We start from the raw sequence: 56,487 nt of genomic DNA, 5'->3' as shown, positions 1-56,487 counted from the left end.
GCGGCCGCAAGGACGACGTGGCGCTCCTGATGGCCCGGCTGAACGGCGTCGCGGACGAGGACGTCGCCCGCTGGGGCCTCGCGCTCGACCCGAGCGAGGTGAGCAGGGCGCGCGAAATGGTCCGCGGCCGGCTGCGGGACTGGTCCTGCGAACCCCTGACCGAGACGGCCGAACTGCTCGTCAGTGAGTTGGTCACCAATGCCGTGCGGCACTCCGGCGGCGGCCGGGTCGAACTCCGTCTGGTCCGTTCCGGGGCCACGCTGATGTGCGAGGTCGAGGACGACGACCACACGCTGCCCACGCTGCTGAGCGCGGGCCCGGACGACGAGTACGGGCGCGGCCTGCGGGTGGTCAGCGCGCTCGCCAAGGAGTGGGGCACGAGCCGTACGAGCCAGGGCAAGACGGTCTGGTTCGAACTGGCGCCGCGGCGCGGCTGACGGGGCCCGTGGGGGCGCTGGGGCTCCCAGGGGCGTGCGCCCGGCGGGTACGTGCCGAAAGCGCGGTGAAGGTACGCGCGGGCGCCTTGTATGCGATCCCCGGGAGCGGTAGACCGATCTCGCCGTCGGATTCGGCGGCGGCCGTTCGCATCGTGGGGAGCTGGGCATGAGCGTCACGAGTCGGTACAAGGAGGCGTGGGAGGGGTTCTGGCGTGAGGCCCCCGACGAACCGGGCGCCGTCTTCTGGGACTCCGAACCGGCGCTCACCGTCGGCCTCCATCTCGCCCTCTTCGAACCGCACATGACGGCCGTGGGCCTGCCTGTCGTGGACCTCGGCTGCGGGAACGGCACGCAGACCCGCTTCCTCGCCGACCGCTTCCCGCGGGTGATGGGCGCCGATCTGTCCGCCGCCGCCCTGGAGCACGCACGGCACGCCGACCCGGCGGGACAGGCCGAGTTCCGGCAGATCGACGCGGCCGAGAAGACCGAGGCGGAGCAACTGCACGCGGAACTCGGCGACGTGAACGTCTATATGCGCGGGGTGCTCCACCAGTGCGAGGCCGAGGACCGGCAGCCGCTCGTGGACGGCATCGCCGCGCTCGTGGGCGACCGCGGCAGAGCCTTCGTCGTCGAACTGGCGGAGGCGGCGGGCACGGTCCTGCGGGGCCTGGCGCAGAGTCCGTCGGGGCCGCCGCCCAAACTGGCGCCGGTGTTCGCCCACGGCATCGCACCGGGCGAGGTCGCCGACGCGTCGGTGCCCGAGTACGTCAGGGCGGCGGGCCTCACGGTGCTCGCCGAGGGGGAACTCCCGCTCATCACCACGGAGTTCACCCCGGACGGCACGCGGATCGAGCTGCCCTCTAAGTGGCTGGTGGTGGGTCGGGCCGGGTAACGCCCGCGACCCTCGCCGACCGGGCCACGGCGCGGCGCAGCCGGTCGGCGAGGGCGAGCAGGGCGGCGAAGACGGGCGCGCCGAGCAGGGCGAACTGCAGGCCGTCGGGCGGGATCAGGAGCCCCAATCGGGCGTACAGAGGGGCTTTTTCGTATGTCGTGGCGTCCATCGCGTACTGGAGCGGCACCACATAGCCCACGGCCCCCCAGGTGAGGGCCAGCCAGCCGGTGAGCAGGGTGGTGAGAGCGGCGCCGCGGGGCACGCAGGCGCGCACCGCGTACGCCACGACCGCGCACGTTACGGCGAACACCAGCACCGAGACCAGCGAGCCGTCGAGGAAGAACGGCCCCTCGTACGACGGGAATTCGTCCTCCGGCACCTTTCCCCTGACGTCCGGCATCGCGAAGTAGGGCAGCGGCCGGATGAGCGTGCCGACCATGAACTCGACGCAGGGCCGGGGCTCGGGTGAGTACGCGCACCAGGAGGCGACCGCGGGCCACACGGTGCGCGCGGCGCCGATGGAGGTGAGCGCGCCGAGGGCGGCCGTGGCGCAGAGGGCGAGGGCGGCGGATTTCGCTGGACGGGTGGTGCGGGGTGGGGTGGTGCGGAGTGGGGTGGGGGTCTGCCGGTGAGGGTGCTGCGAGCGCCGGGAGATCCGCGGGAGCCGGGGTGTGAGCCGCGTGAGTGCCACCGCCGCGCACGCGGCCAGCGCCAGCAGCACCGCGTGGGCCGCGCCCTCCCGCGCGTCCTCGAGCAGCTCCTGCGCGCTCGCGCCCCGGCCGGCGGGCGCGCCGACGAGGTCCGGCAGGCGCAGGGCGGTCAGGGCCAGGAGGTGGGCCTGCGGGGCGAAAGCGGTGAGGGCGAGGCACAGGACGAGCGGGCGGCGCTGCCCGGCGTGCCCGGCGCAGATCCGGGTGGCCACCGCCCACGCCGCGCAGAGCAGCACCCCGGCGAACAGCGTGAACCACAGGGCTTCATGGGCCCAGGCCACGGCGTCGCTGCGGCCGCCGAGCAGCAGGGTGGGGGAGACGGTGAGCAGCCGCAGGTTCCCGAGGGGCGACTGGTAGGGCTCCATGCGCGCGCTCCACGAGTCGCCGCTGTCGGCCCAGCGGATCTGCGCGGGCAGTACGGCGCACACCTCGGCGAGCAGCAGCCCGGCGACGGCGGCGGCCAACGGGTGGCGGGGCAGGTGGGGCAGGCGGGGGAGACGGGGGAGACGGGGGAGACGGGGGAGACGGGGGAGACGGGGGAGACGGGGGAGGCGCGGCATCAGCGGCCGCCCGTGCGGGAGTCGTCCGGCCCCGCCGTCACGCGGAACGGACGGCCGTCGCCGTCGATCGTGTCGTGGTGCACCTCCTCGCCGTCCCACCAGGTGATCGTGGCGGTCCACCGGGAGTCGAACCGCTGGGTGCGGGCGACGAGTTCGAAGCGGTAGAAGGTGTCGGTCGTCACCTGGCGGGGCAGCGTGATCAGTTTGCGGCCGTACTCGGTGGCCGCCTTGCGTGCCGCACGCTGGTGCGGGCTGTGCTGCAGGTACGAGACGGGGATCCGCCGCCCCACCGGAAGCGTGTCCAGGTCGACGACCATCCGCTCGGGCGACTCGGGGCCGCCGCAGCCCATCACCTTCGGCGGCGTACCGTCCACGGGTCTGCCGCGGCTCGTCACGGTGAGGGAGAGGTCCCGGATCTCCACGGCGTGGTCCGCGTTGCCCCGCAGGCTGACCTCGACGGTCATGGCGTCCTTGTGCACGCTGAGGCCGTCGCGCTGCCAGCGCGCCAACTGCCGGTCGTCGCCGCCCTGGAAGCCCGCGGCGAGATAGCGGCCCTCGGGGGTGAGCAGCCACTCCGTGGAGCAGGCGTCGACGACTTCCTCCACCAGCATGGCGACGGGCGAGGGCGGGGCCACGGACTGCCCGAGCCAGGTGATGCCCGCCATCAGCAGCGGCAGCACGGCGCACAGCACGCCGTAGAGCCCGAACTTGTCGGCGACGCTGAGCCCGGCGTGCCAGCGTGCGATGCGGCGCGGTCCGGTGCGGGCGGTGTCGTCTGAGTCACTGTTCAAGTGGCGGAGCCTAGGGGCTCGTGCGGCGCGATCATCGGCGTACTGAAGGTGTTCACTCTCCGAGGCGACGGACAGGGCGCGATCGTTGGGCGCGTCCGCCGCGCGCCGCGCGCCGGGGCGCGCCGGAGTATTCCGGGCGAGAGCCGCCGAAGACTTGGCCAGGGCCGAAGTGCCGGACGCGCTGACCCGTGTCAGGATCGGGCCGACGGCCTCGTACGCCTCAGGAGCCGCGCCATGCCGAGGGATACCGCCAGCAGCCGTGGCCTCCGCCGGGCGGCGTGGCTCGACGACCTGCCGCCCGCCGCGGGCGCCGCGGTGATGGCCACGGCGGTGCTCTCCGTTGGCCTGCACCTCCTCGGCGTCGAATGGCTGTCGCTGGCCCTGCTCGCGGTGGCACTCCTCGTCTGGCTGGTCCTCGCCACCGTCTTCGCCCGGCACCTGCTGACCGAACGGGACCGCTGGCGGCAGGAGACCGACACGGCCCCCGCGCTGACCGCGATCGCCGCGACGGCGGTCCTCGGCACCCGGCTCGCCCTCCTCGGCGAACTGTCGCTGTCGGTGGTGCTGCTCTGTGTCTGCGTACTGCTCTGGCCCTTGCTGATGTCCCACGTCGTGCGGCACTGGCAGCGCAGACTGCCGGGCGCCGCCTATCTCGTGTGCGTGGCCACGCAGTCCCTCGTGGTCCTGGCCGCCACGGTGGCGGACTCCGGTCGCCGGGCCTGGCTGATGTGGCCCGCGCTCGGATTCTTCGTGATCGGCCTGTTCCTCTACGCCGTGGTGCTGCGGCGCTTCGACTTCCGCCAGCTGGCCGTCGGCCGCGGCGACCACTGGATCATCGCCGGTGCCATGGCCATCTCCGCGCTCGCCGGATCGAAGCTGGTGGCCGCCTCCGCCCCGCACGGCCCCCTGCACTGGGCGACACCGGCACACGACGCGCTACGGCTCGTCACCTTCATCACCCTGGGCTTGGCGGCCGCCTGGTACGCGATCCTGACGGTCTGCGAACTCCGCCACCCCCGCCTCCACTACGACGTACGCCGCTGGGCCACGGTCTTCCCCCTCGCCATGACAGCGGTGGCCACCCTCTCCACGTCCACAGCAGCATCGGTCTCCTGGCTCTGGCCCTGCGGCAAAACCCTCCTGTGGCCCGCACTCGCGGTCTGGGCGCTGGTGGGGGTGGGGGCGGTGCGTGCGCCCCGCCCCTGACACGGGTCCCCTGCCGGCAGCCCTCGGGCCACCGGCAGGGGGGATCGTCAGGACGGCTCGGAACAGGTCAGGACAGCGGCTCCAGCCATACGTCGCGGAAGCGGACCTTGTTGCCGTGGTCCTGGAGGCGGATCGCGCCCGCTGCCGCCGACTCGGGGTCGCCCGCGCCGGTCGGGCCGTCGACCGGCACGTCGTCGTGGACCTTCTGGCCGTTCCAGAGCACCGTCACCCTGGCGTCCGACGTCTTCTTGCCGTCCGCGTCGAAGCGGGCGGCGCGGAAGGTGATGTCGTACGTCTGCCAGGTCTCCGGTGGTTTGGAGGCGTTGAGGTCGGCTGCCTTCTTCAGGTAGATCGACCCTGCCTCGTTGTTCGCGAGTTTCTGCACGCCGTACGAGTCCAGGATCTGCACCTCGTACCGCTCCTGGAGGTAGACCCCGCTGTTGCCGCGGTCCTGCCCCGTGACGTCGTCCGGGAGCTTCGGCACCCGGAACTCGACGTGCAGCCTGAAGTCCTTGAAGTGCTGCTTCGTGCGCAGGTCGCCGCAGCAGACCTCCATTGACTTCTCCGCGGTGTGCGGCCACTCGGCGCTGCGGCCGTCGGTGTGCTGCCAGGCCGACGCGATGCTGCCGCCGGAGAAGAGGTCGATCCGGGATCCGGGGCGGCGGACGTCGAGCGCGTCCAGGTTGACGTGCCCGGTGTCCCCGGCTCCCACCGCGTATGTGATGGTGTTGCGGCCCGCACGGAGTTCGAGCCGTTCGGTCTTGGTGGACCAGCGGTTCCACTGGCCCGTCGACGGCAGGCTCGTCTGCTGCGCCGCGCCGCCGTTGACGCTGACGCCCACCGTCTTCGTGCCGGTGAAGGGATGCGGTCCGTTGGCGTAGCGGAGTCCGACGTCGTACGTGCCCTTCCTGGCCACCTCCACGTCGAAGCTCGCCTTCGCGCCCTGCTCGCCGAATCCGTCGACGAAGCCCGCGCCGGTGTAGCCCTTGTGCTCGGTGTCCGTGGCCGCGCTGCCCGAGAGGCGGGCCGACTCCGCGTCGTACGTCGTCGTCGGCTCGGTCGCGCCCGGCCTCACGTTCAGGGTGTACCAGGCCTCCGTGGACCAGAGCTGCTCGCCGGAGGACGACGAGAACGGGCGTGGGGAGCGGACGTGGACGACTCTGTCGGACTTCAGGCCCGCGACGGTCAGTCGCACCTTGCGGCCGTCGTCGGACAGCTTCGCCGACGTGACCGGCAGCGACTCCTCGTCGATCTTCGGGCCGCCGTAGGCCGGCGTCGGGGCGTAGCGCCACTGCTCGACCGAGTACGCGCCCTTGGTCAGCTTCGCCGCCGTCTCCTCCGACAGGGGCTTGGTGTAGGTGAGTTCGAAGCCGTCAGGGGTGGCCCGCATCGTCTTCACGTCGAAGGCCGTCTTGCCGTTCGGCGTCAGCTTCTGCAGGCCGAAGCGGAGCTTGCCCGCCTGGCCCCAGTTGCCGTCGGCGCCCAGGCCGCCGGTGTAGATCGCGCCGTCCGGGCCCTCGCTGATCCGGGTGATGCCCGACTCCAGGCCCTGGGTGTGCCGGAACACCGCGCCCTGGTACTCGCCGCCCACCTTCTCCAGGTCGGCGCGCTGCAGCCCGCCGTACGTCACGTCGCCGAAGACCATCTGCCCGGCGAACGGCCCCTTCTTCAGCCGCATCGGCGTACTGGGCGAGTTGGCTATCTCGTTCTGCGGCAGCCACAGCACCGGCTTGGTGACGGGCTTGTCGTCGTACGGCCCGTCCGGGTTCATGTGGTGGTTGAAGAATCTGTCCTGTTTGACGTGCACCAGCTTGGACGCGGGCAGCCAGCCGCCCTGGTTGTCCGTGACGAACAGGTCGCCGTCCGGGCCGCGCCCGATGCCGTTCGGAGTGCGCAGGCCCCCGGCCAAGTAACTGACCTTGCCCGTCGCCTTGTTGACCTTGATGGTCGTGCCGCGGTTCTTGGCCGGCTGCGGGTCCGTCGTCGCGCCGCCGTAGTTGATGGCGACGGACAGGTTCAGATAGAAGTCGCCCTTGTCGTAGAGCAGTCCGAAGGCGAACTCGTGGAAGTTGCCGCCGTAGGGCCACTCGGCGATCTTCTTCTTCTCGTCGGCGACGTCGTCGCCGTTCGTGTCGTTCAACTCGGTCAGCTGGTGCTTCTCCGAGACGTACAGCTTTCCGTCCACGTACTTGATGCCCATCGGCTCCTTGAGCCCGTCGGCGATCTTCTTGTACGTGACCTTCTCGGGCCCGGTGTCACCGGTGACGTTGTCGAGGAGGTACACCTCGCCCTTCGTCTCGGTGCTGCCGCCCCAGGTGGAGATCGCGAGGCGGCCGTCCGGCAGCCAGTCCATCGCGGACACCTGCGGCTCGAAGCCCTTGGGGCGCAGGTCGGTCAGCTTGTATCCGGGGTTGACCTCGGTGAGCGGAAGACCGTCGCCGGGGGTGTCGAGCGTGCCCTCGCACTCCTTGCGGCCGGGCGCGGTGACCCGTACGACACCGGCGTCCGTGCTCAGCACCGAGTTCGGCACGACCTTGAACTCGTCCGCCCCCGGCGGCTTCCACTGGAGCGTGACCTGCTGTTCGCCGCCCGCGTCGAAGTGGTCGACACGCAGCGACTGGTAGCCGGCGTTCAGCGTGATCTCGCCGTCCTTGGGCTCGGCGGCGTGCGTCCCGTCGTGGTCGATGACCTGCTGGTCGCCGATGAAGAGCCGGGAGCCGTCGTCGCTGATCAGCCGGAAGGTGTAGGCGCCCGCCTCGGGCACGTTCAGATTGCCGATGATCTGCGACACGAAGTTGTCGCTGAACCCGAAGCCCTCGGTCGACGTCCAGTCGGCGGTCGGGATCAGCTTGTCGACGTTGGGGGTCTGCGCGGGCTTGAGGTCGCACAGCTTCTTCAGCGGGGTCTGTACGTCGAACACCCGCAGTGTGACGCCGGGTTCCTGCGGCGGCAGGTCGGCGAAGGGCCGGGGATCGTCGTCGGCGCCGGCTGCGGGAGCCATGAGCCCGCCGCAGAGCAGCGCGGTGAGCAGTAACCCGGTGGATCTTCGGGCCCTGCGACGGGTGGGGCCGGACAGCGGCCTGGGGCGTGGCTTCACTCTTCCTCCTGCGTGGTTCCGACGGGGGGTACGCAGATTTCTGTGGCAAAGCGACGCTCAGCGTAGAGATGGGGCCGAAGCGCGTCCATGCTTTGTCCTCAGAAAGGAGAAACGGGGAGGAGGAGCACAGAGGAGTGCCGAGGGGCGCGGAGGGGAAACCGCAACCGTCGATGGGCGGGAAAGCTTGGCCTGAGCTTCATGGGTGCGTAGCGTGAAGACCCTTGTGACCTGCGATGGGACTGTGACTCATGAAGATCCTCATCAGCGCCGACATGGAGGGCGCCACAGGGGTGACCTGGCCGGCCGACGTGCTGCCCGGCACACCGCAGTGGGAGCGCTGCCGGTCGATGTTCACCTCGGACGTCAATGCCGCCGTGCTCGGCTTCTTCGACGGCGGTGCCGACGAGGTCCTCATCAATGAAGCGCACTGGACCATGCGCAATCTGCTCCTGGAGGAGCTGGACGAGCGGGCCCAGATGCTGACCGGACGTCATAAGTCGCTCTCCATGGTCGAGGGCGTGCAGCACGACGACGTCGACGGCATCGCGTTCATCGGCTACCACGCGGGCGCCGGCATGGAGGGCGTGCTCGCGCACACCTACCTCGCCAACTCGATCACCGGCGTGTGGGTCAACGACGTACGCGCCAGCGAGGGGCTCCTGAACTCCCATGTGGTCGCCGAGTACGGCGTGCCCGTCGTCCTCGTCACCGGCGACGACCTGGCCTGCGAGGACGCGCTCGGCTATGCGCCCGGCGCACTGAAGGTCGCCGTCAAGGACCATGTGTCGCGGTACGCCGCCGTCTGCCGCACCCCCGCCCGCACCGCCGCCGACATCCGCGCCGCGGCCAAGGAGGCGGCGCTGCTCGCGGTGCGGCACGAGCCGGTCGAGGGCGGCCCCTTCACCGTGGAGCTGGAGTTCGACGCCGAGCATCTGGCCATGGCGTCCACCGTCGTACCCGGCGTTCGGCGTAGTGGCGAGCGCAAGGTGGCGTACACCAGCGACACCATGTACGAGGGCATCCGTACGTTCAAGGCGGTCACGACGATCGCGTCGGCCGCAGTGGAGGAGCAGTATGGCTGAGGAGCAGCCGGGGCATCGGGCGACCGGAGACGTCGACGGGCAGGCGCTCGACGAGGTCGTCCGGTTCACCTCCGAACTCATCCGCATCGACACCACGAACCGGGGCGGCGGCGACTGCCGGGAGCGGCCCGCCGCCGAGTACGCCGCAGAACGGCTCGCCGGAGCCGGGCTCGAACCGGTCCTCCTGGAGCGCACCCCCGGCCGTACGAACGTGGTGGCACGCATCGAGGGCACCGACCCGTCGGCCGACGCGCTGCTCGTCCACGGTCATCTGGACGTCGTCCCCGCCGAGGCCGCGGACTGGAGCGTGCACCCCTTCTCCGGGGAGATCCGCGACGGCGTCGTCTGGGGGCGCGGCGCCATCGACATGAAGAACATGGACGCGATGATCCTGTCCGTCGTGCGCGGCTGGGCGCGCGCGGGCGTGCGACCGCGCCGGGACATCGTGATCGCGTTCACCGCCGACGAGGAGGCCAGCGCCGAGGACGGCTCCGGATTCCTCGCCGATCGGCACGCAGCCCTCTTCGAGGGCTGCACGGAAGGCATCAGCGAGTCCGGCGCCTTCACCTTCCACGACGGCCGGGGCAATCAGCTCTACGCCATCGCGGCGGGGGAGCGCGGCACCGGCTGGCTCAAGCTGAGCGCGCGCGGCCGGGCGGGGCACGGCTCGAAGGTGAACCGCGACAACGCCGTCAGCAGGCTGGCGGAGGCCATCGCCCGCATCGGCGGGCACCGCTGGCCGGTGCGGCTCACCCCGACGGTCCGCGCCGCGCTGCTCGAACTGGCCGCGCTGTACGGGGAGCAGACCGACCTGGACGCGCCCGGATTCGACGTGGACGCGCTCCTGGAGAAGTTCGGCCCGGCCGCCGCCCTCGTCGAGCCGACCGTGCGCAACAGCGCCAACCCGACCATGCTCCAGGCCGGTTACAAGGTGAACGTGATTCCGGGGGAGGCCGTCGCCTATGTGGACGGCCGTTTTCTGCCAGGCGGCGAGGAAGAGTTCGCCGCCACCCTTGACCTGCTCACCGGCGCGGACGTCGACTGGGAGTTCCACCACCGGGAGGTGGCGTTGCAGGCGCCGGTCCAGTCGTCGACGTACGCGAAGATGCGAGCCGCCGTGGAGGCGTTCGCACCCGAGGGGCATGTCGTGCCGTACTGCATGTCGGGCGGCACGGACGCCAAGCAGTTCTCGCGGCTCGGCATCACCGGCTACGGATTCTCGCCGCTGAAGACGCCGGAGGGCTTCGACTACCAGGCCCTCTTCCATGGCGTCGACGAACGGGTGCCGGTCGACGCACTGCACTTCGGCGTCCGCGTCCTCGACCGCTATCTGCGCACGGCCTAGGGAACAAGGACGCAAGGACTCAAGGACTTTGGGGGAAGAGAAGGACATGATGGAGACCCAGGCGTACGGATCATGGCCGTCGCCCGTAGACGCCGCGCTCGCCGCGGCGCACGACGGCTCCCCGGCCCAGGTCGGCTTCGTCGGCGCCGAGGCGTGGTGGACCGAGCCGCGGCCCACCGAGGGCGGCCGGCGTGCGCTGGTGCGGCGGCGTCCCGACGGGGCCGAGGAATCGGTGCTGCCCGCTCCGTGGAACGTACGCAGCCGGGTCATCGAGTACGGCGGGCGGGCCTGGGCGGGGGCCGAGGGCGCGACCGGCCCGCTGATCGTGTTCGCGCACTTCCCCGACCAGCGCCTGTACGCGTACGAACCCGACGCCCCCGGAGCCGGGCCGCGCCCGCTGACCCCCGTCTCCGAGGTGGGCGGCGGGCTCCGCTTCGTCGACCCGACCGTGCATCTGGACCGGGGCGAAGTCTGGTGCGTCCTGGAGGAGTTCACCGGCGACGGACCCACCGACGTACGCCGGGTCGCCGTCGCCGCGCCGCTCGACGGCTCGGCCGCCGACGACCGGTCCGCGCTGCGGGAACTCTCCGACGACCGGCACCGGTTCCTCACCGGCCCCCGCCTCTCGCCCGACGGCCGCCGCGCCGCGTGGATCGCCTGGGACCACCCCCGGATGCCGTGGGACGGCACGGAACTCCTGCTCGCCGAGGTCCGCCCGGACGGCACCTTCGGCGCCCCCAGATCCGTCGCGGGCAGCCCCGAAGAGTCGATCCCGCAGGTGGAATGGACCGCCGACGGACAGCTCCTGTACGCCAGTGACCGCACCGGCTGGTGGAACCTCTACCGCCAGAACCCGGACGGCGGCGGCGCGGCGGTGCCGCTCTGCCCGCGCGACGAGGAGTTCGCGGGCCCGCTCTGGCAGGTCGGCTTCGGCTGGTTCGCGCCGCTGGACAGCGGACTGATCGCCGTCGTGCACGGCAAGGGCGCCACCTCGCTCGGCGTGCTCGACCCGGAGACCGGCGAGGTCGTCGACGCGGCCGGCCCCTGGACGGAGTTCGCGTCGAGCGTCGCCGTGCACGGCACCCGCGTCGTCGGCGTCGCGGCGAGCCCCCGCAGCGCGTACGAGGTCGTGGAGCTGGACACGCGGACCGGACGGGCCCGCGTGATCGGCGCGGCGCACGACGACCCGGTGGACACCGCCTACTACCCCGAGCCGCGCATCCGCACCTTCAACGGCCCGGCCGGACGCGAGATCCACGCGCACATCTACCCGCCGCACCACCCCACCCGCATCGCGCCCGACGACGAACTGCCGCCGTACGTGGTGTGGGCGCACGGCGGTCCGACCGGCCGCTCCCCGCTCGTGCTCGACCTGGAGATCGCCTACTTCACCTCGCGCGGCATCGGCGTCGCCGAGGTCAACTACGGCGGCTCGACCGGCTACGGCCGCGCCTACCGCGACCGGCTGCGCGAGCAGTGGGGCATCGTCGACGTCGAGGACTGCGCGGCCGTCGCGCTCGCCCTCGCCGACGAGGGCACCGCCGACCGCGACCGGCTGGCGATCCGGGGCGGCAGCGCGGGCGGCTGGACCACGGCGGCCTCGCTCACCACCACCGACGTGTACGCCTGCGGGACCATCATCTATCCGGTGCTCGACCTCACGGAGTGGGCCGCCGGCGGCACGCACGACTTCGAGTCGCGCTATCTGGACTCGCTCGTCGGCCCCTTCGACGAGACCCCGACGCGCTACCCGGAGCGCTCGCCCGCCGAGCACGCCGACCGGATCACCGCGCCGTTCCTGCTGCTCCAGGGGCTCGACGACGTGATCTGTCCGCCGGGCCAGGCCGAGCGGTTCGTCGCGGACCTCGAGGGGAAGGGCGTGCCGTACGCGTACGTCGCCTTCGAGGGGGAGGGGCACGGGTTCCGCCGCGCGGACACGCTGGTGCGGGCCCTGGAGGCCGAACTCTCCCTGTACGCCCAGGTGTTCGGGCTCAACCTCGCCGGCTCCATCCCCACCCTGGAGCTCGTCAAGTGAAGCCGCTGACCCGGCCCGCGCGGCTGACTGCGGGGGCGCGGGTCGCGGTCGTGGCGCCCAGCGGGCCCGTGCCGCAGGACCGGCTCCGGGCGGGCCTCGACGTCCTGCGGGGCTGGGACCTCGAACCGGTCGTCGCGCCCCATGTCCTGGACGCGCACCGGGAGTTCGAGTATCTCGCGGGCACGGACGCGGACCGGGCGCGGGACCCCCAGGAGGCCTGGTGCGACCCCTCGGTGTCCGCTGTGTTCTGCGCGCGCGGCGGCTACGGCGCCGCGCGCATGGTGGACCTCCTGGACTGGACGGCGATGCGCGCGGCCGGGCCCAAGGTGTTCCTCGGCTACAGCGACATCACCACGCTGCACGAGGCGTTCGCCGCGCGGCTCGGCCTCGCCACACTGCACGGCCCGATGGTCGCCGTCGTCGACTTCCTCAAGAGTCCCGAGGCCCGTGAGCATCTGTGGGCGACGCTCTTCGAACCCGATTCGGTACGCGTGATCGCCCCCGTCGGTGCGTCCGCCCTCGTGCCGGGGCGGGCGCGCGGCGTCACGCTGGGCGGCTGCGTGAGCCTGCTGGCCGCCGAACTCGGCGTACCCGGCGGGCGGGTGAGCGCACGCGGCGGGCTGCTCTGCGTCGAGGACATCGGCGAGGAGGCGTACCGCCTTGACCGCATCCTCACCCAACTCCTGCGCTCCCGCTGGCTGGACGGCGTGTCCGGAGTCGCCCTGGGCTCCTGGGTGGACTGCGAGCCGGACGGCGAGGTGCGGGCACTGTTCCGCGACCGGCTCGGCCCGCTCGGCGTACCGGTGGTCGAGGAGTTCGGCTTCGGCCACTGCGACGGGGCGTTGACGATCCCGTTCGGGGCGCCGGGCGAACTGGACGCGGACGCGGGGACGTTGACGCTGGACGTGCCGGCGCTGGCCTAGCGGCGCCACCGCGGATCTCCGCGAAGAAACTCCCGTCACGAGCGTTGACCGGCACATGACACGTGTCACACCATGACCCTGGCCGGTTACTTACCGGTCGGTAGTCGGCTGTCCTCAGTGTGGAGGTCTCGTGTCCCGTCGTCCCGCGCCCCGTCGTGCCGTCGCCAGATCCCGGGCCCCGCTCGCCGTCGCCCTGGGTGCCGCGCTCGCCGCGCCGCTCGCGTTCGCGGCACCCGCACCGGCGAGCTCCACCGGCCAGTACACCGTCACCGCGCTGAAGTTCACGGTCGAGGCGGGCGGCCGGAGCTGCACTGTCGACGCCGACCTCTACCGGCCAGCCGGTGTCGACGCCGCGCACCCCGCGCCCGCCGTGCTCTCCACGAACGGCTTCGGCGGCAGCAAGTCGGACGGCGGGACCGCGGCCGCGGGCAAGGCCTTCGCCGAGCGCGGCTATGTCGGGCTCGTCTACTCGGGGCTCGGCTTCGGCAAGTCCGGCTGCCTGATCTCGCTGGACGACCCGGAGATCGACGGCAAGGCCGCCTCCGGGCTCGTCGACTTCCTGGCCGGGAAGCGCGCGGCCGACGACGGCACCACCGTCGACTACGTCACCAAGGACGCCCGGTCCGACCCTCGCGTCGGCATGATCGGCGGTTCCTACGGCGGCGCGATCCAACTGGCGACGGCCGCAGTCGACCACCGGGTGGACGCCCTCGTACCGATGATCACCTGGAACGACCTGAGCTACTCGCTCGACCCGAACAACGCCGCCGACCGCAGCGTCCCCGGCGCCTCCAAGTGGCAGTGGATGAACGGCTTCTACCTCATCGGAGAGGGCCAGCCGCTGCTCGTGCCGAGCCTGGACCCGTCCCGGATCAACTCCCTGGGCTGTCTGCACTTCGTCACCAGGGCCTGCGAGACGATCCGCACGCTCAACTCCGGCCGCTACCCGGCCGACAAGACGGCCGCCCTCCAGGAGTACGCCCGCAGCGTCTCGCCGGTCTCGTACCTGTCCCGCGTCAAGGCGCCGACGCTTCTGATCCAGGGCCAGGCCGACAGCCTCTTCAACCTCAACGAGGCGCAGGCCACGTACGAGACGCTGCGCAAGCAGGGCACCACCGCCAAGATGATCTGGCAGTCCGCCGGCCACAGCGGCGGCCTCTCCGGCTCCGCATCCGGTGAACTCAGCCTCTCCGAGGGCAACTTGGAGACGAGCTACGTCGGCAGGCGCGTCCTGGCGTGGTTCGACCGCTACCTCCGCCACGACAAGGGCGCGGACACCGGCCCCTCCTTCGCCTACCGGCAGGACTGGGTTCCCGTCGATGGCGCCGGCGGCCCGAACGGCGCCTACGCCACCGCCTCCAAGGTGCCCGCACTCAGCCAGAAGCTCTATCTGTCCGGCGACGGCAAACTCGTCGACAACCGCACGAAGGTCGCCCGCGGCAGCCGCGAGTACCGGAACTGGCTCATCCCCACCAGCCACTCGGAGAGCTCCCTGGCCGGGCTCATCGGACTGCCCGACCGCGCGCCGCACGACACCAAGGGCACCTACCTCGACTGGACGAGCGAGCCGCTGACCGCCCCGGTGGACGTGGTGGGCGCCCCGAAGGCCACGCTCAAGGTCGTCTCGCCCCGCACGGAGAAGGTGCAGAACTCCGGCGACGCCGCCGACAAGCTGGTCCTCTTCGCGAAGCTGTACGACATCGCGCCCGACGGCAAGAAGACGCTGGTGCACCGCCTGGTGGCCCCCGTGCGGGTACCGGACGTGACCAAGCCGTTCACCGTGTCGCTGCCGGGGATCGTGCACCGCTACGAGACCGGGCACAAGCTCCAGTTCGTCGTGGCCGCGAGCGACGACGCGTACGTCGGCAACCGGGGCGTCAAGCCGGTCACCGTCACCAGCGCGCCCGAGGACACCGGGGTGCTCCGGCTGCCGGTCGTGCGCTGATCCCGCAGAATCCGTAAGGGACCCCGGACTCACCCGTACGGCCCATACCCCCACCCCGGAGCGGCACCCACCGCGCGCGAACCCTCCCCGGCGGCCCATGCTGGTCGCCGGGGAGGGTGGCGCAAGCTCCGACGGAAGGGTTCACGCATGAGTCCCAGCACCTCCACGGGCGGCTCGAAGAAGAGCGGCTCGGGCGGCGGCCTCCGCGGCGCCATGACGCCCGGCAGGATCGCCGTCCTGTTGATCGCCGTCCTCACCCTCGTCTTCATCTTCGAGAACACCCGCCACACCAAGATCAGACTGCTGATCCCCGAGGTCACGATGCCCCTGTGGGTGGCGCTGCTCTGCACCGGCCTGATCGGCGGGCTCTGCGGGGCCTACTTCATGCGGAGGCGCAAGTGAACGTGACGCTCAAGCGCGCGGGAGTCGTCGCAGGCACCGCGCTCGCGGCGGGCGCCCTGACCGTGACGTCCGCCGCGGCGGCCGGGCCCCCGATGCCGGACTTCCGGGGGAAGAACCTCGTCCGGGTCTTCTCGGGCCTCGACTACCGCACCCGCGTCGACGTCAGCGACACCAGCGGATTCCACCGGCACGTGCTGTGGCCGCCCAACTGGAAGGTGTGCACACAGTCACCGGTGCCGGGCCGGGAACTGACCGGACAGACCGTCACCATCGGGGTCGTGAAGCGGGACGAGACCTGCCCGCGGGCATAGAAGGCGCTGTTCAGACGGTCGGCGCAGTGTCGTTTCGGCGGTGAATCCGTTCACTCGGGCGGGTGGGCCGACGCCCTTCCGTGTTCCCCGACCCGCCCCGCGCCCGCTACACACTGTCACGTGAACAAGAACCTCGTGCGCGGCCTCACCGCGTCCGTCTTCGCTGTCCTGCCCCTCCTCCTCGCCACCTCGCCGTCCGGCCACGCGGCCGCCGCGGCGGACTTCGAGATCCACAGCGGCCTGCACGGCAAGTGCCTGGCCTCCAACGGCGACAACGTAGAAATGCAGACCTGCCGGGGCACCGGCAACCAACTCTGGTTCTGGCAGGGCAACACCCTGCGCAACCGCGCCGAACTCCACTGTCTCGACGTACGCAACGGAGAGGTCGACGCCGCCGTACAGGTGGTCGGCGACTGCCACGGCCAGGCCAACCAGCGCTGGGACGTCGCCAACTCGCGGCTGGTCACCCAGGTCAACAACCAGTGCCTGAGCATCCAGGAGAACGGCGACCCGAGCGAGCACGCGGGCGTCAACGTACGGGACTGCGAGGACGTGGCCTGGCAGCGCTGGGACGCACCGCCGCCCGCGTGACCCCCGGCCGGGGTCGATAACGTGGCCTGATGTCCGACCGAGCCGCGTATCTCGCCGAAGGCCCCCGCGTGGGCATACGTCCCTTCCGCCACGCGGACGCCGCCGAGTTCACGGCACGGACCAGAGAGAGCCAGGAGCTGCACAGGCCCTGGCTCTTTCCGCCGTCCACGGCCGCGCGCTACCGCAGCTACGCCGGACTGCTCATCGAGGACCCGACGAAGGCCGGGTTCCTCGTGTGCGAGCGGGACGGCGGCGCCATCGGCGGCTTCGTCAACATCAACAACATCGTCGACGGCGGCTTCCGCTGCGGGGCCCTCGGCTACGGGGCCTTCGCCCACGCGGCGGGGCGCGGGCTGATGCGGGAGGGTCTCGGGCTCGTCGTGCGGTACGCCTTCGACGTACTGAAGCTGCACCGTCTTGAGATCAACGTCCAGCCGGGCAACACCGCGTCCATCGCGCTCGCCCGCCGCTGCGGCTTCCGGCTCGAGGGCTTCTCGCCGGACTTCCTCTTCATCGACGGGGCGTGGCGCGACCACGAACGGTGGGCGCTGACCTCGGAGATGACGCGCGGCTGACGGCCGCTACCTCCGCGACGGCTTCCGGTTGATCTTCATCGTGTCCATGTCCGTCGCCGAGCAGGTCAGGTCGCGGAAGCCGAACCCGCGCGCCCGCAGCTCCGTCTCCGCCCGCTCCTCGGCGAGCGCCTCCGCCATCTCCTCGCCGTCCTCCGCGTCCGAGAGGATCTCGAAGCGGTACGTGAAGCGCTTCAGCGCCCGGTCGTAGGAGAGCGCGCCCTCCGGGGTGAACCGGAACTGCGTCAGGCCGTCCCCGGCCTCGGCGAGCAGCCGGTCACGCGCCTCGTCCGTCAGACCGTCCCAGGTGCCCCGGACGATCACCCGGTAGGTGTGCTGCGTGCCCATGCTGTGCGTCCCGCTCTCTGCTCGTCCGGCCGAAGACCACAGCGTACGTCGCCCGCGACGAGTGCGCCTTTGCATAATTCTGACCGGCTGAGCCCCTGGTCGAGGCCGCTGCAAGCGTGTTCCATGGTGATCGTGACGACCACCGTGCGACGTGACGTGCTGACGCTGCCCGCCGCCCCCCTGGGCCCCGAGAACCCGCTGCCCCCGCTGCGGTCGCCGCGCGAGGTGCACCGCGTCGACGAACGCGGCAGAGAGGGGCTGCCGCGCGACATGGCACGCCAGTTGGGGTACGAGCCGCTGCGCGGAATCCTGCCCACGCGCGTACTCGACGGCTATGGACGCGAGCGCGCCGAGACGACGCTCGACACCCTCGTCATCGAGAACGACCGGCTGCGCGCCACCGTCCTGCCCGGCTTCGGCGGCCGGGTCCACTCCCTCTTCCACAAGCCGACCGGCCGCGAACTCCTGTACCGCAACCCGGTGTTGCAGCCCGCCGCGTTCGCGCTCAACGGCGCCTGGTTCTCCGGCGGCATCGAGTGGAACATCGGCGCGACCGGACATACGACCCTGTCCTGCGCGCCCGTGCACGCCGCCCGCGTGCCCGCGCCGGACGGCGGCGAGATGCTGCGCCTGTGGGAGTGGGAGCGACTGCGCGACGTGCCGTTCCAGGTGGACCTGTGGCTGCCCGAGGGGTCCGACTTCCTCCATGTCGGCGTGCGGATCCGCAATCCGCACGAGAAGCCGGTGCCGGTGTACTGGTGGTCCAACATCGCGGTGCCCGAGGAGCGGCGCGTCCTCGCACCGGCCGACGAGGCCTGGCACTTCGGGTACACGGGCGGGCTGCGCAAGGTGCCGGTGCCCGCGACCGAAGGCGTGGACCGGACGTATCCGCCGCGCAGCGAGTACGCCGCCGACTACTTCTACGACGTACCGGACGGCACCCGGCGCTGGATCGCCGCGCTCGACGACGCGGGGCACGGGCTGGTCCAGACGTCGACCGACACGCTGCGCGGCCGCAAGCTCTTCGTCTGGGGCTCGGGTGCGGGCGGCCGGCGCTGGCAGGAGTGGCTGACCGAGCCGGGCACCGGCGGCTACGCGGAGATCCAGGCGGGCCTCGCGCGCACGCAGTTGGAGCACATACGCCTGGACGCGGAGTCCGAGTTCACCTGGCTGGAGTCGTACGGGCCGCTGTCGGCCGCGCGGGACGCGGTGCACGGCGACGACTGGGCCGCCGCCCGCGCCGAGGCGGAAGCACGGCTGGAGGGGGCGTTGCCCAGGGGCGCCGTGGACGCGGCGTACGAGGCGTGGCTGCCGTGCGCCGACACCGAACCCGGCGAGAGGCTCGCCGGCGGGTCGGGCTGGGGCGCGCTCGAAATCCTGCGCTCGGGCGTCAAGTTGCCCGGCACTCCCTTCGAGGAGTCCACGCTCGGGCCCGAACAGGCACCGTGGCTGGAGCTGTTGCAGTCGGGGGCCGTTCCGGAGCCCCGGCGCGTCGCGCCGCCGGGACCGACGCTGGTCGCCCCGCACTGGCGGGACATGCTGGAGACGGCGCCCGCCCGGCCGCTGGCCGAGTACCACCTGGGGGTCGCCCAATGGCACGCGGGCGACCTCGCGCAGGCGGTGCGCAGCTGGGAGCGGGGCCTCGGACTCGCCCCGTCCCGCTGGCCGTTGCTGCGCTGCCTCGCCGTCGCCGACCAGGAGTCGGGCCATGTCGAGCGGGCCGCCGACCGGTACGCGGAGGCCTTCGACGACCTGTGCCAGGAGCGCCGCGACGACGGCGTCCTGTGGACCTCCGCGAGCGCCGCGCTCGGCCGCGAGGCGATCGCCGCGCTGCTCGCCGCCGGACGGCCCACGGCCGCCCGCGCCGTCTGGGACCGGCTGCACCCGGCCACCCGCGAGGAGGGCCGCTTCCGGCTCGTCGAGATTCAACTGCTGCTCGCCGAGGGCGAATCGGCGGCCGTCCGGTCGATCTTCGGCGCGGGCTTCGAGGCGGCCGACCTGCGGGAGGGCGCGGAGGTGCTCGGCGAGCTGTGGCACGCCGTGACCGACGAGGAGCTGCCCGCCGGGTACGACTTCCGGATGCGCCCCGCACAGGAGTAGCCGACGAAAGCCGCCCGCGCCGGGGCTGGGCGGCCCGGCGCGGGCGGCGGCCGTGGAACGGTGGTGCGGCCGGTGCTACACCAGCTCGCCGTTCTTTGCCACGATCCGGCCCCCGTGCACCACCATGTCGCGCTGCGGCATGTCCACCACGACCTGCGGGGCGCCCTCGCCGCGTACGAGGATGAAGTCGGCCGGGGCGCCGGGCTTCAGGTCGGCGTGGTCCAGGCCCATCACGTCGGCGCCGCCGTGCGCGCCCACCCGGTAGCACTCGTTCAGCTCGTCGTCGAGGCGGACGTCGGTGACCCAGCCGAGGATGTGCGTGCGGTGCAGCATGTCGGCGTTGCCGAACGGGCTCCACGCGTCGCGCACACCGTCCGAGCCGAGCCCGACCCGCACCCCGTGCTCGCGCAGCTTCGCGATGGGCAGGACCAGCTGCTCGTTGGGCGCCACGGTCGTCAGGGAGATGTCCAGGTCGCCCAGGTCCGCCGCCATGGTGTCCAGGGCGGAGTCGGACAGGTAGGGCAGGCAGAAGACGTGGCTGACCGTGACCTTGCCGCGCAGCGAGTGGGCGCGGGTGCGGTCGATGATCGCCTTCATGACCTTCGTGCCCTTCTCGTCGCGGTCGTGCAGGTGGATGTCCACACCCACGCCGTGCCGGTCCGCGAGGTCGAAGAGCAGGTCGAGCTGCTCGTCCATGGCGTTGTCGAAGCTGATCGGGTCGATGCCGCCGACCATGTCGATGGAGCCGGAACGGGCCGCCTCTTCAAGGAGTTCGGCCGTGCCGGGCGTCCGGATCACGCCGTGCTGCGGGAACGCCACGATCTGGACGTCCAGCGCGTGCTTCAGCCGCTCACGGGCCGAGTTCACGCCCTCCACACCGGCCAGGTCGTAGGCGGGCGCCACGTCCACATGTGCGCGCATCGCCCGCGTGCCGCGGGTCACGGCGTGCGACATCAGGCCGTAGGCGCGCTCCCCGACGGGACGCTTCTGGCTCTTGAAGACCTCGACGTCCTGCTCGCAGTACTCGGCGATGCTGCTCGCGGGCTTGCGGGAGTACCAGTCGCCGCCCCACGTCGTCTTGTCGGGGTGGATGTGCGCGTCCACCAGCGAGGGCAGCGCGACGCGCCCGCCGCAGTCGATCACTTCGGCGCCCTTGGGCGCCGGGCCCTCGGTGATCCGGCCGTCGACCACGGTGAGGTCCACCGGGGTCTTCGCGCCGAAGGGGCGGACGTCGCGGAACACCACGGCCTTGGGGCGGCGGCCCTCGGCGCGGGACGCGGCGGCGGGGGAGCCGTTCGACAGGATCGCGCCGGTGCCGGCCAGGGCGGCGGCGCCGGCGAGTACACCGCGACGGGACAGGGGCGTCATAAGGGACTCCTTCGAAGAGGTGGTGCGGGGAGAGCGGCAGGAAAGGCGAGGGGCGCGCGGGTTCAGAGCGCGATGCCCGAACGGACCACGCGTACGGGCTTCTTGAGGACCGTCACGTCGGACAGCGGGTCGCCGTCCACGAGGATCACGTCGCCGGCGAAGCCGCGCGCGAGGCGGCCCGCCGTGCGGTCCATGCCGAGCAGCTTCGCGGCGCCGGTGGTGGCGGTGCGGATCGCGTCGAGCGCGGTCAGGCCCGCCGAGCGCATCAGCTCCACCTCGCGGCCGATGGGCTTGATCTTCCCGCCGGAGGAGTCGGTGCCCGCGGCGAGCGGCACGCCCATCTCGTGCGCGGCGAGCACGGCACGCTTCAGGACCGGCAGATACTGGCGGCCGCGCTCGGCGAGCACCGGGTCCGAGGACTCGGCGAGGCCCGCGATCGCGGCGAGGGTCGGCGTGAAGTACGTGCCCCTGCGACGCATCTCGGTCAGCGTGTGCTCGCCGACGAACGCGCCGTGCTCCAGGGAGCGGATGCCCGCCATGACGGCGTCGTGGCAGCCCTTCTCGCTGTAGCTGTGGCAGAGCACGCCCTTGCCGCCGCGCTTGGCCGCCGCGACCACGGCGGAGAGCTGCTCGCGGTCGTACACCTGGGCCAGCGGGTCCTGCTCGGGCAGGCCCGCCCGCTCGTTGACGCGGGTCTTGATGACGTCGGCGCCGCGGGCGAGGTTGACCTCGACGACGCGGCGCAGCGCCTCGGGGGAGCGCACCCCGTTCCGCAGCCTGGCCAGCGGGGTCAGGTCGGGGTCGGCGAGGATCGTGTCGCCGAGGTCGGGCGTGACGAAGACGCCGGCGGCGCGCAGCCGGGGGGCCTGTCCGGGCACCTGCCGGGCCAGCTCGCGCACGGCGACGTCCTGGTAGAAGTTGGTCGATCCGCTGCGTGCGCTGGTCGCGCCCTGGCGTACGGCGTCGCGGGCCTCGGCGGCGGTGTTGAGGTGGATGTGCGCGTCGACCAGGCCCGGCAGGATCCACTTCCCGTGCGCGCTGATCGCCTCGTACCCGTCGGGCACCGAGGTGCGGCCGCGGGCACCCGCCGCGCGGACGACGCCGTCCTCGATGACGACCACGGCGTCCTCGGTGACCTCGCCGGTCGCCGGGTCGAGCAGGGTGCCGCCCTCGATGACCAGGTCGCCGGTGGTCCGCCTGGTGCGCGGGGCGGCGCCCGCCCGGGGCGCGGCCGTCGCCTGCGGCGCGGCGGCGGCCAGCACGGCCGTCGTCCCGGCGAGCGCGGCAGCGCCCGCGAGGACGCCGCGTCGGGTGAGCCGGGAGGAGGGCGGTGGGATGGACTCGACGCACATGGGGCTGCTCCAGGACGGTTACGGAGGGAACGCGTCCGCAGTTTGTATACCAAACTGATGTGGGCTGCAAGGATAGGAGTGGCGGTGTGCGGCGGAATGCACCAAAAAGTAAGGGTCATCCCTCGCGGGGTGACCCTTTTTGGTATACAGAAAATGTAAGCCGTGGAGGCCCCGGCTCAGGTCGCCGTGCGCCGGTCCACGTACTCGAAGACCGTGCCGTCGGGGTGCATCGCGATGAGATTGCGGCCCGCCGGGGTCGGCACGGGACCCGCGATGACATGGGCGCCGGACGCGGTCAGGACCGCGTGCGCCTCGTCGACGTCCTGGACGGCGATCGTCGCGGAGACCTTCCGGAGGATCTCCAGCTCGTGCGCGGGCCCGCTCATCAGCAGGAAGCAGCCGACCGCCGCGACCGAGACGCCCCCACGCTCGAATCGCTGGGCGGGGCCGCCCGCGAGGCGTTCGTAGAAGGCGACCGAGGACTCCAGGTCCTCGACGCAGATACGCAGCGTGGTTCCCAGGATTTCCATGGGGGCGAGCCTAGTTGGCCGGGCCCGCGCGGGTGATCGTTTCCATCGACTTCCCTCACCCGACCCGGAACCCCTCCACGTCCTCCGAGTGCCGCAGCTCCAGACCGTGCCCGACACCGCCCTCCGGCCGCACCGTGCCGCCCGTCGGGTCGAGCGCTCCGTCGAAGAACATCGACTCGATCCGCACATGGTCGTGGCACCACTCGATGTGCCGCAGATTCGGTACGCAGGCGGCCGCCGCGGCATGGGCGTGCGGGGCGCCGTGGGCCGAGACCTCCAGGCCGTGGCCCTGCGCGAGGGCCGCCGCGCGCAGCCACTCGGTGAGCCCGCCGCAGCGCGTCGCGTCCACCTGGAGGCAGTCGACGGCCGGGGCGAGGCGCGCGAAGTACGGCAGATCGCACCCGTACTCGCCCGCCGTCACATCGCACGGCAGCGCGTCCCTGATCAGCGCGAGGCCCAGCAGATCGTCGGAGGGCACCGGCTCCTCGAACCAGCCGACCCCGTGCTCGGCGAGCACCCGGCCCACCCGCACCGCCTGCTTGCGGGTGTAGCCGCCGTTCGCGTCCACGTACAACTCGGCCTGCGATCCGATCACTTGGCGCGCGGTGCGGACCCGTGCCACGTCGCGGGCCGCCGCCCGGCCGCGGCTCTCGCCGACCTTGATCTTCACGCGCGGGATGTGCTGGCCGTGCACCCAGCCGTTCAGCTGGGCCGCCAGATGCGTGTCGTGGTACGTCGTGAATCCGCCGCTCCCGTAGACGGGGACCTCGTCGCGGGCCGCGCCCAGGAGCCGTACCAGCGGGAGTTCGAGGAGTCGCGCCTTGAGGTCCCACAGGGCGATGTCGACCGCCGAGAGGGCGCACGAGGCGGCGCCGGGACGGCCGGTGTCGCGCACCGCACGCACCATCGCCTCGTGCGCCGCCGGGATGTCCAGGGCATCCAACCCCGTGACGGCCGGGGTGAGTTGCTCGTCGATGAGGGCGACGACGGCCGCGGGGGCATAGGTCCAGCCCGTCCCGGTCGCGTCGCCCGCCGTGACCTCGACGATCACGATCGTCGTGGTGTCCCAGGCGAATGTGCCGTCCGCCTCCGGGGCGTCCGCGGGCACGGTGTAGGCGGACATGACGGGTCGTTCGATCGGCACGGAGTCCTTCATCGGTACCGTCCTGGGTCGCGTGGCTGCCGTGGGGGATGCGGACGGCGGGCGGCCGTTCGGTGTGCGGGGGCGGTACGGGTATCCCCGCGCGGCACGGGCAAACGGGGTGCGTTCCGGGGCCTGCCCCGAGGCGGCGCGGAGTTTGGGCGGCGGCGCGCCGGGGCACGCGGGAGGTCCCACGGGCCGGGAGCTCCCGGCCCGCGACCGCCCGCCACCCCGCAGGAGGCGAGACGTGAGCCGACCCCGCATCGTGATCATCGGAGCCGGTTTCGCCGGCTACCGCGCCGCGCGCACCCTGTCCCGGCAGGCCCGGAACCGGGCCGACATCACCGTGCTCAACCCCACCGACTACTTCCTCTATCTTCCGCTGCTGCCCCAGGTGGCCGCCGGAGTCCTCGAACCGCGCCGGGTCACCGTCTCCCTCTCCGGCACCCTGCGCCACGTACGGCTCGTGCTCGGCGAGGCGGACGGCGTCGACCTGGAGGGACACACCGTGACGTACACCGATCCCGAGGAAGGCCGCGGCGAGTTGGCGTACGACCGGCTCGTGGTGAGCGTCGGCAGCGTCAACAAACTCCTGCCCGTACCGGGAGTCGCCGAGCACGCGCACGGCTTCCGCGGCATCCCTGAGGCGCTGTACCTGCGCGACCACCTCACCCGCCAGATGGAGCTCGCCGCCGCCGGAGACGACCCCGCCACCTGCCGGTCGCGCTGCACCTTCGTGGTCGTCGGAGCGGGCTACACCGGGGTCGAACTCGCCGCGCAGGGCACGCTGTTCACCGACGCGCTGGCCGGCGGACGGCAGCCGCCGCGGAAGGGCATGCGCCCCCGCTGGCTGCTGCTCGACATCGCCGACCGCGTCCTGCCCGAGCTGGACCGGCGGCTGTCGAGGACCGCCGGCACGGTGCTCCGGCGGCGCGGCGTCGACCTGCGCACCGGCACCTCCGTGAAGGAGGCGACACGGGACGGAGTCCTCCTGGACGACGGAGAGTTCATCGACACCCGTACGCTGATCTGGTGCGTCGGTGTGCGCCCCGACCCGCTCGTCGCCGACCTCGGCAGGCCGCTGGAGCGCGGGCGGCTGCGCGTCGACCCATACCTCAACGTGCCGGGACATCCCGAGGTGTTCGCGTGCGGGGACGCGGCCGCCGTGCCCGACGCGCACCGCCCCGGCGAGTTCACCCCGATGACCGCCCAGCACGCCTGGCGGCAGGGCGCCACGGCGGGCCGCAACGTCGCCGCGTCCCTCGGCCTCACCGACCGCGCCCCCTACGGCCACCGCGACCTCGGCTTCACCGTCGACCTTGGCGGCGCGCAGGCCGCCGCCAACCCCCTCGGCATCCCGCTCTCCGGGCCGCTCGCCGGTGCCGTCACCCGCGGCTACCACCTGGCGGCGATGCCCGGTAACCGCGTCCGCGTGGCGGCCGACTGGCTCCTGGACGCGCTGCTGCCGCGCCAGGCCGTCCAGTTGGGCCTGGTCCGCTCCTGGTCGGTGCCGCTGGACACGGCGTCACCGGAGCTGGCGCGGGTGCCACACGACATCGGCCGCGACGAGCACGACAGCCGCGAGAAGAAGGAGGACCGGCATGACCAGCAGTGAACTCGACGGACTCGCCCGGCAGTTGCGCGTCGACTCGGTCCGGGCGGCGGCCGCCGCCGGGTCCGGCCACCCCACCTCCTCGATGTCCGCCGCCGATCTGATGGCGGTGCTCATGGCCCGGCATCTGCACTACGACTTCGACCGGCCCGACCACCCCGGCAACGACCGCTTCATCCTCTCCAAGGGACACGCCTCGCCCCTCCTGTACGCGGCGTACAAGGCGGCCGGCGCGCTCACCGACGCCGAGCTGCTGACCTTCCGTACCCGAGAGAGCCGTCTGGAGGGCCATCCGACGCCGCGCGGGCTGCCCTGGGTGGAGGTCGCCACCGGGTCGCTCGGCCAGGGGCTGCCGATCGGCGTCGGCATGGCCCTCTCCGGCAAGCGGCTCGACCGGATCCCCTACCGGGTCTGGGTGTTGTGCGGCGACAGCGAGATGGCGGAGGGCTCCGTCTGGGAGGCCGCCGAGCACGCGGGACACGAGCACCTGGACAACCTGACGCTCGTCGTCGACGTCAACCGACTCGGCCAGCGCGGCCCCACCCGCCACCAGTGGCGGCTGGACGCCTACGCCCGCCGCCTGGACGCCTTCGGCTGGCATGTGACCGAGGTCGAGGGGCACGACCTGGACGCCGTCGACCGCGCCCTGCGGGAGGCCCGCTCCACCACCCGGCAGCCCACGGCCGTGCTCGCCCACACCGTCAAGGGCAAGGGAGTCGCCGCCGTCGAGAACCGCGAGGGGCTGCACGGCAAACCGCTGCCGGACGCCGACGCGGCGATCGCGGAACTCGGCGGCGAGTCCGGCGTACGGATCGAGGTCCGCAAACCCGCCGCCGCGCGGACCCTGCACGCGACCAGGACCGGCCGCCCCGAACTGCCCCGCCACGAGACCGGGACGAGGGTCGCCACCCGTACCGCCTACGGCCAGGCGCTCGCCGCGCTCGGCGCCGCGCGCGGCGACGTCGTCGCCCTGGACGGCGAGGTGGACGACTCGACGCGGACCGAGTACTTCGCCAAGGAATACCCCGACCGCTTCTTCGAGTGCTACATCGCCGAGCAGCAACTCGTCGCCGCGGCGGTCGGGTTGGCGGCGCGCGGCTGGGTCCCGTACGCCGCGACGTTCGCCGCGTTCCTCACCCGCGCCCATGACTTCATCCGCATGGCGGCGGTCAGCGGCAGCGGGATCAACCTCGTCGGCTCGCACGCGGGCGTCGCCATCGGACAGGACGGCCCCTCCCAGATGGGCCTGGAGGACCTGGCGCTGTTCCGCGCGGTGCACGGTTCGACGGTCCTCTACCCGTGCGACGCCCACCAGACGGGACGGCTCGTCGCGACGATGGCCGACCTCGACGGCGTGCGGTACTTGCGTACGACCCGTGGGGACACGCCCGTCATCTACGGGCCCGGAGAGGAGTTCCCCGTCGGCGGCTGCAAGGTCCTGCGCTCGTCCGACGCCGACCGGCTCACGGTCGTCGCGGCGGGGGCCACCGTGCACGAGGCGCTGGCCGCCGCCGAACTCATGGACCGCGCGGGGATCCAGGCGCGCGTCATCGACCTGTACTCCGTCAAACCCGTCGACCGCGCCACCCTGCGCGAGGCCGCCGCCCGCACCGGCTGCCTGCTCACCGTCGAGGACCACCGCCCCGAGGGCGGCCTCGGCGACGCGGTCCTCGACGCGTTCTGCGACGGGGGCCCGGTGCCGCGCCTGGTCCGGCTCGCGGTGCGCACCATGCCGGGGTCGGCGACGCCCGCCGAGCAGCTGCACGCGGCGGGCATCGACGCGCAGTCCATCGCGGCGGCGGGCCGGCTGCTCGTCGAACAGGCCGCGGTGCGCTGATTCCGGTCAGCGTGCCGGGGACGGCGCCCTGAACCAGGCGGTGGCCGCCGGCCGGAACATCAGGGCCACCGCCCCCAGCACGGCGCACAGATGCAGCACGCGGCTCGCCCCGAACAGGACGTCCACCGCGCCCAGGTCCCGGACGGCGTCGCCGAGGGAGTGCCCGTCGGCCGGCCACCGCACGGGCCCGACGACCCCGACGACCCCGACGACCCCGACGACCAGGGACAGCGTGCCGAACACGCCGAGCCCCACCGCCAGCGCCCACCGCGCCCAGTTCCTGCCGCGCCGCAGCTGTACGGCCACCAGCACGGCCGCGGAGAACACGGCCATCCGCGGCAGCAGCCCGCCCGCGATCTCCCCGGCGGTGGTGTCACCGTCCGCGATCAGCCCGCCCACCGCGAGCACCGTCTCGAAGACGCCCGCCGCGACCGCGGTGATCCACAGCGCGAAGGCAGCGTGCACGGGCGGGGGAGCGGAGGCGGTGCCGCCGCGCGACCGGGCGACCGGCAGCGGACGCGCGCGCCGCCCGGTGCGCTCCGGATGCTCTGGACGGGTGTCGTACGCCATGGTGTGCCTCGCTCGGTTCGGCCGGACCTTGGACCCTCACCCCCAGATCCTTGCGGAGGGGGGCTCGCGGGACACGCCCGCGAGCCCCCCTCCCCGGGTGTTGTCAGCACCCCTGCGAATCCTGAGAGAAACCCCCTGACCAGTGCGGCTCGGCTACCACCGGTACCAGCGGGACCGCGTCCCGCTCACCGTCGTACTGCGCATCAGGAAGCCGAGCAGCCAGATGACGACCACGGCGAGGGCGATCCACCAGAGGATCTTCACCGCGAACCCCGCGCCGAAGAGGAGCAGGGCCAGCAGCAGGACGAGCAGGATGGGAACCATAGTGTCTACCTCCTGCCGTCCGGGTATCCCCGACGGGCCGTCCTACGCGGCACCGCGCGCCCGTCCGCGCCTCACTTCCGGCAGAGGATCTCCCCGTGCAGCACCGTGAACCAGCCGTCCTCCCGCGTGCCCCACTCCCGCCACGCGTCGGCGATCGCCCGCAGCCCCGCGGCGTCGGCGTGCCCGCCCTCCACCGCGCGGTCGGCGTACGACGAGGCGACCGTGCGGTCCGCCCACAGGCCGCTCCACCAGGCGCGCTCGTCCTCCGTCGAGTAGCACCAGGTGCCCGCGGTCGTGGTGATGTCGGTGAAACCGGCCGCCAGGGCCCAGGACTTGAGGCGCCGTCCCGCGTCCGGCTCGCCGCCGTTGGCCTGGGCGACCTTCCGGTACAGGTCCAACCAGCCGTCCAGGAACGGGGATTGGGGGAACCAGGTCATCGCCGCGTAGTCCGCGTCCCGCGCGGCGACGAAACCGCCCGGCTTGCAGACCCGCCGCATCTCGCTCAGGGCCCGCACCGGATCGCCCACGTGCTGGAGCACCTGATGGGCGTGGACGACACAGAACGAGTCGTCCGGGTACGGCAGTTCATGGACGTCCGCCACCTCGAACCCGACATTCTCCAGGCCGCGCCCGGCGGCCGTCGCACGGGCCTGGTCCAGGATGGCGGGCGCCCGGTCGACACCCGTGACATGCCCGTCGGGGACCAGCGCCGCCAGGTCGGCCGTGATGGTGCCGGGGCCACAGCCGATGTCCAGGACCCGCATGTGCGGCTTGAGCGAACCGGCGAGGTAGGCCGCCGAGTTGGCGACCGTACGCCAGGTGTGGGAACGCAGCACGGACTCGTGATGTCCGTGCGTGTAGACGGCGGTCTCCTCCGGCATGACGGGAACTCCTTCACGTTCGCTGCCGCTTGCCGCGGTGATCGAACAGTACGCCGCCATGTCGAATAATGAGATAAGCGTATCACTATGTGGGCGAAGGGGAATTGATTTGCCCTCCCCGAGCCGCGCCGCTGACAATGCGTGACCATGGGACATCTAGAGGCCGCGCACATCGAGTACTACCTGCCGGACGGGCGGGCGCTGCTCGGTGATGTCTCCTTCCGCGTGGGCGAGGGCGCCATCGTCGCGCTCGTCGGGGCGAACGGGGCGGGCAAGACCACCCTGCTCCGGCTGATCTCCGGCGAGCTCCAGCCGCACGGCGGCTCGGTCACCGTCAGCGGCGGGCTCGGCGTGATGCCGCAGTTCGTGGGGTCGGTGCGGGACGAGACGACCGTGCGCGAGCTGCTCGTCTCCGTCTCGTCGCCCCGGATCCGCGAGGCCGCGAAGGCCGTCGACGTCGCCGAGCACGCGATCATGACCGTCGACGACGAAGCCGCCCAGCTCCAGTACGCGCAGGCCCTCGCCGACTGGGCGGAGGTCCAGGGCTACGAGGCCGAGACCCTCTGGGACATGTGCACCACGGCCGCGCTCGGCGTCCCGTACGACAAGGCGCAGTTCCGCGAGGTGCGCACGCTCTCCGGAGGCGAGCAGAAACGCCTCGTCCTGGAGGCCCTGCTGCGCGGCGGCGACGAGGTGCTGCTCCTCGACGAGCCGGACAACTACCTCGACGTACCGGGCAAGCGCTGGCTGGAGGAGAAGCTCAAGGAGACCCGCAAGACCGTCCTGTTCGTCTCGCACGACCGGGAGCTGCTCGCCCGCGCCGCAGAGAAGATCGTCAGCGTCGAGCCGGGCCCCGCGGGCGCCGACGCCTGGGTGCACGGCGGCGGCTTCGCCACCTTCCACGAGGCGCGCCGCGAGCGCTTCGCCCGCTTCGAGGAGCTGCGCAGGCGCTGGGACGAGAAGCACGCCCAGCTGAAGAAGCTGGTCCTCAACCTGCGCCAGGCCGCGGCCGTCAGCCATGAGATGGCATCGCGGTACGCCGCCGCGCAGACCAGGCTGCGCAAGTTCGAGGAGGCGGGACCGCCGCCCGAGCCGCCGCGCGAGCAGGACATCACCATGCGGCTGCACGGCGGGCGCACCGGCATCCGGGCGATCACCTGCAAGGGCCTGGAGCTGACCGGCCTGATGAAACCCTTCGACCTGGAGGTCTTCTACGGCGAGCGGGTCGCCGTGCTCGGCTCGAACGGCTCGGGGAAGTCGCACTTCCTGCGCCTGCTCGCGGGCGGCGACGTCGCGCACACCGGCGACTGGAAGCTCGGCGCGCGCGTGGTGGCAGGACACTTCGCGCAGACCCACGCCCACCCCGAGCTCTTCGGCCGTACGCTCCTCGACATCCTGTGGCGCGAACACGCCCAGGACAAGGGGCCGGCCATGTCACGGCTGCGCCGGTACGAGCTGACGGGGCAGGCGGAGCAGCGCTTCGAGCGGCTCTCCGGCGGCCAGCAGGCCCGCTTCCAGATCCTGCTCCTGGAGCTGGAGGGCTCCACCGCGCTGCTGCTCGACGAGCCCACCGACAACCTCGACCTCGAATCGGCCGAGGCGCTCCAGGAGGGCCTCGAGGCGTACGAGGGAACGGTCCTCGCGGTCACCCACGACCGCTGGTTCGCCCGCTCCTTCGACCGCTATCTGGTCTTCGGCAGCGACGGCCTGGTCCGCGAGACGCCGGAGCCGGTGTGGGACGAGCGGCGGGTGGAGCGCAAGCGGTAGCGGTCCGCCCCGGTCGCGCGCGGTAGCGTCCGCGGCTCCCAGGAGGACAATGGCGGGTATGGCTGACACCTCCGGCAAGGACGCACATCCGCTCGCCGACCGGCACTCCGCCGCCCTGGACCTGTTCACCGACCGTGTGCACGAGATCCGCGCCGACCAGTGGGACGCGCCGACGCCGTGCACCGAATGGTCCGTGCGCGACCTGGTCAACCACCTCACCGCCGAGCAGCTGTGGGTGCCCTCGCTGGTCCGCGACGGTGCCACCATCGCCTCCGTCGGGGACTCCTTCGACGGCGACATGCTCGGCCCCGACCCGGTCGCCTCCTGGGACACCGCGGCCGAGGCGTCCCGCAGGGCGTTCGGCGAACCGGGCGCCCTGGACCGCACCGTCCATCTCTCCTTCGGCGACACCTCCGCCGTCTTCTACTGCGGGCAGATGATCTGCGACCTCGTCGTGCACGCCTGGGACCTGTCCCGGGCGATCGGCGCGGACGAGACGCTGCCGGAGGACCTCGTCGCCTTCTCCGTGCGCGAGATCACGCCGTACGCCGCGGACCTGGAGAAGAGCGGCCTCTTCGCCCCTGCCGTGGAACCGCCCGCGGACGCCAGCGTACAGACCAAGCTCCTGAGCCTGCTGGGGCGCGAGGTGTGACGCTACGGCCGCCTTCTCGGTAACCGATATCACGCCGTACGCTGCGCACTTGAGGCAGAGAGCGTTCTCTGCGCCCCCGTGGCCGGGCCGTGGGGGCCGGGCTTTGGGCTGGCGGGGGCGCAGGTGGGCACGGACGGGCCGTGGGCGAGCGCGGAGCCGCAGCGGATGTCCTTCAGGACCGGGGACGTGGACGAGGCGCGGGAGATCATCGGCGCCACGTTCTACAGCAACTTCATGGACGTCATCGACGGACCGGACGCCTTCCGGGCCGAGTTCGACGTCGGCCGGCTCGGTCCGCTCACCGTGGGGGAGCTGAGCTGCGGCGCCGACATACGGATGCGGCTCGGCGAACTCGGCGCGTACCACGTCAACCTGCTGCTCGGCGGCCGGATGCACTACCGCCAGGGCCGCGCGCCGGGCGTCGTCGCGACGCCGGAGCGGGCCGGGGTCTTCCAGCCCGTCGGCGACACGGTGGTGGAACGGTGGACCGGCGACTGCCGGATCCTCGCGGTGAAGATGGACCGCGAGGTCCTCGAACACCGCCTGGAGCAGCTCCTTGGCCGGTCCTTCCGCGCCCCGCTGACCCTCGCGCCCGCGCTCGACACCACCCGCGGTCCCGGCCGCAGCTGGGCGCGGCTCGTCACGACGGTCGTCCGGGACCTGCGCGAGGACCCGGAGACACTCTTCGCCTCGCCGCTGGTCGCCGCGCCGCTGCGGGAGGCCGTCCTGAACGGCGTGCTGCTCGCCGCCGACCATCCCCTGCGCGACGAACTCGCCGCCCCCGCACAGAAGTTGCGCCCGGCACCGGTGAAACGTGCGATGGACGCCGTGCAGCAGCGCCCCGACCATCCGTTCACGCCCGCGGGGCTCGCCGCCGAGGCGCGGGTCGGTGTGCGCTGGCTCCAGGAGGCGTTCCGCCGGTACGTGGGGATGTCACCGATGGCGTACGTACGGGACGTACGGCTGAACCGGGTGCACGACGAGCTGCGGGCGGCGGAACCGGGCGCGCTGAACGTGAGCGACGTGGCGCACCGGTGGGGATTCAGCCATCTGGGCAGGTTCGCCGAGCAGTACCGGGCCCGGTTCGGTGAACTGCCGTCGCAGACGCTGCGGAAGTGAGCCCGCGCGCCGGTCCGGAGGGGCTGTCGTGGTCCGGACAGCGGAGGGCTGCGTTATGCGGACAACGGTTGCGCTCAGCGGATCGTGATCGTGTCCGTACTGATTTATCGTTTCGCCTGTCGTCGGCTGGGCCGGTCGCCGTCCGAGGGTCCGTACAGCCCGCCCCAAAGACACGACCGTGACGGACCCCCGGCGATCCGGCCCGGCGTACCGCGTCGGGCCGGACCCGCGCCGCGGGTCCGGTCGCTCCCCCCTGCACTACCGTGCAACCGGACCCGCACCCCTTCCGGGCCGGGCCGCCACCCCGCCCGGCCGGGAGTCAGACGGCGGCCGGCAGATCCCCCAGGAACACCATCCCCACCGGCAGTCCGTCCTCCACCACCGGCAGCCTGCGCACCGCGTTCTCCCGCATCAGCCGCACCGCGGCCGACACCGCGTCGTCCGGCGCGACCACCACCGGGTTGGTCGTGCACACGGCATGCGCGCTGACCGTGAGCGGATCCGCCCCGTCGGCGACGGCGCGCAGCGCGATGTCGCGGTCGGTGAGCACTCCGAGCAGTGTCTGACCGTCCGTCGCCACCAGGACATGCCCGATGTCCTGGGCGCGCATCACCTGCGCGGCCTCCACCAGCGATGCGTCGGGCCGTACCGCGACGACGCCCGGTGTCATGACGTCCCTGACGAAACCAGCCATGGCGAGCAGCCCTTCCGTACGTGTCTGTGCGTCGATGCGTCGTGCCGCCGCAGTACCCAGGTCCGGCCGGTCCATGCGGGTTTGCCCGGCGCGAGTGGGGAGACCCGCCCGACCACACCCCCCACGGGCATGCTGGGAGGCAGAGGTCATGGCGGTTCTCGCTGTGTTCATCCCGGTGCTGATGCTGGGCATCGTCCTGGCGCTGGGCCGGTACGAGGAATGGCTGTTGCCGCCCGTCAAGCACATCGGACACGTCTCCGATGTCGACGAGGCGGACGCCGTACGCCGCGCACTGTGACGCGGCAGGGGCGGTGCCCCACTCCCGCGGGGCACCGCTCGCACTTGTTTGGCCGCCGGGGCAGTGGGCAGGCGACCCCTCACAGTGCTTCGGACCTGAGGCACGTCCGTGGGAGCGGCTCGCGCGCCCCGGGTGTGCCCCGACGCGGCTGCGCGCATCCCACGGTGACTCTTCAAGTCAAGGCACCGACAAGGGAGTTGCGACGCATCATGCGATCCGACACACCGCACGGGAAGGGCCACCCGCACGACGACGCCCCCGACACGGCGGGCGCCTTCCGCAGGCTCACCGCGCTGCCGCACGGACCCGAACGCGACGCGCTGCGCCAGGAAGTGGTCAAGGCCTGGCTGCCCATGGCCGAGCGGCTCGCCGGCCGGTTCCGCAACCGTGGCGAGACCCTCGACGACCTGCGCCAGGTCGCGGCCCTCGGTCTGGTCAAGGCCGTCGACCGGTACGACCCCGAGCGCGGCTGCGCCTTCGAGAGCTACGCCGTGCCGACCGTCACCGGCGAGATCAAACGGCACTTCCGCGACCACATGTGGACCCTCCATGTGCCGCGCCGGGTACAGGACCTGCGCAACCGCGTGCGGTTCGCCCAGCAGGACCTGACCCAGACCACTCCCGGCCGGGCGCCCACCGTCGCCGAGATCGCCGAGCGCGCACAGCTCTCCGAGGAGGACACGGCCACGGGGCTCGAGGCGCTCGACAGCTTCACCGCGCTCTCCCTGGACGCCGAACTGCCCGGCAGCGAGGACGGATACGCGCTGCGGGACGCGCTCGGCGGACCCGACCCCGCCCTCGACGTGGTCATCGACCGGGAGTCCGTCAAACCGCGCATCGCGGCGCTGCCGGAGCGCGAACGCGACATCCTCTACATGCGGTTCTTCGGCGACATGACGCAGAGCCGCATCGCCGAACGGCTCGGCATCTCCCAGATGCATGTCTCACGGCTCATCAGCAGGTGCTGCGACCGACTGCGCGACCAGGTGCTGCGGGACGCGGCGTGAACCGTCCCTCACCGTGACCGCCGTAACGCGAGGGCGATATGACGGGACATCACATCGACGGCCTGCGCCTCCGCCATCGAGAACGCGAGCCGCGGACCGCTCCTGAAGAGCGTGAGGACGGCCTCCACCGGTCCGTCGGCACGCGCGCAGAGCGGTACGCACAGCAGTGACGTGACCTGCGCGCGGACGAGGACGGAGGCGCCGGACGCGTCCTTGCCGAAGGCGTCCGGGTCCTCGGGTCTGACCTGGAGGACCGGCGCGCCGCCGCATGCCGCCTCGACCACGAGCGGGCACGCGGCGGGCGCCTGGGCGCGGATGTCGTCGACGGGTCCTTCGGCGGGCCCCGCCACGGCGGTACGCCGCTGGCGCGCGGCCCCGTCATCGGCGATCACCCAGTCGGCGAACCGCCCGTGCAGTACGGCGGCGGCCCGCTCCAGGACCGCCGTACGGTCCCCGGCGGGCGTCTGGAGCAGCGTGCACGTCATGGCGTCCGCCAGGTCGAACAGGGTCGCGTGCCGGGTCGCCTCGCGCAGATCGGGGCCCGGCGTCTCCCGCTCCGGAGGCCGCGCCTCCATGCGGTGCGGCTGCGGCTGCAGCACCACAAGGACCGCGGTGCGCGGTTCGGTGCCGGGGCGCAGCGCGGTGAGCGTCGCGCGGACCGGGGCGTGCGGGGCCCGCTGGAGGTGCACGGTGAGGCTCCGGTCGCCCTCGCCGCGCGCGACCGCCGCCGTCTGCGAACGGAACGCGACACGGTCGGCGTGCAGCAGGAATCCGGTCAGCGGTCTGCCGGTCGCGTAACCCGCGCGTACGCCGGTGAATCCGGTCGCCGCGAAGTTCATCCGGCGGACCACGGACTCCCGGTCGACCAGGGCGACGGGCAGCGGCAGCCGCTGGAAGATCGCCCGCAGCAGCCGCTGTTCGTCCCGGTCGCCGGAGCGTCCGCCGAGGTGCCCGTCGGCCGCGAGCCGCTCGTACGCGGGCCTCAACTGTTCGGCCACATGGTCGAGTTCGAAGATCGCCGCGTCGAGGACCGTGCCGAGGTCGCCGGCGGGAACGGAACGTGCCGTCTTCAACTCGCTGATGCGGCGCACGAAGTCCGCGAGCTCCTCGTCGAACTCATCCGTCTGGCCCATGCGTCGAACGTAGCCGCTGGGGCGGTTTTCCGGAGGAGCGGGCGGGCAGGCGAGAAGGGGAGAGGAGGAATGCGTCATGTCCCTCCTGCCCGAAACGGAACTGGAAGGGCCGGAATCCGCGCTGCCGGGGCGCAGGCTCTCGGAACTCGCCGAGCAGGCCGTTCGCTGTACGGCGGGTTGCTGCGGTGCGGGTGCGACGGTCGCGGGCGGCGGCGCCGAGCAGCCCCGCGCGGTGACCCATCCCGACCTCGCAGGACTGGTCGCCGTCCAGTTGCGGTCCGGCGAAGGACCTATTCCGGCCGCACAGGAACGCGGGGCTCCGGTGGACTCCGGTGACCTGTTGCGGGAGGAGCGGTGGCCCGAGTACCGGGCGCTCGCACTGGACTCCGGCGTACGCGCGAGCGTGACGCTGCCCTTCCAGCGGTCGGGGCTCACCGTGACGCTGAGCCTGTTCAGCTTCCGGCCCGGCGTCCTGGCCGACGCCTGGAACGGGCCCGCGCAGGCGCTCGGCGACCTCGCCACGGCGGGGCTCGTCCGGGACCGCCGCTATCGCGCGGCGCTGAGCGAGGTGGACCAGCTGGGCGAGGCGCTGCGGACACGTCCCGTGGTGGACCAGGCCTGCGGCATCGTGATGCACGTCCTCGACTGCGACCCGGAGGAGGCGTTCTCCGTCCTGCGCACCATCTCCCAGCGCTCGAACCGCCGGGTGGCGGAGGTGGCGGCGGGTCTGGTGCGGACGCGGGGGCGGGGGGTCGAGCGGGGGCTGATGGGGCTGGCCGGGGAGCGGCCGCACACGCCGCACGGCTGAAACGCGGAACGACGCGGAACGACGCGGGACGGCAGGGAACGGCAGGGGACGGCAGGGAACGACACGGGACGACTCACCCGGCCGGAGCCCGTCGCCGGGCGTGGCGTGGGGCCGCGCGGTCTCATGGGGGGATGCGGAGCGTAGGGGAAGGGCACGGGCCCGTGCGGTACGGGCCGCCGTTGCCGGAGGCGGGGCTTCCGGTGCTGCCCGAGTTCTCCGCCGTCCTCGCCGCCGCAGCGTCCCTCGCCCGCGCCGAACCCCCCGGCGGCGGCCCCGCCCTCGCGGACGCCGCGGCCGGCTACTGGACCCGCCGCGGCCTCGCGGCGGAGCGCGCGCACGTCGCCGCCGCCCCCGGCGCCCCGCCCCTCCTGCTCGCCCTCACCGCCGCCCTCGGCACGGGCGACGTCCTGCTGCCCCGCCCCTGCCCCGCCTGGTGGGCCCCGCAGGCCAGGCTGCTGGGCCGCGCGGTGTACCACGTGCCGACGCCCGCCGAGAGCGGCGGCGTGCCCGATCCGTACGCCCTCCTGGAGACCGTCCGCCGGATCCGCGACGAAGGCGGCACCCCCCGCCTCCTCATGCTCTCCGTGGCCGACGACCCGACCGCAACGGTCCCGCCCCCGGAAGTCCTGCACGAGACCGTGGAGGCCGCCTCTGACGAGGGCCTGCACATCGTCAGCGACGAGACCTGGCGCGACACCCTGCACCGGCCGCACGACACCGTCCTCATCAGCCCCGCCGAGATGGCCCCCGACCGGGTGACGGTCCTCAGCGACCTCTCGGGGGCGTTCCTGCCGCCCGGCTGGCCCGCGGCCGTGGCCCGCTTCCCGCCCACCGCACGCGGCGCCGCCCTGCGGGCCCGCACCCTCGACGTCCTCACCGCACTCGGCGCGCTCCTCGCGGCGCCGGTCGCGGCCGTGGCGTCGTACGCACTGGGCGAACCGGACCCGGTGGCCGACCGGCTGACCCGCGCCGTCAGCCTGCACGGCCGGGTGTCCGCCGCCGCGCAGCGCGCCCTGCGCGGCGCGGGCGTACTCGTCAGGCCCCCGCAGGCGGGCCGCCACATCTACGCGGACCTGGACCCCCTGCGGCCGGCCCTCACCGCCCTCGGCATCGGTGACTCCCAGGACCTGGAGGACTTCATCGGCGAACGGCTCGGCATGCCCGCCCCCGGCGGCCACCGCTTCGGCGACGACCTGGGCGCGCTGCGGGTCCGCCTGTCCACCGGCCCGCTGCTCGGCTCGACCCACCAGGAGCGGCTGGCGTCCCTCACCGCACCGGACGCGCTGGAATTGCCGCACGTGGAGCGGGCGTTGAGCATGTTCGGGGCGGCCTTCGACGATCTCCGCGCCGCAGCACAGCGAAGGGAGCCTCCTCGGTGACGCAGCAGACGCAGCAGACGCAGGCGGCAGAGCAGACCCAGCAGGCAGAGCAGACCCAGCAGGCAGGGCAGACGCGGCAGGCAGAGCTGACGCGGCAGGCAGGGCAGCTCACCCCCGGCGGGGCGCGGCTGTGGCCCAAGTCGTTCGCGGACCGGCTGACCGCGCCGCTGCCGGGGCTGCGCGCCCTGGCCCGGTTCGCCCGCGAAGGCTCGCTGCGGCCCACCCCCGAAGGCCTCGCCGACATCCAGCGGCTGCCCTTCGAACCGGGCCCGCTGCCCCGCGTCGACTCCCGCACCGTCGCCGTCACCTGGGTGGGGCACGCCAGCTGGGTCATCAGGATCGGCGGCCGCACCGTCCTCACCGACCCCGTCTGGTCCCGGAAGATCCTCGGCACCCCGGCCCGCGTCACCCCGGCGGGCGTGGCCTGGAGCGCGCTGCCGAGGGTCGACGCGGTCGTCATCAGCCACAACCACTACGACCACCTGGACGCCCCGACGCTGGCCCGACTGCCCAGGGACACCCCGGTGTTCGTGCCCGCGGGGCTCGGCCGCTGGTTCACCCGCCGCCGCTTCAGCCGGGTCCTCGAACTCGACTGGTGGGAGGCCGGTGAACTGGGCGGGGTCCGCTTCGACTTCGTGCCCGCGCACCACTGGTCCAAGCGCAGCCTCCTCGACACCTGCCGCACCCTCTGGGGCGGCTGGGTGCTGACGGACGCCGACGGGCAGCGGATCTACTTCGCGGGCGACACGGGTTATGGGCACTGGTTCGAGCGGATCGGCGCGCGCTATCCCGGAATCGACCTCGCCCTCCTGCCGATCGGGGCGTACCACCCCCGGTGGTGGCTGAAGGACGTCCACTGCGACCCGGAGGAGGCGGTGCTGGCCGCCGCCGAAGTCGGCGCGAAGCGGCTCGCGCCGATGCACTGGGGGACGTTCCTGCTCTCCGGCGAGCCGGTCCTGGAACCGCTGACCCGTGTCCGTACCGCATGGGAGGCGGCCGGGCTCGACCGCGAGGACCTGTGGGACCTGGCGGTGGGCGCGTCCCGCGTCCTGGACCGGGACTCCGTCAGCGGGCCCGCGCCTTCCGCCAGAGCGTCGGCGCCACACTGATCAACACCGTAAGACCCACCGCCACCGCCACGCCCTCCCACGGCTCGTTGAAGAGCGAGCCGCCGAGGATGCCGATCAGCTGGTACGTCACCGCCCAGGCGAGGCACGCCGGTACGTCGCCGCGGGCGAACTCGCGCAGCGGCATCCTCGCCATCAGGCACGCCAGCATCACCGGGATCCGCCCGGCCGGCACCAGCCGGGACAGGACGAGGACCAGCACCCCGTGGTCCGCGAGCTTCTTCTGCGCCTGCTCCAGCCGGTCCTCCGGCGCCCGGTCACGGATCGCCGCGAGCCACCGCGAGCCGTTCTTCGACCGCATCCCGCGCTGACCGAGCCAGTACAGGGCGAGGTCCCCGAGGAACGCGGCCAGCGCCGCGACCCCGAACACGACGAGCAGCGAGTACGGCGCCGTCTGGTGGAAGGCCACCACGGCCGCCGAGCTGACCAGGGCGCCGGTCGGCACCACCGGAACCAGCGCGCCGAGCACGATGAGCAGGAACAGCGACGGATACCCCACCGCCTGCTGCGTCGACTCCGGCGGCACCTGCGCCGCGGCGGTGAGGATCACTGGGATCCCCCCTTGGCGACCTTTGGCCGCACGCTCTCGCCGTGCGCCAGCAGATGCACCGCCGCATCGGGCGCGAGCAGCGCCGCCCGCCGCACGAACTCCGCGCCCGGCGCATGGAATTCATGCGGCCGCACGGCGTCGAGGCCGATCGGCCAGTACGTACCGAAGTGCACCGGCACCGCGCTGCGCGCCGCGAGCCGGGCCAGCGCGACGGCCGCGCGCCCCGCGTCCAGATGGCCGTGGCCCAGATAGGGCCCCCAGCCGCCGACCGGCAGCAGCGCCACGTCGACCTCACCCACCTCATCGGCCATCGAGTCGAACAGACCGGTGTCCCCGGCGAAGTATGTGCGCGCCTCGCCGCTCACCACGAAGCCCAGCGCGGGCGTGCGGCGCGGCCCGACGGGCAGCCGCCGCCCGTCGTGCAGCGCCGACACCACGCGTACGTCGAGATCGCCGACCCGCACCTCGTCGCCCGGCACGACCTCGGTGAGCCGGAGGTGGGAGAGCCTGCGGCCGAGGCCGGGCACGTCCCGGCGCGCGCCGCGCGGCAGCAGGACGCGGGTGCCGGGAGTGATCCTCGCGAGGGAGGGCAGATGCAGATGGTCGGCGTGCAGATGGGAGAGCAGCACCAGGTCGGCGACGGCGGCCCCGGGGCCCGGCAGGGCTCCTCTGCGGCGGCGCAGATGGGCGAGGCGGGCGGCGAAGAGCGGGTCGGTGAGCACCCGCAGGCCCGAGTCCTCGACGGTGCAGGTGGCATGACCCCACCAGGTGATCTCCACCGGCACTCCGGTTCCCTCCTCCGCGCGACTGTTTACGAGCCTACGGCCAGGAGTAGGGTCTTCGGCTGACGACCGAGGTGACGACCGAGGCGACGACGGCAGGGGCGAGGGGGACGCGATGGGAGACACGGCGGGCGTGACCGGGCTGCGCGTCGCGTCGATCGCGAGCCTGACGCCGCTCGAGGAACTGGACGTCGACCCCTTCCTGGTGGACTCCCGCAGCCAGCACGCGATGTGCGCGCGCTGGGCCGCCGCCCGGGGGTACGTCGTCACCCGCGAACTCGTCGTCCGGGCGCTGCCGTCCGACCACGCCGTCCTGTGGACGGACGTCGAGGCGGGCCTCGTCGACCTCTTCGTCGTGCCGAGCCGCCGCGTCCTCGACCTCGCGCTGCGCTCCGCCGACGAGTTCACCGCGGAGTGCGGCCGCCGGGGCGTACGGATCGAGACGGCGGGGCTCGCGGAGCCGGCGTACGACGCGGTGATGAAGGCACATGTCCACCGGCGCCTGTCGATGCCGACGGCCGGATACGACGGCCGATAGCGACGCCGCGCCTGTCGGACCGGTGTGACACGCTGGTGTCCGGTTCTGTCATGAAACGTGAGGCGGCGCGGCGTGGGGCGAGGGCGATGGCGGGCGGTCGGCAGTGCGCTGTGGCGGTCCGTCGCCGTATGGGTGGTCAGCACGCTCACGATGCTGGTGCTCGCCGGGATCCTGCCGGACTTCCAGCTGCAGTCCGACGACGGTGACAGCACAACCCGCATCGCCGTCACCGCCGCCCTCGGCGCGGGAGCCTTCGGTCTGCTCTCCGCCCTCGTCTGGCCGCTGCTGGTGCGGGCCCTGCTGCTCGTGCCCGCGCTGGTGCTCGGTCTTCTCGCCTTCTTCCTCAACGGCTCGCTGCTGCTGCTCGCCCTGCGGCTCATCCCGGACGGCCGGGGCGACGCCAACCCGGAGACCGCCGTGGTCGTCGCCGCCGTCATGTCGGCGGTCGCCTCCGCAACCGGCGGTGCCCTCGCCGTCCGTGACGACGACGCCTACCGCAGACGGCTCTACCGCCTGGCCGACCGCCGCCGTCGCCGAACCGAGGGCCTCGCCGGGCCCACCTCGCCCGGCACCGTCTTCCTCCAGCTCGACGGCGTCGGCCACGACGTGCTGTGCGCCGCCGCCGAACGAGGCACGATGCCCACGGTCGCGTCCTGGCTCGGCGCGGACGGCCACCCCAGCCACCGGCTCACCCCATGGCGCACCGACTGGTCGAGCCAGACCGGCGCGAGCCAGCTCGGCATCCTGCACGGCTCCAACCACGACGTCCCCGCCTTCCGCTGGTACGAGAAGGACACCGGCGAGGTGATGGTCTCCAACCGCCCCGCGTCCGCCGTCGAGCTGCAGCGCCGCGCCATCGCGCGCACCGGCGACGGCGGACTGCTCACCGTCGACGGAGCCAGCCGCGGCAATCTCTTCAGCGGCGGCGCCGACCAGCTTGCCCTCGTCCTCTCCATGGCCGCCCGGCGCGGCAAGGAGAACCGCTCCCGCGCCGGGTACTTCGCCTACTTCTCCGACCCCGCCAACGCCGTCCGCACGGCGCTGTCCTTCGTCGCCGAGGTCGTACGCGAGATCGGCGAGGCGACCCGCGCCCGGATGGCGCGCCGCCGCCCGCGCGTGAGCCGGGGCGGCCTCTATCCCCTCATTCGGGCCTTCGCGACCGTCGTCGAGCGTGACGTCGTGGTCGCAGCCGTCATAGGGGACATGCTCGCCGGCCGCAGCGCCGTCTACGCCGACCTCGTCGCGTACGACGAAGTGGCCCACCACTCCGGGCCGCACAGCGGCGACGCGGAGAAGGTCCTCCAGCGTCTCGACCGCTCCCTCGCGCTCATCGCCAAGGTCGCCGAGCACGCCCCGCGCGGCTACCGCATCGTGGTCCTCTCCGACCACGGCCAGAGCCCCGGCGAGACCTTCCGCGCCCGGTACGGCCTGGGCCTCGCCGACCTGGTCAGGGCCGGCTGCGGGCTGCCCGTGCCGCGCAGGGCGCGGCGCACCCACAGCGGCGCGGAGGCCCGCGCGGCCGTGCGCGCCGCGCTGCGCCGCCCCGTCGAGGAGGGCGCGGGCGAGCACCGCCCGGCCCGCCGCGCGGAACCCATCGTGCTCGCCTCGGGGAACCTGGGCCTGGTCTCGTTCCCCGACGTCCCGCACCGCATGACCCGCGAGGAGATCGACCGCCGCCATCCGGCGCTGCTCCCCACCCTCGCCAACCATCCGGGCATCGGCTTCCTCCTCGTACGCAGCGAGGCGCGCGGCCCGGTCGTCCTCGGCGTGCGGGGGGAGGTGTATCTCGACGAGACGCCCTGCGAACTCGGGCCGCTCGCGGACTTCGGGCCCGGCGCCGCCGACGCCGTGCGCCGCACCGACGGCTTCCCGCACACCGCCGACATCATGGTCAACTCCTGGTACGACCCCGAGGAGGGCGAAGTCCACGCGTTCGAGGAGCAGATCGGCTCGCACGGCGGACTCGGCGGCGCCCAGGGCCACCCCTTCCTCCTGTCCCCGCTCGTGCTCTCCGCGCCGCTCGAGGACGGGCATGAGCTCGTCGGCGCCGAGCAGGTCCACCAGGTCCTGCGCCGCTGGCTGAGCGAGCACGACGGACCGGAGATTCCGCTGGTGGGAGGGGTTCTGGGCAGCGCGGACGATTCTCTGTCGCAGCGCCCCACCGGCACAGCTTTTACGGTCGACGACCCGGCCGTGCAGGACAAAACACGCTGATTTTGTGCGCCCCCCGTCGTGCCCGACCATGGGCTCCGCCCGGCGATCCCGGGCACCCGGCACGATGAGAGGCACCACCCCATGCACGACACCGGAACCGTGACCCCGTCGGCTCCGGCCCCCGGCCAGGAAGCACAGCAGGCGTCCGGCACCGAGGAGCAGGCGTCCGGCGCCGACGAGCAGAGCAGGCACGCCCGCCGCTTCGGACTGCCGATCGCCACCTGCCTCGTCATGGGCAACATCATCGGCGGCGGCATCTTCCTGCTCCCGGCCTCCGTGGCCCCCTTCGGCACGATCAGCCTCGTCGCGTTCGCCGTGCTCACCGCGGGCGCCATCGCCCTCGCCCTCGTCTTCGGGCGGCTCGCCCACCGCGACCCGCGCACCGGCGGGCCCTACGTCTACGCCCGCGAGGCGTTCGGCGACTTCGCCGGGTTCCTCTCCGCCTGGTCCTACTGGGCGACCGCCTGGGTGTCGAACGCGGCGCTCGCCGTCGCCGCCGTCGGCTATCTGGACGTCCTGATACCCGTCGGCGACCACAAGTGGACGGCCTGTCTCGCCGCCCTGGTCGTCCAACTCCTGCCCGCCCTCGCGAACTTCGCGGGCACCCGGTACGTCGGTGCGGTCCAGCTCGTCGCCACCGTCCTGAAGTTCCTGCCGCTGATCCTGGTGGCCGTGGGCGGTCTCTTCTTCTTCGACAGCTCCAACCTCGGGCCGTTCCAGGCGAGCGACGACAGCCCGATCGGTGCCGTCTCCGCGTCCGCGGCGATCCTGCTCTTCTCCTACCTGGGCGTCGAGTCGGCCGCCGTCAGCGCCGGTGAGGTGCGCGACCCGCGGCGCAACGTCGGCCGCGCCACGATCCTCGGCACGCTGGGCGCCGCCCTGGTCTATCTGCTCGGCACCCTCGCGGTCTTCGGCACCGTCGCCCACGACAAGCTCGTCGGTTCCACCGCGCCGTTCTCCGACGCCGTCAACGTCATGTTCGGCGGCTCCTGGGGCGGCATCGCGGTCGCCTGCGCGGCGGTCGTGTCGATCCTCGGCGCCCTGAACGGCTGGACGCTGCTGAGCGCCCAGACGCCGTACGCGGCCGCCAAGGACGGGCTCTTCCCGCCGGCCTTCGGCCGCAAGAAGCGTGGCGTCCCCACCTTCGGCGTCCTGGTCACGGTCGTCCTCGCCGGGCTGCTCACCGTCTACAACTACTCGGCGGGTTCCAGCGGCGTCTTCGAGTCCCTCGTCCTGATCACCACGTTCACCGCGACCGTGCCCTACCTCCTGGCCACCGCCGCGCAGCTCTACTACCTGATCTCCGGGCAGGGCGAGCGCGTCCACCGCGGGCGCCTGGTGCGGGACATGACGCTCGCGGGCATCGCGTGCGGATTCTCGATGTGGCTGGTCGCCGGCTCCGGTTACGCGGCCGTCTACCAGGGCGTGCTGTTCCTCTTCGCGGGCGTGCTGGTGTACGCGTGGATGGCGGCCCGCAAGAAGCGGACCGCCACCCACTGATTCCCCGACCCCCGTCGGTTCGGGCCTCTCCCCGGGCTGTCCGGCGAGGGACTGCCGGGCGAGGGACTACCTGGCGAGCGGCGCCACCACCCAGCGGCGGGTGGTGAACATGCCGTCCGGCGGGCCGATCTCGATCAGCTTGCGGGCGGCCGGGTAGGCCTCGTTGCCCTCGATCTCGTAGCCGACGTCGAACGTGCCGGGCACGTCCCTGACCTGGGGCTCCTGCTCGGCCTTGGCGCCCTTGCCGCCCGGTTCGCCGGCCGTCACGGCGGCGAGTTCGGCGAGCAGCCGCTGCTGGGCCGCGGCCAGCGCCTTGCGCGGGTCGCGCTCCAGCGGCGCGGCAGCCGCCTTGCCGCTCTGCGGCGGCGGCGAGATGTCGGTGCTCGGCTCACGCGTGGTGCCGGTCGCCGAGCGGGTGGCGATCTGCGCCTGGACTACGGTCGCGTCGTTGTCCAGGGCCACCCGGATCAGCCCGCGGTCCGGAGTGATGACCGGTACGCCGTCGAAGACCTGCCGGAACGTCACATGGGTCTGCAGGGACACCGGCTGACCGATCTCGGAGCCGTCCTTCGCCCCGGAGTTCTGCATCAGGTCGTGCACGCTGTCGACGACGAGGTCCGCGCCTTCGGCGTGCTGCTCGGCGAACGCCCGTGCCGCGTCGACGGCCTGTTCGGTGGGCAGTTGCCGCAGATTGCGCGGGTTGGCCTCGGCGAGCTTGATCCAGCGCGACGCGTGCGGCGCGGTGGAGACGATCCGGTCACCGGAGGTGGCGCTGAGCACGCCCTGCCGCTCGACCTGCACCTCTTGCAGTGCCGCCGACGGGAAGTCGGCGATCCGGCCCATCGCGGTCAGTTCCTCGCCGGGGTTGCGCGGCGCGAGCTGCACGATCTGCGGACTGGCCGGGGCCTGCGTCAGCGGCTCCCTGAGGGTGTCGCGGGCGTAGTACCAGCGCCACGCGTACCAGTTGTCCGGCACGTGCTCGCGGTACAGGGTGCGCTCGCCGTTGAGGCGCGCGGTGGCCTCCGCCTGGGTGGCGCCGACCGCGCAGACCGAGGGCGCCTGGCCCTTGTAGATGTCCCAACTGGCGTTCAGCCACGCGTCGGTGAAGGTCTGTCCGGCCCGCCACTTCTCCCAGAACTTCTTGCCGTAGTCCGGACTGTCGATGCTGACCGTCTCGAACCCGAAGATCATCCGGAAGCCGATGTTGGGCCCCGCCCAGGTGCGGATCGGGGAGTGCCCGGAGAGCACCCGCAGCGAGGTGCAGGTGGACCAGAAGACGTAGTTGGCCTTCTCGTTGCCGAGCGCCATCCGGTTGGAGATCGCGTCGCTGCGGCCGTCCCAGACACCGCCGAGTGGCGCGAAGAAGACTCCGTTCCCGTCCATGCCGCCGTGGCCGGAGTGGTAGACGGCGACCACCGCGTCCATGCCGTACCGGTCCTGCCAGTTGTCGTAGGTCTCCTCGTACGCCCAGACCTGCGCGCCGCCGTCCGCGAACCAGAAGTTGCGGTCGTAGAACTGCTGGAGATACGCCAGCCAGCCGGTGGCATCCGCGTGCGTGTGGAAGAGAGGTGACTGGTTGACGAACTTCTGGATGCTGAACGCACCCCACCAGCCGAACGTGGAGTCGCGGTCTCCGGCCGCTCCCGGCTTCTCCGCCTCCAGCGGGGAGGGACCGCGGTCCGAGTAGTTCATGCGCATGGCCAAACCCCCTGAGATGATCTCCTCGTGCCGTGCGAGGGGGCCTCAAAGTGTCACCGCGCCGGAACCTTGCACAGTTGCCATTCCGGCCATAGCGGCAGCGCAACGCGGGGTTCGCCGCACATCAGCCGTCCCTCTGGCAGAGGCGCGCGGGGGTGGTACGCGACCGGGGTGAAGGGCGTACTGGGGCTGGGGAAACGGGTGCGGGCTGCGGTCGGCGCCGGTCTCGCCGGGGTTCCCTGGCCGCCGTCCGGCCTCGCGACGGTGCGGCCCGTTTTCATCTGGGGGGGCGCCCGGTGGCGGGCAGCCGCCCCTGCCCCGAGGGCCGGTCTGCCGCGTGCGGCGACCGCGGGTGTGATCGGATGGGGGCGGACGTTCCGTACGCACCACCCATCGGTTTCACGCACAACGCATTGAAGGGATCTCATCGTGGCTACCACGCGCTCCGCGCACACGGTCTGGGAAGGCAACCTGCTGGAGGGCAAGGGCACCGTCACCTTCGACTCCTCCGGTATCGGGGAGCAGGCGGTGTCCTGGCCGGCCCGCGCCGAGCAGGCCAATGGCAAGACCAGCCCGGAAGAGCTGATCGCCGCCGCGCACTCCAGCTGCTTCTCCATGGCCTTCTCCAACGGCCTCGCGAAGGCCGGCACCCCGCCGACCCGCCTGGTCACGTCCGCCGACGTGACGTTCCAGCCGGGCACCGGCATCACCGGCATCCACCTCACCGTCGAGGGCACCGTGCCGGGCATCGACGAGGCCGCGTTCATCGAGGCCGCCGAGGACGCCAAGGTCAACTGCCCGGTGAGCCAGGCGCTGAAGGCCACGCCGATCACGCTGACGGCGAAGCTGGCCTGACGCGGATCCGTACGCGCCGACTGTGCCGCCGTCCCTCCCGGGGCGGCGGCACAGTCGTATCCCCAGCCTCCCCCTGACCCCCCAGACCCTCAGAACCCCGGATTCACAGACGCGGCATTGACAAGGTGGCGCTCAAGTTTTGTGATGGAGGTCGGAGTACGCCGGGAAACGGGCTCGCTGTGGAAGGGGACTGGACATGGCACGTGCAGTCGGGATCGACCTCGGTACGACGAACTCGGTGGTGGCCGTCCTGGAGGGCGGCGATCCCACGGTCGTCGCCAACGCGGAGGGCGCGCGGACCACGCCCTCGGTCGTCGCCTTCGCGAAGAACGGCGACGTCCTGGTCGGGGAGGTCGCCAAGCGGCAGGCGGTCACGAACGTCGAGCGCACCGCACGGTCCGTCAAGCGCCATATGGGCGACGGGAGTTGGCGCTTCCCGGAGAGCGGCTCCGTGGACGGAACCCGGTACACCGCGCAGGAGCTGTCCGCCCGCGTCCTGCAGAAGCTGAAGCGGGACGCCGAGTCGTATCTCGGCGAGGACGTCACGGACGCCGTCGTCACCGTACCCGCGTACTTCGACGACGCCCAGCGCCAGGCGACCAAGGAGGCCGGGGAGATCGCAGGGCTGAAGGTGCTGCGGATCATCAACGAGCCGACGGCCGCCGCGCTGGCCTACGGCCTGGACAAGGGCGACGACCAGACCGTGCTGGTCTTCGACCTCGGCGGCGGCACGTTCGACGTGTCGCTCCTGGAGATGGGCGACGGCGTCATCGAGGTGAAGGCCACCAACGGCGACACCCAACTGGGCGGCGACGACTGGGACCAGCGGATCGTCGAATATCTCGTACGACAGTTCAAGAACGCGCACGGCGTGGACCTCGGCAAGGACAAGATGGCCGTGCAGCGGCTGCGCGAGGGCGCGGAGAAGGCGAAGATCGAGCTGTCGTCGTCGAGCGAGACCGACATCAACCTGCCGTACGTGACGGCCTCGGCGGAGGGCCCGCTGCACCTCGCGGAGAAACTGACCCGCGCTCAGTTCCAGGAACTGACCGCCGATTTGCTGGAGCGCTGCCGCGAACCCTTCCACCAGGCGGTGCGGGACGCGGGCATCAAGCTCTCCGCCGTCGACCACGTGATCCTGGTCGGCGGTTCGACGCGGATGCCGGCGGTGACGGAACTGGTCAAGGAACTGACGGGGCGCGATCCGCACAAGGGGGTCAACCCCGACGAGGTCGTGGCCCTCGGCGCGACGCTCCAGGCGGGCGTGATCCGGGGCGACGTGAAGGACGTCCTCCTGCTCGACGTCACGCCGCTGTCCCTCGGCATCGAGACCAAGGGCGGCATCATGACGACGCTGATCGAACGCAACACGACCATTCCCACCCGGCGTTCGGAGACCTTCTCCACGGCGGAGGACAATCAGCCCTCGGTCGGCATCCAGGTCTTCCAGGGGGAGCGGGAGATCGCCGCGTACAACAAGAAGCTCGGCGTCTTCGACCTAACGGGCCTGCCGCCGGCACCACGCGGCGTCCCCAAGATCGAGGTCACCTTCGACATCGACGCCAACGGCATCATGCACGTCTCGGCGAAGGACGAGGCGACGGGGCGCGAGCAGCGGATGACGGTCACGGGCGGCTCGGCGCTGCCCAAGGACGACATCAGCCGGATGGTGCGGGAGGCGGAGGAGCACGCGGAGGAGGACCGCAGGCGCAAGGAGGCGGCGGAGACCCGCAACCAGGCCGAGCAGCTGGTGTACCAGACGGAGCGCTTCGTGCGGGAGAACGAGGAGCGGATCCCCGCGCAGACCCGCACCGAAGTGGAGGCGGCGGCGGGGGAGTTGAAGGATCTCCTGAAGAACAAGGGCGAGGACACGGTGGCCCTGCGCACGGGCGCGGAAAAGCTGGCTGCCGTGAGCCAGAAGATGGGCCAGGCGATGTACGCGAATCCTGCCGAGGGCGCCCAGGACCAGGCCCCCGCGCAGTCCCCCGCGGAGGAGGGCGTGGTGGACGCGGAAATCGTGGACGAGGAGAAGCGGGACGGGGCCGCCGGGAACTAGGACCCCGTCTTCTCCCAGCCCCGCCGCTCCGGCCGCGCCCCCACCCTCCGGGGATCCCGCGCCCGGTACACCACATACGGCCGGAACAGATACTGCACCGGCGCGCTGAACATGTGGATCAGGCGGGTGAACGGGACGAGGGCGATCAGGGTCATGCCGATCACCGCGTGGATCTCGTACAGGACCGGGACGCCGGACATCATGTCGATGTCCGGCTGGAGGGTGAAGAGCGACCGGGCCCAAGGTGCGATCGACTCCCGGTAGTTGTAGCCGTCCCCCGACGCGTGCGTCAGCTTCGCCACCATGCCCAGCACGATCGCGCCCAGCAGGACGACGTACATCACCTTGTCGTTCGCCGTCGTCGCCCGGAACACCGGCGCGTTCGTCCGCCGCCGGTACAGCAGCAGCAGAATCCCGGCCACCAGCATGATCCCGGCCGCCGTACCCCCGTACAGCGACAGCAGGTGATACGTGTGCTCCTCGACGCCCAGCTTCTCCGTCCACGACGCGGGGACGAACAGGCCGACGAGATGACCCACGAGCACGAAGAGGATGCCGTAGTGGAACATCGGTGAAGCGACGTTCAGGAGCTTCGACTCGTACACCTGCGAAGACCGCGTCGTCCAGCCGAACTTGTCGTAGCGGTAGCGCCAGACGATCCCCGCGACCAGCAGGACGAAGGCGACGTACGGAAGCACGCCCCACAGCAGTGTCTTCATGAGGGTCGCTCCCCGGTGAGTGCGAAGGGTTCCAGCCCGCCGAACGGTTCCAGGCCGACGTCCTCGCGCGGCGGCCCGGAACGGGCCAGCGCCAGCGCCTGAGCCCGGTCCTTCGGCGAAGGCCCCGGCAGCGACCCGCACACCGCGTCGAGCACGGCCGCGTACGGAGTCCCGAAGTCGCTCAGCGCGAGCCGCAACAGCTCAAGCCCGCTGCGGTGTTCGAGCAGCAGCAGCGGCCCCGCGTGCGCCGAGAACTCGAGGACCGCCGGCAGGAAGTCCGGCAGCTCCTCGCCGGTGAACTCCATGCCGTGCTCGCGGTAGACCTCCTTGAAGCGGACCAGCGACATCCCGCGCCGCCGCGTGTCGCCGTCCCGCCACCAGCTCAGATACAGGCTGTGCCGGTTCTTGAAGTCGAAGACCTGGACGTAGTGCGCCGCGAGTTCCCGCGGGTCGGTGGCGGCCGCGTGCGCGAGGAAGTCGCCGAGCCCCGCCGGTGCGGCCGCCGTGAGCAGCGGAAGCCGGTCGTGGAACTCGTCGTCCGGGTAGGCGAGACAGTGTGCCGCCGCCTGGTACAGCACGGCATCGTCGGACCTCACAGCTCGCCCTCCCTGCCCGCGCCCGGCTGTTCGTCGGCCGTCTGCCGCTTCCGCAGCGCGTGGAAGTTCTCGATGGTGACCAGCGGAAGCTGCTTGCGTCCCGAGTCCTGGCCGAACGGCCCGTCGCCGCCCATGCCCGGACCGTCCTCGTAGTCGAGGCTGCACGAGTCGGGAAGCGCCGATTCCTCCAGGCGGCGCGCGTCGCCGACGGCCGCGGTCGGGATGACATAGCGGTCCTCGTACTTGGCGATGGCGAGCAGCCGGTACATCTCCTCGATCTGAGGGCCCTTCATGCCCACCGACTCGGCGACCGAACTCTCCGGCCGTTCCCCGAGGTTGATGGCCCGCATGTGCGCCCGCATCGCCGCCAGCCTCTCCAGCGAGGCCCGCACCGGACCCACGTCACCGGCCGTGAAGATCTCCGCCAGGTATTCGAGCGGGATGCGCAGGGTGTCGATGGCACCGAACAGATTGTCCAGGTCCTCGCCGTCGTGGCCGGTCTCGCTCAGTGCGTCCACCACCGGGGAGAGCGGCGGGATGTACCAGACCATGGGCATCGTCCGGTACTCCGGGTGCAGCGGGAGCGCCACCTGGTACTTGGAGATCAGCGCGTGCACGGGGGAGCGGCGCGCCGCCTCGATCCAGTCGTACGAGATCCCGGAGCGCTCGGCGTCGCGCCGCACGTCCGGGTCCTCGGGGTCGAGGAAGACGCCCAACTGAGCCTCGTACAGCTTGTGTTCATCGGGCTCGGAGGCCGCCGCCGTCACCTTGTCCGGGTCGTACAGAATGACGCCGAGATAGCGCAGCCGGCCCACGCACGTCTCCGAGCAGACGGTGGGCAGGCCCACCTCGACGCGCGGGTAGCACATCGTGCACTTCTCGGCCTTGCCCGTGCGGTGGTTGAAGTAGACCTTCTTGTACGGGCAGCCGGTCACGCACTTGCGCCAGCCCCGGCAGTGGTCCTGGTCGACGAGGACGATGCCGTCCTCCTCGCGCTTGTACATCGCGCCCGAGGGGCAGGACGCCACGCACGCCGGGTTCAGGCAGTGCTCGCAGATGCGCGGCAGATAGAACATGAAGGTCTGCTCGAAGGCGAACTTGACCTTCTCTGCGGCCTGTTGGCGGGTCTTCTGCACCATCGGGTCGAGGTCCCCGTACTGCGGGGCGCCGCCGAGGTTGTCGTCCCAGTTCGACGACCACTCGATCTTCATGGGTTTGCCGCTGATCAGGGAGCGGGGCTCGGCGACCGGGTAGTCGTCGCCGAGCGGGGCGTCGGTGAGGTTCCTGTACTCGTACGTCCAGGGCTCGTAGTAGTCCTTGATCTCCGGCAGCCTGGGGTTGGAGAAGATCTCCAGGAGGGACTTGATCCGGCCGCCGTTCTTCAGCCTCAGGGCGCCGCGCCTGTTCAGCTCCCAGCCGCCGCGCCACTTCTCCTGGTCCTCGTAGCGGCGCGGATAGCCCTGGCCCGGACGGGTCTCGACGTTGTTGAACCAGACGTACTCCATGCCGTCCCGGTTGGTCCACGCCTGCTTGCAGGTGACCGAACAGGTGTGGCACCCGATGCACTTGTCGAGGTTCATCACCATCGCGATCTGGGCCATCACACGTCGCTGAGTGGCTTCGCCACGGGGCATCAGTACGTCACCTCCTGGCTGCGGCGGCGGATGACCGTCACCTCGTCGCGCTGGTTTCCGGTCGGGCCGAGATAGTTGAACGCCCACGACAACTGGGCGTAGCCGCCGATGAGATGGGACGGCTTGAGGATGAGCCGGGTCAGTGAGTTGTGGATGCCGCCCCGCTTTCCGGTGGTCTCCGTCTTGGGGACGTTCACCGTGCGCTCCTGTGCGTGGTGCATGTAGACCGTGCCGGCCGGCATGCGGTGCGAGACGACCGCCCGCGCCACCACCACGCCGTTCCGGTTGACCGCCTCGATCCAGTCGTTGTCGCGTACGCCGATCGCGTCGGCGTCCTGCGGTGCCATCCAGATGGACTGGCCGCCGCGCGACAGGGACAGCATGAAGAGGTTGTCCTGGTACTCGGAGTGGATCGACCATTTGTTGTGCGGCGTGAGGTATCGGACCGTCACCTCCTTTTCGCCGTCCGGGCCGAGGCGTGGCTCCCCGAACAGGCGGTTCATGTCGAGGGGCGGCCGGTACACGGGCAGCGCCTCGCCCAGCTCGTGCATCCAGTCGTGGTCGATGAAGAAGTGCTGGCGTCCGGTGAGGGTGTGCCAGGGCTTCAGATGCTCGGTGTTGAGGGTGAACGCCGTGTACCGGCGCCCGCCCGACTCGCTGCCCGACCACTCCGGCGAGGTGATCACCGGCACGGGGGCCGCCTGGGTGTCGGCGTACGTGATGCGCTTGCCCTCGTGCTCGGCGGCCAGATGAGCCATCTCCTGGCCGGTGCGCGCCTCCAGGGTGTGGAAGCCCTGGGTGGCCAGGCGCCCGTTGGTCGTGCCGGACAGGGCCAGGATGGTGTTCGCGGCCTTGATCGCGGTGTCCAGGGCGGGGCGGCCGTCGGCGGGTCCACCGCGTACGACACCATTGCGTTCCTTCAACTCCTCGACCTCCTGGTCGGGTTGGAACGCGATGCCCTTCACCGGCAGCCCCAGCTTCTCCACCAGCGGTCCGAGCGAGGCGAACTTCGCGCCGATCGCGGTGTAGTCCCGCTCGACGACCGTCAGGTTCGGCATCGTCCTGCCCGGCACCGGCTCGCACTCGCCCTTGCGCCAGTCGAGCACCACACCGCCGGGCTGCGCTGTCTCGCCCGGCGTGTCGTGCTGGAGCGCCGTGGCGACGACGTCCTTGCGTACGCCGAGATGCTCGACGGCCAGTTCGCTGAGCCGGTCGGCGATCGCGCGGAACGTGTCGAAGTCGGTGCGGGCCTGCCAGGGCGGGTCGACGGCCGGTGTGAAGGAGTGCACGTAGGGGTGCATGTCGGTGGTCGACAGATCGTGCTTCTCGTACCAGGTCGCCGCGGGAAGGACCACGTCCGAGAGGAGCGTCGACGACGTCTGGCGGAAGTCGAGCGAGACGAGCAGATCGAGCTTCCCCTCGGGCGCCTCGTCACGCCATGTGACCGTAGAGGGCCGCTCGTTCGGCGCCGCCTCCGCCGCCCGCAGCGAGGAATGCGTACCCAGGAGATGCTTGGTGAAGTACTCGGCGCCCTTCGCCGACGAACCCAGCAGATTGGCCCGCCACAGCGTCAGGACGCGCGGCCAGTTCTCCGGCGCGTCCGGGTCCTCGCACGCGAATTTCAGCGAGCCCGCCTTGAGCTCGTCCACGACACTGGCCACCGGATCGGCCGAAGTGGCGCCCAGATCAAGGGAGTTGCGGTCGAACGTCGGATACGACGGCATCCAGCCGGTCCGCGCCGAAAGGGCCAGACAGTCCGCGCCCGTCATCCCGGCGAACCGGCCCTCGCCCAGCGGCGAGGCCAGCACGTCCGCCGCGAACCTGTCGTAGCGCCACTGGTCGGTGTTGAGGAACCAGTACGCGGCGCCGATCATCTGCCGCGGCGGCCTGCTCCAGTCGTTGCCGCTGGCCAGCGTCGCCCAGCCGGTCGCCGGACGGCACTTCTCCTGACCGACGTAGTGCGCCCAGCCGCCGCCGTTGCGCCCCTGGCAGCCGGTCAGCTGGAGCAGCGCGAGGAACGCGCGGTAGATCGTCTCGGAGTGGAACCAGTGGTTGGTCCCCGCGCCCATCAGGATCATGCAGCGGCCGCGCGACCGCTCGGCGGTCCGCGCGAACTCCCGCGCGATCTTCACCGCCTTCGCGGCCGGCACCGACGTGTGCGCCTCCTGCCAGCCGGGGGTGCCGGGCGTGGCGGCATCGTCGTACGAAGCGGGCCACTCGCCCGGCAGCCCCTCGCGCCCCACGCCGTACTGCGCGAGCAGCAGGTCGAACACCGTGGTGACCAGCGGCCCGTCCTGCCCGCCGAGCCGCGTCGCCGGGACACCCCTGCGCACCACGTCGCCGCGGCCCTGGCCGTGCGTGCCGCCGTCGGTGTCGAAGCGCGGGAGCAGCACCTCGACCCCCGCCGCGACGTCCGAGCCGTGCAGCGACAGCTGCGGCGAGATACTGCCCAGCTCCAGGTTCCACTTGCCCTTGCCCGACTCGGTCCAGCGGAAGCCGAGCGAGCCGTTGGGGACGGCGGGCTGCCCGGTGTTCTCGTCCAGAACCGCCGTCTTCCAGTCGGCGCCCTCGCCGCCCTGGCCGAGGTCGGTGGCGCGCAGGAACTTCGACGGCACGTACGCCCCGTCCCGCTCGGTCAGCGTCACCAGGAACGGCAGATCGGTGAACCTGCGTACGTAGTCGGTGAAGAAGTCCGTCGAGCGGTCGACGAAGAACTCCTTGAGGATCACATGCCCCATCGCGATGGCGAGCGCGCCGTCCGTGCCGGGATGCGGATGCAGCCACTCGTCGGCGAACTTCGCGTTGTCCGCGTAGTCCGGCGCCACGACCACGACCTTCTGGCCCCGGTAGCGCGCCTCGGCCATCCAGTGCGCGTCCGGCGTCCTGGTCACCGGGACGTTCGAGCCCCACATCATCAGATACGCGGCGTCCCACCAGTCACCCGACTCCGGTACGTCGGTCTGGTCGCCGAAGACCTGCGGCGAGGCCACCGGAAGATCCGCGTACCAGTCGTAGAAGGAGAGCATGGGAGCGCCGATCAGCGACATGAAACGGGCGCCCGCCGCATGCGACACCATCGACATCGCGGGGATCGGGGAGAAGCCGGCGACGCGGTCCGGGCCGTACTTCTTGATGGTGTGGACATGCGCCGCCGCGATGATCTCGACGGCCTCGTCCCAGCTCGCCCGCACCAACCCGCCCTTGCCGCGCGCCTGTTGATAGGTGCGGCGGCGCTCCGGGTCGTCCTGGATGTCCGCCCACGCGGCGACGGGATCCTTCAGGCGGCCCTTCGCCTCCCGGTACATCTCCAGGAGGACGCCGCGCAGATACGGGTAGCGGACGCGGGTCGGGGAGTACGTGTACCAGGAGAACGCGGCGCCCCGCGGGCAGCCGCGCGGCTCGTACTCGGGCCGGTCCGGGCCGACGCTCGGATAGTCCGTCTGCTGGGTCTCCCAGGTGATGATGCCGTCCTTGACGTACACCTTCCAGCGGCAGGAGCCCGTGCAGTTCACCCCGTGCGTCGAGTTCACGACCTTGTCGTGGCTCCACCGGTCGCGGTAGAAGGCGTCCCCGTCCCGGCCGCCGGTCAGGGCCACGCTGTGCAGGTCGGGGGCGGCGGTGCCGCGGCGGAAGAACTTTCCCGCGCGCAGCAGCGCGGCGGCGGGCTCGGTCGTCTCTGTCACCCTGGAGCTCCCTAGGTCTGCCTTCGACGAACCTAGGCGGGGCGGCGGTGGCGCACCTGTCGGCAGCCGCCGAACGGGTTGCCGGACGGGCCGCCCGGTGGCGCTTCCTCCGAGGTGGGACCGTCATTACCTCGGAGGTAATCGACCGTGCGGCGCGCTCCGGGGAGAGTGGTCTCACCGGATCCGGTCCGGCGCACTCCGGACCGGGCCCGGGCCCCCGAACTGCTCTCCCCACCGCTTGGAGGCGAACCGACATGTCCGCGTACTCGCTCACCGCTCTGGCCCGCACCACCGACCCGCGGATGATGCTGCGCCGCTTCCTCGGCTTCGACTCCGTAGTGACCACCGGGAACGGCATCGCGTATGTCGCCGCCTCGGGCCCGCTGGGGGACTTCCTCGGCGTCGACTCGGGCCTGCTGTTCGGGCTCGGGGTCTTCCTCACCGTCTACGGCATCGGCGTCGGCCTGCTCGCCGCCCGGCAGAGCCCGCCCGCACTGCCCGTCCAGGCGGTGGTCGAGGCCAACGCCGCCTGGGCGGTGCTCAGCGTCGTCGCCCTCGTCGCCTGGCTGACGCCGACCACGGCGGGCGCGGTGTGGATCCCGCTGCAGGCCCTGACCGTCGGCGGATTCGCCGCTCTCCAGTACGCGGCGCTGCGCGCGACGAAGGGGTAGCCCCGCGCCCTGGAGGCGGGGCCGGGACCAGGGCCGGGGCCGCAT

Annotated in this window: 49 protein-coding genes (1 of these 49 running past the window's edge); 29 read left to right on the top strand and 20 right to left on the bottom strand. The window is 72.1% G+C overall.

Going from position 1 to position 56,487, the window contains the following annotated elements; translation table 11 throughout:
• Both ACIBKX_RS10840 and ACIBKX_RS10835 read left to right on the top strand, forming a co-directional pair.
• Positions 1-437, top strand: partial view of a SpoIIE family protein phosphatase gene (locus ACIBKX_RS10840; RefSeq protein ID WP_363273954.1) — the 3' end only. 2,002 nt of this gene lie to the left of the window's left edge; the window shows 437 of its 2,439 coding nt (coding positions 2,003-2,439); its start codon lies beyond the left edge, outside the window; it ends in the stop codon at positions 435-437.
• Between the two features lie 166 nt (positions 438-603).
• Positions 604-1,329, top strand: coding sequence for a methyltransferase domain-containing protein (locus tag ACIBKX_RS10835; protein ID WP_363273953.1), 726 nt, complete (start codon positions 604-606; stop codon positions 1,327-1,329).
• Here ACIBKX_RS10835 and ACIBKX_RS10830 read toward each other — a convergent pair.
• On the bottom strand, positions 1,298-2,503 hold the full coding sequence (locus ACIBKX_RS10830; RefSeq protein WP_363273952.1) for a hypothetical protein: 1,206 nt from the start codon (positions 2,501-2,503) through the stop codon (positions 1,298-1,300). The two genes, ACIBKX_RS10835 and ACIBKX_RS10830, sit on opposite strands and share 32 nt — an antisense overlap.
• A gap of 95 nt (positions 2,504-2,598) precedes the next feature.
• Positions 2,599-3,390 carry a hypothetical protein gene (locus ACIBKX_RS10825; RefSeq protein WP_363273951.1) on the bottom strand — a complete coding sequence of 264 codons (792 nt, stop codon included), beginning with the start codon at positions 3,388-3,390 and terminating at the stop codon, positions 2,599-2,601.
• Between the two features lie 234 nt (positions 3,391-3,624).
• On the opposite strand from ACIBKX_RS10825, the gene ACIBKX_RS10820 reads away from it, so the two are divergent.
• Complete coding sequence (locus tag ACIBKX_RS10820) at positions 3,625-4,596, top strand: tellurite resistance/C4-dicarboxylate transporter family protein (RefSeq protein ID WP_363273950.1); 972 nt, start codon at positions 3,625-3,627, stop codon at positions 4,594-4,596.
• A gap of 67 nt (positions 4,597-4,663) precedes the next feature.
• On the opposite strand, the gene ACIBKX_RS10815 is transcribed toward ACIBKX_RS10820, so the two are convergent.
• The gene (locus ACIBKX_RS10815) at positions 4,664-7,597 is read right to left on the bottom strand and encodes a family 16 glycoside hydrolase (protein WP_363274038.1); all 2,934 of its coding nucleotides are present in this window, start codon (positions 7,595-7,597) and stop codon (positions 4,664-4,666) included.
• 344 nt (positions 7,598-7,941) lie between these two features.
• Here ACIBKX_RS10815 and ACIBKX_RS10810 point away from each other — a divergent pair, with 344 nt between their 5' ends.
• From ACIBKX_RS10810 to ACIBKX_RS10770, 9 genes are all read left to right on the top strand, one after another.
• Complete coding sequence (locus ACIBKX_RS10810) at positions 7,942-8,775, top strand: M55 family metallopeptidase (RefSeq protein WP_363273949.1); 834 nt, start codon at positions 7,942-7,944, stop codon at positions 8,773-8,775.
• Positions 8,768-10,120 carry a M20/M25/M40 family metallo-hydrolase gene (locus ACIBKX_RS10805; protein WP_363273947.1) on the top strand — a complete coding sequence of 451 codons (1,353 nt, stop codon included), beginning with the start codon at positions 8,768-8,770 and terminating at the stop codon, positions 10,118-10,120. Before ACIBKX_RS10810 ends, ACIBKX_RS10805 begins: the two co-directional genes overlap by 8 nt.
• A gap of 49 nt (positions 10,121-10,169) precedes the next feature.
• The gene (locus tag ACIBKX_RS10800) at positions 10,170-12,155 is read left to right on the top strand and encodes a prolyl oligopeptidase family serine peptidase (protein ID WP_363274037.1); all 1,986 of its coding nucleotides are present in this window, start codon (positions 10,170-10,172) and stop codon (positions 12,153-12,155) included.
• Positions 12,152-13,078 (top strand): LD-carboxypeptidase, encoded by a 927-nt coding sequence (locus ACIBKX_RS10795; RefSeq protein ID WP_363273946.1) that lies wholly within the window; start codon positions 12,152-12,154, stop codon positions 13,076-13,078. Before ACIBKX_RS10800 ends, ACIBKX_RS10795 begins: the two co-directional genes overlap by 4 nt.
• Positions 13,079-13,208: 130 nt before the next feature.
• A complete protein-coding gene (locus ACIBKX_RS10790) occupies positions 13,209-15,023 on the top strand; it encodes an alpha/beta fold hydrolase (RefSeq protein WP_399375723.1) in 1,815 nt (604 codons plus the stop codon).
• Between the two features lie 147 nt (positions 15,024-15,170).
• Complete coding sequence (locus ACIBKX_RS10785) at positions 15,171-15,425, top strand: DUF1049 domain-containing protein (RefSeq protein WP_363273945.1); 255 nt, start codon at positions 15,171-15,173, stop codon at positions 15,423-15,425.
• A complete protein-coding gene (locus tag ACIBKX_RS10780) occupies positions 15,422-15,736 on the top strand; it encodes a hypothetical protein (RefSeq protein WP_363273944.1) in 315 nt (104 codons plus the stop codon). Before ACIBKX_RS10785 ends, ACIBKX_RS10780 begins: the two co-directional genes overlap by 4 nt.
• A gap of 120 nt (positions 15,737-15,856) precedes the next feature.
• Positions 15,857-16,327 (top strand): ricin-type beta-trefoil lectin domain protein, encoded by a 471-nt coding sequence (locus tag ACIBKX_RS10775; protein WP_363273943.1) that lies wholly within the window; start codon positions 15,857-15,859, stop codon positions 16,325-16,327.
• Between the two features lie 29 nt (positions 16,328-16,356).
• On the top strand, positions 16,357-16,902 hold the full coding sequence (locus ACIBKX_RS10770; protein WP_363273942.1) for a GNAT family protein: 546 nt from the start codon (positions 16,357-16,359) through the stop codon (positions 16,900-16,902).
• Positions 16,903-16,908: 6 nt separating this feature from the next.
• Here ACIBKX_RS10770 and ACIBKX_RS10765 read toward each other — a convergent pair whose 3' ends face one another.
• On the bottom strand, positions 16,909-17,247 hold the full coding sequence (locus tag ACIBKX_RS10765) for a DUF6204 family protein (RefSeq protein WP_363273940.1): 339 nt from the start codon (positions 17,245-17,247) through the stop codon (positions 16,909-16,911).
• A 123-nt stretch (positions 17,248-17,370) separates the two neighbouring features.
• Here ACIBKX_RS10765 and ACIBKX_RS10760 point away from each other — a divergent pair, with 123 nt between their 5' ends.
• The gene (locus ACIBKX_RS10760) at positions 17,371-19,347 is read left to right on the top strand and encodes a DUF5107 domain-containing protein (RefSeq protein ID WP_363273939.1); all 1,977 of its coding nucleotides are present in this window, start codon (positions 17,371-17,373) and stop codon (positions 19,345-19,347) included.
• A 75-nt stretch (positions 19,348-19,422) separates the two neighbouring features.
• On the opposite strand, the gene ACIBKX_RS10755 is transcribed toward ACIBKX_RS10760, so the two are convergent.
• The 4 genes from ACIBKX_RS10755 to ACIBKX_RS10740 form a co-directional block, all read right to left on the bottom strand.
• Positions 19,423-20,715: an amidohydrolase family protein gene (locus tag ACIBKX_RS10755; RefSeq protein ID WP_363273938.1), complete on the bottom strand. Its 1,293-nt coding sequence runs from the start codon at positions 20,713-20,715 to the stop codon at positions 19,423-19,425.
• A gap of 62 nt (positions 20,716-20,777) precedes the next feature.
• Positions 20,778-22,067, bottom strand: coding sequence for an amidohydrolase family protein (locus ACIBKX_RS10750; RefSeq protein ID WP_363273937.1), 1,290 nt, complete (start codon positions 22,065-22,067; stop codon positions 20,778-20,780).
• A 176-nt stretch (positions 22,068-22,243) separates the two neighbouring features.
• Positions 22,244-22,597 (bottom strand): VOC family protein, encoded by a 354-nt coding sequence (locus ACIBKX_RS10745; protein ID WP_363273936.1) that lies wholly within the window; start codon positions 22,595-22,597, stop codon positions 22,244-22,246.
• A 55-nt stretch (positions 22,598-22,652) separates the two neighbouring features.
• Positions 22,653-23,741, bottom strand: coding sequence for an enolase C-terminal domain-like protein (locus tag ACIBKX_RS10740; protein WP_363273935.1), 1,089 nt, complete (start codon positions 23,739-23,741; stop codon positions 22,653-22,655).
• A gap of 244 nt (positions 23,742-23,985) precedes the next feature.
• Here ACIBKX_RS10740 and ACIBKX_RS10735 point away from each other — a divergent pair, with 244 nt between their 5' ends.
• The gene (locus ACIBKX_RS10735; protein WP_363273934.1) at positions 23,986-25,353 is read left to right on the top strand and encodes an NAD(P)/FAD-dependent oxidoreductase; all 1,368 of its coding nucleotides are present in this window, start codon (positions 23,986-23,988) and stop codon (positions 25,351-25,353) included.
• Positions 25,340-27,187, top strand: a complete 1,848-nt coding sequence (locus ACIBKX_RS10730; RefSeq protein WP_363273932.1) for a transketolase — start codon at positions 25,340-25,342, stop codon at positions 27,185-27,187. The genes ACIBKX_RS10735 and ACIBKX_RS10730 overlap by 14 nt, the downstream gene beginning before the upstream one ends.
• Before the next feature lie 6 nt (positions 27,188-27,193).
• Here ACIBKX_RS10730 and ACIBKX_RS10725 read toward each other — a convergent pair whose 3' ends face one another.
• From ACIBKX_RS10725 to ACIBKX_RS10715, 3 genes are all read right to left on the bottom strand, one after another.
• On the bottom strand, positions 27,194-27,757 hold the full coding sequence (locus ACIBKX_RS10725; protein WP_363273930.1) for a hypothetical protein: 564 nt from the start codon (positions 27,755-27,757) through the stop codon (positions 27,194-27,196).
• A gap of 153 nt (positions 27,758-27,910) precedes the next feature.
• Positions 27,911-28,081 carry a hydrophobic protein gene (locus tag ACIBKX_RS10720; RefSeq protein WP_363273929.1) on the bottom strand — a complete coding sequence of 57 codons (171 nt, stop codon included), beginning with the start codon at positions 28,079-28,081 and terminating at the stop codon, positions 27,911-27,913.
• A 71-nt stretch (positions 28,082-28,152) separates the two neighbouring features.
• Positions 28,153-28,962, bottom strand: coding sequence for a methyltransferase domain-containing protein (locus tag ACIBKX_RS10715; protein ID WP_363273928.1), 810 nt, complete (start codon positions 28,960-28,962; stop codon positions 28,153-28,155).
• A 147-nt stretch (positions 28,963-29,109) separates the two neighbouring features.
• On the opposite strand from ACIBKX_RS10715, the gene ACIBKX_RS10710 reads away from it, so the two are divergent.
• The 3 genes from ACIBKX_RS10710 (at position 29,110) to ACIBKX_RS10700 (ending at position 32,500) form a co-directional block, all read left to right on the top strand.
• On the top strand, positions 29,110-30,729 hold the full coding sequence (locus ACIBKX_RS10710; protein ID WP_363273927.1) for an ATP-binding cassette domain-containing protein: 1,620 nt from the start codon (positions 29,110-29,112) through the stop codon (positions 30,727-30,729).
• Between the two features lie 58 nt (positions 30,730-30,787).
• Positions 30,788-31,381: a TIGR03086 family metal-binding protein gene (locus ACIBKX_RS10705; RefSeq protein WP_363273925.1), complete on the top strand. Its 594-nt coding sequence runs from the start codon at positions 30,788-30,790 to the stop codon at positions 31,379-31,381.
• Positions 31,382-31,546: 165 nt separating this feature from the next.
• Positions 31,547-32,500, top strand: coding sequence for an AraC family transcriptional regulator (locus tag ACIBKX_RS10700; protein ID WP_363273924.1), 954 nt, complete (start codon positions 31,547-31,549; stop codon positions 32,498-32,500).
• 319 nt (positions 32,501-32,819) lie between these two features.
• Here the strand turns inward: ACIBKX_RS10700 and ACIBKX_RS10695 are convergent, their stop codons facing one another.
• Positions 32,820-33,194: a CBS domain-containing protein gene (locus ACIBKX_RS10695; protein ID WP_363274034.1), complete on the bottom strand. Its 375-nt coding sequence runs from the start codon at positions 33,192-33,194 to the stop codon at positions 32,820-32,822.
• A gap of 148 nt (positions 33,195-33,342) precedes the next feature.
• On the opposite strand from ACIBKX_RS10695, the gene ACIBKX_RS10690 reads away from it, so the two are divergent.
• Positions 33,343-33,492, top strand: coding sequence for a hypothetical protein (locus ACIBKX_RS10690; RefSeq protein WP_363273923.1), 150 nt, complete (start codon positions 33,343-33,345; stop codon positions 33,490-33,492).
• Between the two features lie 209 nt (positions 33,493-33,701).
• Entirely contained in the window at positions 33,702-34,499 is a 798-nt protein-coding gene (locus ACIBKX_RS10685; protein ID WP_363273922.1) for an RNA polymerase sigma factor SigF, read from the top strand.
• A gap of 8 nt (positions 34,500-34,507) precedes the next feature.
• Here the strand turns inward: ACIBKX_RS10685 and ACIBKX_RS10680 are convergent, their stop codons facing one another.
• Positions 34,508-35,632: a PAS domain-containing protein gene (locus ACIBKX_RS10680; protein ID WP_363273921.1), complete on the bottom strand. Its 1,125-nt coding sequence runs from the start codon at positions 35,630-35,632 to the stop codon at positions 34,508-34,510.
• 76 nt (positions 35,633-35,708) lie between these two features.
• Here ACIBKX_RS10680 and ACIBKX_RS10675 point away from each other — a divergent pair, with 76 nt between their 5' ends.
• From ACIBKX_RS10675 to ACIBKX_RS10665, 3 genes are all read left to right on the top strand, one after another.
• Positions 35,709-36,440 carry an ANTAR domain-containing protein gene (locus ACIBKX_RS10675; RefSeq protein ID WP_363273919.1) on the top strand — a complete coding sequence of 244 codons (732 nt, stop codon included), beginning with the start codon at positions 35,709-35,711 and terminating at the stop codon, positions 36,438-36,440.
• Between the two features lie 131 nt (positions 36,441-36,571).
• Positions 36,572-37,819: an aminotransferase class I/II-fold pyridoxal phosphate-dependent enzyme gene (locus tag ACIBKX_RS10670; RefSeq protein WP_363273918.1), complete on the top strand. Its 1,248-nt coding sequence runs from the start codon at positions 36,572-36,574 to the stop codon at positions 37,817-37,819.
• Positions 37,820-37,905: 86 nt separating this feature from the next.
• Positions 37,906-38,928, top strand: coding sequence for an MBL fold metallo-hydrolase (locus tag ACIBKX_RS10665; RefSeq protein WP_399375738.1), 1,023 nt, complete (start codon positions 37,906-37,908; stop codon positions 38,926-38,928).
• Here ACIBKX_RS10665 and ACIBKX_RS10660 read toward each other — a convergent pair.
• The gene (locus ACIBKX_RS10660) at positions 38,885-39,496 is read right to left on the bottom strand and encodes a VTT domain-containing protein (protein ID WP_363273916.1); all 612 of its coding nucleotides are present in this window, start codon (positions 39,494-39,496) and stop codon (positions 38,885-38,887) included. The genes ACIBKX_RS10665 and ACIBKX_RS10660 overlap by 44 nt on opposite strands.
• A complete protein-coding gene (locus ACIBKX_RS10655) occupies positions 39,493-40,281 on the bottom strand; it encodes an MBL fold metallo-hydrolase (RefSeq protein WP_363273915.1) in 789 nt (262 codons plus the stop codon). The genes ACIBKX_RS10660 and ACIBKX_RS10655 overlap by 4 nt, the downstream gene beginning before the upstream one ends.
• Before the next feature lie 112 nt (positions 40,282-40,393).
• On the opposite strand from ACIBKX_RS10655, the gene ACIBKX_RS10650 reads away from it, so the two are divergent.
• The 3 genes from ACIBKX_RS10650 (at position 40,394) to ACIBKX_RS10640 (ending at position 44,530) form a co-directional block, all read left to right on the top strand.
• Positions 40,394-40,816 (top strand): hypothetical protein, encoded by a 423-nt coding sequence (locus ACIBKX_RS10650; protein ID WP_363273913.1) that lies wholly within the window; start codon positions 40,394-40,396, stop codon positions 40,814-40,816.
• Between the two features lie 72 nt (positions 40,817-40,888).
• Complete coding sequence (locus ACIBKX_RS10645; protein ID WP_363273912.1) at positions 40,889-43,030, top strand: phage holin family protein; 2,142 nt, start codon at positions 40,889-40,891, stop codon at positions 43,028-43,030.
• Between the two features lie 81 nt (positions 43,031-43,111).
• Positions 43,112-44,530 carry an amino acid permease gene (locus ACIBKX_RS10640; RefSeq protein WP_363273910.1) on the top strand — a complete coding sequence of 473 codons (1,419 nt, stop codon included), beginning with the start codon at positions 43,112-43,114 and terminating at the stop codon, positions 44,528-44,530.
• Between the two features lie 66 nt (positions 44,531-44,596).
• On the opposite strand, the gene ACIBKX_RS10635 is transcribed toward ACIBKX_RS10640, so the two are convergent.
• The gene (locus ACIBKX_RS10635) at positions 44,597-46,228 is read right to left on the bottom strand and encodes a DUF6345 domain-containing protein (RefSeq protein WP_363273909.1); all 1,632 of its coding nucleotides are present in this window, start codon (positions 46,226-46,228) and stop codon (positions 44,597-44,599) included.
• 429 nt (positions 46,229-46,657) lie between these two features.
• Here ACIBKX_RS10635 and ACIBKX_RS10630 point away from each other — a divergent pair, with 429 nt between their 5' ends.
• Entirely contained in the window at positions 46,658-47,083 is a 426-nt protein-coding gene (locus ACIBKX_RS10630) for an OsmC family protein (RefSeq protein WP_363273908.1), read from the top strand.
• A gap of 196 nt (positions 47,084-47,279) precedes the next feature.
• Complete coding sequence (dnaK, locus tag ACIBKX_RS10625; RefSeq protein ID WP_363273907.1) at positions 47,280-49,139, top strand: molecular chaperone DnaK; 1,860 nt, start codon at positions 47,280-47,282, stop codon at positions 49,137-49,139.
• Here the strand turns inward: dnaK and narI are convergent.
• From narI to ACIBKX_RS10605, 4 genes are read right to left on the bottom strand one after another with little or no spacing between them, the layout of a single operon-like run.
• Positions 49,136-49,858: a respiratory nitrate reductase subunit gamma gene (gene narI, locus ACIBKX_RS10620; RefSeq protein WP_363273906.1), complete on the bottom strand. Its 723-nt coding sequence runs from the start codon at positions 49,856-49,858 to the stop codon at positions 49,136-49,138. The two genes, dnaK and narI, sit on opposite strands and share 4 nt — an antisense overlap.
• Entirely contained in the window at positions 49,855-50,454 is a 600-nt protein-coding gene (narJ, locus tag ACIBKX_RS10615) for a nitrate reductase molybdenum cofactor assembly chaperone (protein WP_363273904.1), read from the bottom strand. Before narJ ends, narI begins: the two co-directional genes overlap by 4 nt.
• Positions 50,451-52,088: a nitrate reductase subunit beta gene (narH, locus tag ACIBKX_RS10610; protein WP_363273903.1), complete on the bottom strand. Its 1,638-nt coding sequence runs from the start codon at positions 52,086-52,088 to the stop codon at positions 50,451-50,453. The genes narJ and narH overlap by 4 nt, the downstream gene beginning before the upstream one ends.
• The gene (locus tag ACIBKX_RS10605) at positions 52,088-55,771 is read right to left on the bottom strand and encodes a nitrate reductase subunit alpha (RefSeq protein WP_363273902.1); all 3,684 of its coding nucleotides are present in this window, start codon (positions 55,769-55,771) and stop codon (positions 52,088-52,090) included. The genes narH and ACIBKX_RS10605 overlap by 1 nt, the downstream gene beginning before the upstream one ends.
• Before the next feature lie 254 nt (positions 55,772-56,025).
• Between ACIBKX_RS10605 and ACIBKX_RS10600 the strand changes: the two genes are divergently transcribed.
• Positions 56,026-56,442 (top strand): hypothetical protein, encoded by a 417-nt coding sequence (locus ACIBKX_RS10600; RefSeq protein WP_363273901.1) that lies wholly within the window; start codon positions 56,026-56,028, stop codon positions 56,440-56,442.
• Positions 56,443-56,487 lie beyond the last annotated feature (45 nt).

The organism is Streptomyces sp. NPDC050658, from assembly GCF_044457025.1.
Lineage (GTDB): Bacteria > Actinomycetota > Actinomycetes > Streptomycetales > Streptomycetaceae > Streptomyces.
This window is presented reverse-complemented; position numbering and strand designations above follow the sequence as displayed.

What these genes read in the sequence shown, in the direction of transcription:
- ACIBKX_RS10835 (WP_363273953.1), top strand. Translation starts at nt 604, where the DNA reads ATGAGCGTCACGAGTCGGTACAAGGAGGCGTGGGAGGGGTTCTGGCGT.
- ACIBKX_RS10820 (WP_363273950.1), top strand. Translation starts at nt 3,625, where the DNA reads ATGCCGAGGGATACCGCCAGCAGCCGTGGCCTCCGCCGGGCGGCGTGG.
- ACIBKX_RS10815 (WP_363274038.1), bottom strand. Translation starts at nt 7,597, where the DNA reads ATGGCTCCCGCAGCCGGCGCCGACGACGATCCCCGGCCCTTCGCCGAC.
- ACIBKX_RS10810 (WP_363273949.1), top strand. Translation starts at nt 7,942, where the DNA reads ATGAAGATCCTCATCAGCGCCGACATGGAGGGCGCCACAGGGGTGACC.
- ACIBKX_RS10805 (WP_363273947.1), top strand. Translation starts at nt 8,768, where the DNA reads ATGGCTGAGGAGCAGCCGGGGCATCGGGCGACCGGAGACGTCGACGGG.
- ACIBKX_RS10800 (WP_363274037.1), top strand. Translation starts at nt 10,170, where the DNA reads ATGGAGACCCAGGCGTACGGATCATGGCCGTCGCCCGTAGACGCCGCG.
- ACIBKX_RS10785 (WP_363273945.1), top strand. Translation starts at nt 15,171, where the DNA reads ATGAGTCCCAGCACCTCCACGGGCGGCTCGAAGAAGAGCGGCTCGGGC.
- ACIBKX_RS10770 (WP_363273942.1), top strand. Translation starts at nt 16,357, where the DNA reads ATGTCCGACCGAGCCGCGTATCTCGCCGAAGGCCCCCGCGTGGGCATA.
- ACIBKX_RS10765 (WP_363273940.1), bottom strand. Translation starts at nt 17,247, where the DNA reads ATGGGCACGCAGCACACCTACCGGGTGATCGTCCGGGGCACCTGGGAC.
- ACIBKX_RS10760 (WP_363273939.1), top strand. Translation starts at nt 17,371, where the DNA reads ATGGTGATCGTGACGACCACCGTGCGACGTGACGTGCTGACGCTGCCC.
- ACIBKX_RS10755 (WP_363273938.1), bottom strand. Translation starts at nt 20,715, where the DNA reads ATGACGCCCCTGTCCCGTCGCGGTGTACTCGCCGGCGCCGCCGCCCTG.
- ACIBKX_RS10750 (WP_363273937.1), bottom strand. Translation starts at nt 22,067, where the DNA reads ATGTGCGTCGAGTCCATCCCACCGCCCTCCTCCCGGCTCACCCGACGC.
- ACIBKX_RS10745 (WP_363273936.1), bottom strand. Translation starts at nt 22,597, where the DNA reads ATGGAAATCCTGGGAACCACGCTGCGTATCTGCGTCGAGGACCTGGAG.
- ACIBKX_RS10730 (WP_363273932.1), top strand. Translation starts at nt 25,340, where the DNA reads ATGACCAGCAGTGAACTCGACGGACTCGCCCGGCAGTTGCGCGTCGAC.
- ACIBKX_RS10725 (WP_363273930.1), bottom strand. Translation starts at nt 27,757, where the DNA reads ATGGCGTACGACACCCGTCCAGAGCATCCGGAGCGCACCGGGCGGCGC.
- ACIBKX_RS10720 (WP_363273929.1), bottom strand. Translation starts at nt 28,081, where the DNA reads ATGGTTCCCATCCTGCTCGTCCTGCTGCTGGCCCTGCTCCTCTTCGGC.
- ACIBKX_RS10715 (WP_363273928.1), bottom strand. Translation starts at nt 28,962, where the DNA reads ATGCCGGAGGAGACCGCCGTCTACACGCACGGACATCACGAGTCCGTG.
- ACIBKX_RS10710 (WP_363273927.1), top strand. Translation starts at nt 29,110, where the DNA reads ATGGGACATCTAGAGGCCGCGCACATCGAGTACTACCTGCCGGACGGG.
- ACIBKX_RS10705 (WP_363273925.1), top strand. Translation starts at nt 30,788, where the DNA reads ATGGCTGACACCTCCGGCAAGGACGCACATCCGCTCGCCGACCGGCAC.
- ACIBKX_RS10700 (WP_363273924.1), top strand. Translation starts at nt 31,547, where the DNA reads ATGTCCTTCAGGACCGGGGACGTGGACGAGGCGCGGGAGATCATCGGC.
- ACIBKX_RS10695 (WP_363274034.1), bottom strand. Translation starts at nt 33,194, where the DNA reads ATGGCTGGTTTCGTCAGGGACGTCATGACACCGGGCGTCGTCGCGGTA.
- ACIBKX_RS10690 (WP_363273923.1), top strand. Translation starts at nt 33,343, where the DNA reads ATGGCGGTTCTCGCTGTGTTCATCCCGGTGCTGATGCTGGGCATCGTC.
- ACIBKX_RS10685 (WP_363273922.1), top strand. Translation starts at nt 33,702, where the DNA reads ATGCGATCCGACACACCGCACGGGAAGGGCCACCCGCACGACGACGCC.
- ACIBKX_RS10680 (WP_363273921.1), bottom strand. Translation starts at nt 35,632, where the DNA reads ATGGGCCAGACGGATGAGTTCGACGAGGAGCTCGCGGACTTCGTGCGC.
- ACIBKX_RS10675 (WP_363273919.1), top strand. Translation starts at nt 35,709, where the DNA reads ATGTCCCTCCTGCCCGAAACGGAACTGGAAGGGCCGGAATCCGCGCTG.
- ACIBKX_RS10670 (WP_363273918.1), top strand. Translation starts at nt 36,572, where the DNA reads ATGCGGAGCGTAGGGGAAGGGCACGGGCCCGTGCGGTACGGGCCGCCG.
- ACIBKX_RS10650 (WP_363273913.1), top strand. Translation starts at nt 40,394, where the DNA reads ATGGGAGACACGGCGGGCGTGACCGGGCTGCGCGTCGCGTCGATCGCG.
- ACIBKX_RS10640 (WP_363273910.1), top strand. Translation starts at nt 43,112, where the DNA reads ATGCACGACACCGGAACCGTGACCCCGTCGGCTCCGGCCCCCGGCCAG.
- ACIBKX_RS10635 (WP_363273909.1), bottom strand. Translation starts at nt 46,228, where the DNA reads ATGCGCATGAACTACTCGGACCGCGGTCCCTCCCCGCTGGAGGCGGAG.
- dnaK (WP_363273907.1), top strand. Translation starts at nt 47,280, where the DNA reads ATGGCACGTGCAGTCGGGATCGACCTCGGTACGACGAACTCGGTGGTG.
- narI (WP_363273906.1), bottom strand. Translation starts at nt 49,858, where the DNA reads ATGAAGACACTGCTGTGGGGCGTGCTTCCGTACGTCGCCTTCGTCCTG.
- narH (WP_363273903.1), bottom strand. Translation starts at nt 52,088, where the DNA reads ATGCCCCGTGGCGAAGCCACTCAGCGACGTGTGATGGCCCAGATCGCG.
- ACIBKX_RS10600 (WP_363273901.1), top strand. Translation starts at nt 56,026, where the DNA reads ATGTCCGCGTACTCGCTCACCGCTCTGGCCCGCACCACCGACCCGCGG.